Below are 57671 nucleotides of genomic sequence, written 5' to 3' on the forward strand. Positions count from 1 at the left end.
AACGGCCTGGGCGCATGCTCGATCGCTGCGGCGAAACGTCCGAGGACGGTGGCGGCCAGCGTGCTAGCATCGGTGGATTCCATGGCCGACAGCATAGTCCATCGTCATGCTCACCCCAGAGATACTCGACACCTTTCGCGGCCTGCTCGACGAGGCCAAGGCCAGTGGCGACCGTGAACCCACGGCGATGAACCTCGCCACGGCGGACCGTACCGGCCGCGTGCACTCGCGCATCGTCCTGCTCAAGGCCATCGACGAGAAGGGCCCGCGTTTCTTCACCAACTACGAAAGCGCCAAGGCCGGCGAGATCGCGGAGAACGCGCAGGTGGCGTTGTGCCTGCACTGGAAGCAGATCCGCGAAGGCGTGCAGGTTCGCTTCGAGGGACTCGCCAAGAAGGTTGGCGAGGCCGAGTCGGACGCCTATTTCGCCAGCCGTCCACGCGGCAGCCAGATCGGTGCCTGGGCCTCGAAGCAGAGCCAGGAACTGCCGGACCGGCAGACCTTCGACGATCGCGTGGCCCACTACGAGAAGGAATTCGCGGGCCGCGAGGTGGCACGCCCCCCCCATTGGGGCGGATATGTCGTGGAACCGGACCGCATCGAGTTCTGGTATGGCGCCACGTTCCGGTTGCACGAACGGATCGTGCACGCGGGCGACGGTACAAGTTGGTCCAGCCACCTGCTTTATCCGTGACCGGAGCCTTCCCATGAGCCGTGCCCAGCCCGTCCAGCACGTCGCGCAGACCACGTTCACCGTGCATACGCGTGGACGCTCGCTGAGCGAGGTGACCGACCGTATCGCCGAGATCGTCTCGGCCAGCGGGGTATCCACCGGCATCGCGCACGTCTTCGTGCAGCACACCAGCGCGTCCCTGTTGATCGGCGAAAATGCCGATCCCACCGTCGTCGACGACCTGGAACGTTTCTTCGCGCGGCTCGTCCCCGACGGCGATCCGCTGTTCCGCCACCGCGATGAAGGCCCCGACGACATGCCTGCGCATGTGCGCTCGGTGCTCACGGGCGTATCGCTTTCCGTCCCCGTGCACAATGGCAAGCCGTTGCTGGGAACCTGGCAGGGTGTATTTCTCTATGAGCACCGTCACGAAGCGCACCAGCGCAAGATCACCGTGACCGTTTCGGGCCATTGATGTCGGACGCCTACCCGCAACGCATCGTCTGCCTCACGGAAGAACCGACCGAAGTCCTCTATGCCATCGGGGAGGACCATCGCATCGTCGGCATTTCCGGCTTCACCGTACGGCCGCCGCGGGCGCGCAAGGAGAAGCCCAAGGTATCGGCTTTCACCAGCGCGAAGATCGGCCAGATCCTCGACCTGAAGCCCGACCTCGCCATTGGTTTCTCGGATCTCCAGGCCGACATCGCCCGGGAACTGATCCGCGCCGGCGTGGAAGTCTGGATCAGCAACCACCGCAGCGTGGACGGCATCGTCGCCTACATCCGCCGCCTTGGTGCGATGGTGGGCGCGACGGCGAAAGCCGAGGCGCTGGCGGTGCGTGCCGAAGAAAACCTGGCCCGGATCGCCGCGCTTGCCGCGGCATTGCCGCGCCGGCCGAAGGTGTATTTCGAGGAATGGGACGATCCCCTTATCACGGGCATTCGCTGGGTGGGTGAACTCGTGCGCATCGCCGGTGGCGACGATGTCTTCCCCGAATTGCTCGAAGAGCCGCTGGCGAAGCAGCGCATCCTGGCCGATCCACTCGAGGTGGTGCGGCGTGCGCCGGATATCGTTTTCGGTTCGTGGTGCGGCAAACGCTTCCGGCCGGAGCATGTCGCGTCCCGCTCGGGTTGGAGCGATGTGCCGGCCGTGCGCGACGGCGAACTGCACGAGATCAAATCGCCGATCATCCTGCAGCCGGGGCCGGCGGCCCTGTTCGACGGCATCGAGGCCTTGCACGCGGTGATCGCGCGATGGGCTGTGGGAGCCGCCTGAACGGTGGGAGCCGACCCTGTCGGCGATGGGTGCTTGCCGTAACCTGGCCCGCTGCCGCGGGATCGCCGACAGGGTCGGCTCCCACCTCAAGTGGCGGTTCCACCTTAGGGTCAGTTTTCATCTTGGGGGTGGGTTCCACCTTGGGGCTGGGCGGTCAGCGCATCGCGATCCAGCGGCCGTGCTTGCGGATTTCCAGTGGCTGGAAGCGGCGCTTGTAGTCCATCTTGGGATGGCCGGAAATCCAGAAACCCAGGTACACGTACGGTATCCCACGGCGCTTCGCCAGTTCCACCTGTTGCAGGATGCCGAAGGTGCCCAGGCTGCGGGCGTCTTCCTCAGGGTCGAAAAACGTATAGACGGCCGAAACGCCGGCCAGCGCCACATCCGTCACGGCGACGCCGAGCAGACGCTGGCCGAGCCGGAACTCGAGGAAGAGGGTGGGACTCCACGGCGCGGCAAGGAATCGCTGGAAGTCCTCCGCATCCGCCGCATCCATGCCGCCGCCGCTGTGCCGTGCGTGCAGGTAGCGTTGATATAACGCATGCCGTTCGTGGGTGAAGCCGGGCAACTGCTCGGTGACCGTGAGATCCGCGTTACGTTTCAGGCAGCGCCGCTGGCCGCGGTCGGCAGCGAAACCTTCGACATCGATGCGGCAAGGCACGCAGGCCTGACAGGCGGCGCACTGCGGCAGGTAAAGGTGCCCGCCGGCACGGCGGAAACCCTTCGCGAGGGCCGGGCCATAGAGCCTGTCGAGGTGCGGCGCGCCCGGATCGACCACGAGGTTTTGCGCCGTCCGCTCGGCGAAATAGCCGCAGGTATGCGGCAGGGTCTGGAACAGGCGGACGCGATCGGTCATGGCTCGATCTTATAGCGCCATGGTGCTCGGAGCGTCACCGCGGCGGTGTCGCCGCCGCACCGCCCCTATGTTCAGAGCACCTGGGTGGCCTTGAGCACGACCACGAGCATCACCCCGGCGACGATCGCCAGCACCATCAGGCGAACGCGCGAGGCCGTGCGTTGGGCGGACGGGCGGCGATCTGGCTGGCGGTGCAACTGGAGTTCCTCCTGGAAGCGGACCACCGGCTCGATGCCGATCTCCTTGAGCAGGGCTCGCGCCTTCGGGAAGTCGTCGGCGCTCTGCACCCAGACCTTCGGCCAGGAGTCGCGGTCGTCCTGGCGCTGCGAATAGCTGAAGCGCTGGTAGGTGGGCCGGTTCCAGCTCGATCGATTGGTCACCGAGGTGTCGATGCCGTTCTCGGTGAGCAGGGCAACGATCCGGTCGATGTTGTCCTGGCGGGGTGACGTATAGATTTCGCGCATGGCCGGATTCTACGGGATTTGCCCGTCCGGCGACGTCAGTGCCCCGCCGGGGCCAGCGCCGCCTTCACCCGCTCCAGGCGGCCGTCGTTCGGCAACGGAGCGATGCCGAGCAGGTGGGCCAGCAAGGGGTAGACGTCCACGTTCGGGAAGGGCGCGATCGTCACCCCCCGCCCGAAGGCCGGCCCATGCGCCACGAACAGCGCGCGCATGGTCGGGTCGAGGTTGTCGTAGCCGTGCTCGCCACGCGACATGGGCATCGTCCGCTTGGCCAGCACCGCGTGGCTGATGATCGCCCAGCCGGTATCGGCGAGGCAGATATACGCCGGTACGCGCGGATTCCGGCCGTATTCGAGACGTGCGGGCAGGTCTTCCTTGCGATAGCAGCGCATGTGTTCGTGCGGGCCCAGGAGACGTGCCACCGCCCGGGAGCCATCGACGCCGGGCTTCGGGTTGAAGGTGGACACCACGCCATAGGACACGGCGTCGAGTGCGTCGAGATCGGTTTCCTGGTCGGCGAACACGATGTTGCCGCGCGGAACGTCGGCCATGCCGTGATCGGAGACCACGACGATGTTCATCGTGTCGTATAGCCCGCGCTGGCGCAGCTGCGCGATGAGATAACCCATGGCGTCGTCGACCTCGCGCAGCGCCGCGTTCAACGGCTCCGAGTCCGGGCCGGATTCATGGCCGGCGTGGTCCACGGCATCGAAGTACAAGGTATCGAACACCGGCTTCGGGCCGGGCTCGTCGATCCACGACATGAGCTTGTCCACGCGCTGGCGCGAAGTCAGCGAATCGTCGAACGGAATCCAGTGGTCCGGACGCACACCGTGGATGGCCGCTTCCGTGCCGGGCCAGAACATCGTCGCCGTGTGCAATCCCTGTTTCTGCGCCGTCACCCAGATGGGCTCGGCCTCGTCCCACCAGCGCCCGTCGCGCGTGGCCGCGTGGTTGGAAAGGCTGAAATTGCCCAGCGTCGCGTCCCGCATCGTGTTGTTGACGATGCCGTTGCGATCGGGCACGCGACCGGTCACCAGGGTGTAGTGGTTCGGGAAGGTGAGCGATGGAAACGACGGCAGCATGTATGGCGCGGTGACGCCATCGCGTGCCATCGCCACGAGATTCGGGGTCAGGCCACGGTCGATGTAGTCGGCGCGGAAGGCGTCGATGGAGACCAACAGGACGGCTTGCGGTGTCGGCGGCGATACAGCGGGCTTGGCGGAACGCGTGGCGCATCCGGACAGGGCCACCAGGAGCAGCGCGACAAATGCGCCGCAGCGAGGCAACGTGACGTTCATGGGCGGGGACTTACGCTGTATGACAGAACAATCCTCCTATGATGGACGAGTCCCATGACCAATTCATCACGCAAGATCCTGCTGGCATGGCTGGTCGCCATGCTGCCCGCGCTCGTGGTGGCGCAAACTCAGCCGGCGAAGCCCGCGGCGCCTCCACCGCGGCCGAAACCGATCGTCATCACCACGCCCACGCCCAACCAGCAATGGCAGCGGCAGGTCGACCGGCAGCAGGTGCAGAACCGCCTGAACCAGAACGCGTTGCGTGAACAGCTGCGCCAGGACAACCTCGATCGCCAGCGCGCCAATGCCGCCGATCCTGCCCTGCGTAACCAGCTGGATGATGCGGACCGCAGCCAGCAACAGCTGTACCGGGCGCGCCAGAACGATGCGGTTCGTCGGTACCAGACCCTGCAGCGGCCGGACGCGACGCAAACCGTGCCCGCGCGGACCGGTTCCGCCGGCCATTGAGCGGCATTGCTGCGACGCGTATGGCGAGGTGTCGCGGCGCGGGACCATAATCGGCGATTCCCTGGATCGACGGAGTCTCCCCCGATGACCGCAGTCACGCGCATCGACACCACCCGCACCGTCCGTGCCCCGCGCGGCAGCGAACTGACCTGCCGCAGCTGGCTGACGGAGGCACCGTTCCGCATGCTGCAGAACAACCTCGATCCGGAGGTCGCGGAGAACCCGGCGGAACTGGTGGTGTATGGAGGCATCGGCCGTGCCGCGCGCAACTGGGAATGCTTCGACGCCATCCTGCGCAGCCTGCGCGATCTGCGCGACGACGAGACGCTGTTGGTGCAGTCGGGCAAGCCCGTGGGTGTATTTCCCTCGCACCCGGACGCGCCGCGCGTGCTCATCGCCAATTCCAACCTCGTGCCGGCGTGGGCGAACTGGGAGCACTTCAACGAGCTCGATCGCAAGGGCTTGATGATGTACGGCCAGATGACCGCGGGCTCGTGGATCTACATCGGTTCACAGGGAATCGTGCAAGGCACCTACGAGACCTTCGTGGAGATGGGCCGCCAGCATTACGGTGGCAACCTCGCCGGCCGCTGGATCCTCACGGCCGGCCTGGGTGGCATGGGCGGCGCGCAACCGCTGGCCGCCAGCCTGGCGGGTGCCTCGTCGCTCACCATCGAGTGCCAGCAGAGCCGCATCGATTTCCGCCTCAAGACGCGCTATGTCGATGAGCAGGCCACCGACCTGGACGACGCCCTGGCGCGCCTCGCGCGCTATGCGAAGGAAGGCCGCGCCGTTTCCGTGGCGCTGCTCGGCAACGCGGCCGACGTGCTTCCCGAGCTGGTCCGCCGCGGCGTGCGTCCGGATGCCGTGACCGACCAGACCAGCGCACACGATCCGGTCAACGGCTACCTGCCTTCCGGCTGGACGGTGGAGGAGTGGTTCGAGCGGCGCAAGTCCGACCCCGCCGGTACCTCGCGGGCGGCGAAGGTGTCCATGCGCAAGCACGTGGAGGCCATGCTCGCGTTCCACGCGATGGGCGTGCCGACGTTCGACTACGGCAACAACATCCGCCAGATGGCCAAGGACGAGGGCCTGGCCGAGGCGTTCGCCTTCCCCGGCTTCGTGCCCGCGTTCGTCCGTCCGTTGTTCTGCCGCGGCGTGGGCCCGTTCCGCTGGGTGGCGCTGTCGGGCGATCCGGAGGACATCTACAAGACCGACGCCAAGGTGAAGGAACTGATTCCGGACGACCCGCACCTGCACCGCTGGCTGGACATGGCGCGCGAGCGGATCAGCTTCCAGGGCTTGCCGGCGCGCATCTGCTGGGTCGGCCTGGGCCAGCGTCATCGCCTCGGGCTGGCCTTCAACGAGATGGTCCGCAACGGTGAACTGAAGGCGCCGGTGGTCATCGGCCGCGACCACCTGGATTCCGGGTCCGTGGCCAGTCCGAACCGCGAGACCGAGGCCATGCGCGACGGCAGCGACGCCGTCAGCGACTGGCCGCTGCTCAACGCCATGCTCAACGTGGCCGGCGGCGCGACCTGGGTGAGTCTGCACCATGGCGGCGGCGTGGGCATGGGTTACAGCCAGCACAGCGGCGTGGTGATCGTCTGCGACGGTACCGAGGCCGCGGACAAGCGGCTCGCCCGGGTGCTGTGGAACGATCCCGGCACGGGCGTGATGCGGCATGCGGACGCCGGATACGACGAAGCGATCGCCTGCGCGCGGGAGCAGGGGTTGAACCTGCCGATGGTGGGGTGAGGGCATCGCCGCTGAAGCGGCTCCCACAGGGGCATCGCCGACAGGGTCGGCTCCCACCACCAGGCCAGGGGCATCGCCGACAGGGGTGGCTCCCACCACCAGGTCAGGGGCATCGCCGACAGGGTGGTTCCCACCAGGTCAGGGGCATCGCCGACAAGGTTGGTTCCCACCGAGGCCGAGGCTGCATGCTCTGGTGGGAGCCGACCCTGTCGGCGATTCAACCTTGCGGAACCGCCCCTGCCGCGATGCTCCTGTGGGAGCCGACTCGTCGGCGACTCGGGTCCGCCTCAGCGCCCGCCAGTCTCGCCTCAGCGCCCGTTAGCCCAGGCAGCCGCATACCGCTGCGGATACAGCCGCTGTAGCGCCAGCACCTTCGGCCGGTCGTTCACCACGATGTACATCGCGTCCGGGTTCAGCCGCATGTAGTCCTGGTGGTAGTCCTCGGCAAGGTAGAACGCCTTGAGCGGCGTCACCTCGGTCACGATGGGCGCCGGAAACGCGTGCGCCGCCGTGAGCTGGGCCACGTACGCCTCGGCCACTTTCTTTTGCTCCGGCGTGGCGTAGAAGACCGCCGAACGATATTGCGTGCCCACATCCGGCCCCTGGCGGTTCAGCAGGGTCGGGTCCTGGGCCACGGAGAAGAACACCTGCAGCAACTGGCCATAGGTGACCTGGGCGGGGTCGTACACCACCCGCACGGATTCCGCATGGCCGGTATCCCCGTCACTGACATCGTCGTAGTTCGCGTGGGCGGCGTCGCCACCGGCGTAACCGGCGCGCACGCTCTTCACGCCGCGCACGTGCTGGAACACCCCTTCCACGCCCCAGAAACAGCCGCCGGCGAACACGGCGGTGGCCTCGCCGGTGGCCGGTGAGGCATCGATGGAGGGGGCGGGCAGGGGAACGCCCTCGTCCCGGGCCGAGGCGGCCATACAGGCGGTGAGGGCGAAGAACAGGACGGGAAGCAAGGGACGGCGCATGGCGATCTCCGAGGGAGGTGTGGGCCTGCCTATAGGACCGGGGATACGGTCTTTACCTCACAGGCGGCTTCAGGATTCCGTGAAGCTGCCGCTAACCGTTGGATAACCGTGCGTGGGCGGCCGCCGCATGGGAACGCAGTGGCTTGGAAGGGGGACAGGAGAGTGGCGTACGACCTGGTGGAGAGACGCGTGTTCGTGGCCGATCTGGAGGTCGGCATGTACGTGAGCCGTCTCGATTGCGAATGGTCCGACACGCCGTTCCCGTTGCAGGGGCTGCCGATCGCCGCGCAGGCCGATATCGACCGCCTGAGCCGGTTCTGCAAGTACGTCTTCGTGGACATGCACCGGCGTGTCACGCCCGCGCGCGTCGTGTCCGCCGTGGCGCCCCGGCCGGTACCGAACCCGCGCCTGGTCGCCCGCCACACCTATACGGACACGGTGCCGTTCGAAGAGGAACTGCCGCGGGCCCGCGAGGCTTTCGACGGCATGTCACGCTTCGCCGAACGATTGGTGGACGACATCCACGGCGGCCGCGCGATCGAGCCGGGCGCGGTGGAAGAGGCCGTGCGGCCGATGGTCGCCAGCGTATTGCGCAGCGGCGACGCCTTCTTCTGGATCGAAAGCCTGCGCCAGCGCGACAGCTATACCTACCGGCACGCCGTCGCCTGCAGCACGCTGGCGGCGGCGTTCGGCAGGCACATGGGATTCGCTGGCGAGGCCATCGTCAGTCTTGCCGCGGGCGGCCTGCTGATGGACGTGGGCAAGGCCCAGTTGCCGGATGAATTGCTCGGACGCGGCGGCCCGTTGAGCGACGAGGAATGGGAACTGACGCGCCAGCACGTGAGCGAAGGCATGGCCATCCTCGACCACGCCGGCGTCAGCGATCCGGAGGTGCGCGACATGGTGCTCACCCACCATGAGCGCTTCGACGGCAGCGGGTACCCCGCGGGACTGGCCGGCACCGCCATTCCCCTATCCGGCCGGATGGCCGCGATCATCGATACCTATCATGCGATGTCCACCCCGCGCCCGTACCGCCTGGCCGTTTCCCGGCACCTTGCCCTCCGCCAGCTCTATGCCGGGCGCGACCGCGAGTTCCAGGGCGAGCTGGTGGAACAGTTCCAGGCCTGCCTGGGGGTCTATCCGACCGGCTCGCTGGTGGAGTTGAACACGGGCGAGGTCGCGATCGTCATGATGCAGAACCAGGCGCGCCGTCTGCAGCCTCGTGTGGCTATCCTTACGCGAAAGGACAAGGCAGCGCTGGAGGAATTCCTTATTATCGATCTCATGAACCAATCGGACAGCATCCGCCGTGAGATCCTGCGTACCTTGCCCGCGGGCAGCCATGGAATCGATCCCCGGGAGTATTTCGTCCAATGAGCGAGCGGCGTGCCGACATCCTGCCTGCGGTGCAGGTCATCCTCGACCGGGTCGTTCCCGATTCGGGATGGCGCGCCGTGCTCGTCGTGCGGCTGCAGGGCATGCGCGAGGCGCAGCTCCGCTTCGGCTACGACTTCGGCAACGCCATCATGCTGGCCGCGCGCGAGCGCCTGGTGGAAGCGGTTCGCCATGTCGACACGGTGTTCGTCGCCGGTGACGACAGCTTCGTCGTGGTGCTGCCCTCGGTACGCAACCGCACCCATGCCCTGCTGGCGGCCACGCGCATCGTAGGTGCCTTCGACACGCCCCTGTTGCGCGGTGAACGGCCGTGGCACGGACGGCCCGTGGTCGGCGTGGCGGTGCATCCCGAACACGGCACCTCCGCGGAACTGCTCTATCGCCGCGCCGAACTGGCCCATGACGAGGCGCAGCGCGTGGGCGAGCCGTTCGCGCTTTACCAGCCCGACGCCACGCCCGTGGAGATCCTCTACGGCGAACTCCGCGAGGACATCGAGGCCAATCGCCTGCATGTGGCCTTCCAGCCGCTTCGCGACCTGCGTTCCGGCGAGGTGGTGCGGGTGGAATCGCTTTCCCGCTGGACCACGACCGCCCAGATCCACGTGGCACCTGCCGATTTCGTGCAGTTCGCCGAGCGCAGCGACCTGATCGTGCCGCTGACCCGCTGGAGCCTGAATGCCTCGCTGCGCCATGCCGCGGCGCTGCATCGGGGCGGTTGTCCGCTGGACGTCGCGATCAACCTGTCGCCGCGCGTGTTCGCCGAACAGGGTTTCGCGGAACAGATGATCGGTGCCATGGACATCTGGGGCGTGCCACCGGAAACGGTGATCGTCGAGATCACGGAAACGGCCCTGCTCACCGACCTGGACATGAGCGTGCGTGTATTGCGCTCCCTGCGCGACCGCGGCGTGCGCGTGGCCATCGACGATTTCGGCACCGGCTACGCGTCGTTCGCCTACCTGCGGCATTTCCCGGCCACCGAACTGAAGATCGACCGCACCTTCGTCGACGCCATGAACACCGACCGTCGTACCGAACTGCTCGTGCAGGCCATGGTCGACGTGGCCCACCGCCTGGGCATGGAAGCGGTCGCCGAGGGCGTGGAGAACGAAGAGACCCTGCTGCGCCTGGTCGAGATGGATTGCGACCTGGTGCAGGGCTACCACATCGGCCAGCCGGTGCGGGCGGAGGACTTCGTCGTGGAGCGGCTGGCGGCCGTGTCGCTGATGTGAGGCGGAGGCTTGGCGTCAGGCGGCCAGTTCGCGATAACGCCGATCCAGCGCCGCCACCTTCGCGTCCAGTGCGGCTTCATCGCCGTCGTTGACGATCACGTCGTCGGCGATGGCCAGGCGACGCTCGCGGGACGCCTGCGCTTCGATCATCTTCGCGGCCAGGCTGGCGTCGATGCCGTCACGGCGGGTCAGCCGCTCGATCCGCACGTCCTCGGGCGCATCCACCACGAGCACGCGATCCACCCACGCGTAATGCTCGCGGTTCTCCACGAGCAGGGGAATCGAAAGGATGCAGTACGGCCCGCGATCGGTCGCCGCGGCATCGCGAAGCCAGGTGCGGATGCGTGGGTGCAGGATGCTTTCCAACATCGCGCGTGCGGAAGGATCGTCGAAGACACGCTGGCGCATCGCCGCGCGGTCGAGCCTTCCTTCGGCGTCGAGCGCCCCTGGACCGAACGTTCGCGCCACCTGGGCCAGTGCCTCGGAGCCGGGCTCGACCACGGCCCGCGCCGCCACGTCGGCGTCGTAGGCGTGGATGCCGAGCGCTTCGAATCGGCGCTCCACGGCGCTCTTGCCCGAGGCGATGCCGCCGGTCAGCGCGACGACGAAGCCGCTCATTGGAGGCCGGTGAAGCGCATGTAGGCGGCGAGCAACCGATCGCCCGCCAGGAACCAGACCCAGCCCGCCGCGGCGATGTATGGGCCGAAGGGGATCGGCACGTCGCGCTGATGGTTGCGAAACAGCATGAGGCCGCCGCCGACCAGGGCGCCGATCAGCGAGGACAACATGATGATCGGCAGCAGCGACACCGGGCCCATCCACGCGCCCAGTGCGGCGAGCAGCTTGAAATCGCCGTGGCCCATGCCTTCCTTGCCGGTGAGCAGCTTGAACAGCCAGTACACGCTCCACAGGCTGAGGTATCCGATCAGCGCGGCGAGGATCGCCGATGACGGGCCCACGGGCAGCGGCTGCCACGCCGGTATCAGGGTGAGCCCGAGGCCGATCCAGAGCAGGGGATAGGTCAGTTCGTCCGGCAGCAACTGGGTACGGACGTCGATGCCGGACAGCGCGATGAGGAAGAAGGTGAACAGCAGGCCGGCGAGGGCGGCCGGCGTCGGTCCGAAGTGCCAGACCACCAGGGCGCTGGCGATGCCCGTGAAGAGTTCCACCAGCGGGTACTGCGCCGAGATCTTCGTACCGCAATAGCGGCAGCGCCCGCGCAGGAACAACCAACCGAACAGGGGGATGTTGTCGTGGGCGGCGAGGCGATGCTTGCACTGCGGGCAATGCGAGGCCTCGAGCGCGATGCCCGGCGGCTTGGGTTCGTCGACCGGCTCGAGCGCCAGGACGTCCCGCGCCTGCTTGCGCCACTCCCACTCCATGCGCGGTGGCGTGCGCAGGATGACCACGTTGAGGAAACTGCCCACGAGCAGGCCGAAGACGGCGGCGAAGGTGATCCAGAGGGCGATGGGTAAGTCGGGCATGGGCTCGGCCGTGGGTTAAGAAAAACCCCTCGCCCGCGAGGACGAAGGGTTCGTATTGTGCCTCGCCTGAACGATCGGGGTCAGACGGTGCCGGCGAGCTTGAAGATGGGGAGGTAGAGGGAGATGACCATGCCGCCGACGAGTACGCCGAGGATGATCATGATGAACGGCTCGAGCAGGCTGCTCAGCGTATCCACCGCCGTATTGACCTCTTCCTCGTAGAACTCCGCGACCTTGAACAGCATGGAATCCAATGAGCCGGATTCCTCGCCGATGGCCGTCATCTGTACCACCATGTTGGGGAACAGATTGGTCTGTCGCATGGACAGCTGAAGTTGATGGCCCACGGCGATGTCGTCACGCATTTGCTTCACGGCCTCGCCGTAGACGATGCTGCCGGTCGCTCCCGCAACCGCGTCCAAAGCCTCCACCAATGGCACGCCCGCATGAAAAGTCACGCCGAGAGTGCGGGCAAAGCGAGCGATGGCGGATTTATGCAGGAGGTCGCCGATCACGGGGATACGCAGTGAAACGCGGTCGAGAAAATGCGCGAATTTCTGCGATCGTTTCTTGAAGAAGATCAATGCGGCGACCGAGCCGACGATGCTGCCGATCACGACCCACCAGTACGACTGCATGAACTTCGACGCGGCCACGACGAACTGGGTCGGGGCGGGCAGTTCGGCCTTGGCTTCCGCGAAAGTCTGCTGGAAGACGGGAACCACGAAGAGCAACAGGATCATCGAAACCAGAAGCGCGACCACGAGCACCATGATCGGGTAGAAGAGCGCCTTCTTGATCTTGGACTTGATGCTTTCCATGCGCTCTTTGTAGGTCGCCACCGTGTCGAGCACCGTGTCGAGCACGCCCGCCGATTCACCGGCGTGCACCAGGTTCCGGTACAGCTCGTCGAACTGCACAGGGTACTGCGCGAGGGCTTCGTGCAGGGATGCTCCGCCTTCGATGCCGTTCTTCACATCGTTCAGCATGTTCTTGAAGCGGACGTTCTTCTGGCCGTTCGCAATGATGTCGAAAGCCTGGACCATGGGCACGCCCGAGGCCATCATGGTGGCGATCTGACGGCTGAAGATCGCCACGTCCCGCGGCTTGACCGAACTTCCGGATGCACCGAACAGGGGCTTGGCCCTTTCGCGTACGGTCTGCGGGTTCATCCCCTGGCGGCGCAGTTCCGCCTTGACCAAGGCGGCATTCTTGGCCTGCATCTCCCCCTTCATGCGCTTGCCGCGCTTGTCCAGGGCGACCCATTCGTACATGACCAGCTTGTTGACTTCGGCGCGCGCGACGCCAATGGCGCGTGCGTTCTTCGTGGCGGTGGCGGTAGCCATGACGCGGTGTTCCCCCCGGATTGATGCTTCAGTAGGCCGCCCCATCCGGATCGGCCCCTGTTCTTATTCTAGTGTGACCGCTAGGCCGCGTCCCTTTCTGCCGCCTGGCGCACATCTTCACGTGTCGCAGGTGGCGTGGAGACCGGATCAGTCCTTGGTGACGCGGTTGATCTCGGCCAGGCTGGTGACTCCGTTCCTGACCTTCAGCAGGGCCGAGGCGCGCAAGTCGTTGATGCCCGCCGTACGGGCGGCCTCGGCGATCTGCATGGCATTGCCGCCCTCCAGGACGATTTTCTGGATTTCCTCGGCCATGGGCATGACCTGATAAATGCCCACGCGACCTTTGTAGCCCTCATTGCAGCTGTCGCAGCCAACGGCCTCGTAGATGGTGATGCCCTGGTCGACTTCCTCCTGCGTGAAACCCTCCGCCAGGAGGGCCGCGGCAGGCAGCTGGATGGGCCGCTTGCAGTCGTGAAGGCGCCGGGCCAGGCGCTGGGCGATGATCAGGGTGACCGATGAAGTGATGTTGTAGGGCGCGATGCCCATGTTCATCAGACGGGCGATCGTCTGGGGGGCATCGTTGGTGTGCAGGGTTGAGAGCACCATGTGGCCGGTCTGGGCCGCCTTGATCGCGATCTCGGCGGTCTCCAGGTCGCGGATTTCGCCGACCATGATCACGTCCGGATCCTGACGCAGGAAGGAGCGCAGGGCCGCGGCGAAGGTCATGCCGCGCTTGGTGTTCTGCTGGACCTGGTTGATGCCCTCGACACGGATTTCGACCGGGTCTTCCACCGTGGAGATGTTGCGGCCCTCGGTGTTGAGGATGTTCAGGGCGGTGTACAGCGATACGGTCTTGCCCGAGCCGGTCGGGCCGGTCACCAGGACCATGCCGTAAGGTTTCTCGATCGCGTCCAGGTACAGCTTCTTCTGGAAGTCCTCGTAGCCGAGCTTGTCGATGCCCAGCTTGGCCGAGGAGCCGTCCAGGATACGCAGCACGATCTTTTCGCCGAACAAGGTCGGCAGGGTGCTGACGCGGAAGTCGATGGCCCGGGTCTTGGTCAGGTTGAGCTTGATGCGGCCGTCCTGCGGGACGCGCCGCTCGGCGATGTCCAGGCCGCTCATGACCTTCAGGCGCGAGGCGATGCGGTTGCCCAGCTTGATCGGGGCCGTGGCAACGACGCGCAGGATGCCGTCCATGCGCAGACGAACCCGGTAGACCGCCTCGAAGGGCTCGAAGTGGATGTCGGACGCGCCGCGCTTGATGGCGTCGACCAGGATCTTGTTGACGAACTTGACGACGGGGGCGTCGTCGTTGGCGTTGGCATCGATGCCGGTGGTGCCTTCGCCCTCGTCGTCGCCCGATTCCAGGACCAGTTCGTCCAAGCCTCCGTCCGCGAAACCGGGGACGTTGGCGCTCATGGCCGAGAGGGCCGCATCGATGACCCGGCGCAACTGGCCACGCTCGACCAGCACCGGCTCGACCATGTGGTTCGAGTGGAACTTGATCTCGTCCAGTGCGTGCGACTGCATCGGGTCGGCGATGCCCACGAACAGGCGCTTGCCGCGTTTGAACAGGGGCAGGGCCTGGTGCTTGGTGATCAGGGCCTCGGTGACCAGGTCCAGGGGCATGTTGGCGGGGGCCATGCCGCTGATGTCCATCAGGGGCATGCCGAATTCGGCCGAGGCCACCTGGGACAGCTTCGGGCTGTCGACGAGGTTGTGGTCGACCAGCCAGGCGGAGAGCGAGACGCGCTTGTCCGCGGCATCCTGCACGGCCTTGCGCACGTCGGCCTCGGGCAGCACGTTCTCGGTGACGAGGCGGCGTGCCATGCCGGTAAGACCCGCCAGGATCGGCGTATGCATTTGTGAAGCCATGAAGGACCCGTTTCCCCGAGATACGCGCCTGAATCTACTCCACATTATGGGATTGGTCACGCCTGACCGGTACGGCGCGGCATCGCCCCGCGGAGGTTACGGGGATCGCGCTGCCCTTCTCGTTTCCACGGCGCGATATCCCTTATGATTCAACGACCATGGGGGAGATCTCTTGAGTCGTATAAGCATTATCCTGCCCGCCAAGAATGAGGCGGCCGCACTGAAAGACCTGTTGCCCCGCCTGACAGCTGCCCAGCCGGGCGCCGAGATCATCGTGATCGATGATGGGTCCACGGACGATACGCGGGGTGTTTGCGCCGCCGCGGGGGTCGAATGCCTTTCTTCCCCCTACTCGATGGGAAACGGCGCGGCGATCAAGCGTGGCGCCCGGGCGGCCAAGGGCGACATCCTGGTTTTCATGGATGGGGATGGGCAGCACGATCCGCTGGACATCGGGCGTTTGCTGGCTCGGTTGGACGAAGGTTACGACATGGTCGTCGGTGCGCGTGGTTGGGAAAGCCAAGCCGGTGTGGGGCGTGGAATGGCAAATACCGTTTACAACTGGCTGGCAAGCAAGATGACTGGACAGGTCGTCGCGGATCTCACTTCGGGGTTTCGTGTCGCCCGTGCCCACCGTTTTCGCGAATTCATCCATTTGCTTCCGAACGGCTTCTCGTATCCGACCACGAGCACGATGGCGTTCTTTCGAAGTGCGTATGGCGTGGCTTATGAGCCGATCAAGGCAGCAGAGCGTGTAGGCAAGAGCCATATCCGGCCGCTCAAGGACGGCCTGCGTTTCCTGCTGATTATCTTCAAGATCGCAACCCTTTACTCGCCCCTGAAGCTCTTCGTACCGGTCAGCTTTGCTTTCTTCCTGCTAGGTACGGGGAACTACGCGTACACTTATTTTTTACACGGTCGCCTGACCAATGGTAGTGCGTTGATGTGGAGCGCTGCCGTTATCGTTTTTCTCATCGGTCTGGTCTCGGAACAGATCACAGCGTTGACCTATCGGCCCCACGAATGACGCGACCTCGGATCAGCGTATGCGTGTCGACGTACAATCATCGCCGTTACATCGCGGACTGCTTGCTCAGCGTCTTGTCGCAAGATGTCGATGCTGATGTCGAAGTCTGGGTGGGTGACGATATGTCGGACGATGGTACGTCCGACATCATTGCTGCTCTCGTGAAGGATTGGCCAGGGCAGGTCCATCATGTCATCCATACCGAGCGACAGGGGCCGATAGGCAACCTGCGGAGCACGATTGCGCTGGCCGATGGCGATTTCATCGCCCATCTCGACGGAGACGACTTTTGGCTTCCCGGCAAGCTTCGTGAGCAATTGGCCGTGCTGCAAGCGGCGCCCGACTGCGCTGCATGTTGCGCCAATGCCTCGGTGTTCGATGACGAGCGGGAACCTGTGGGGATATTCAGCAATGCGAGGTCGCAGCAATTCGATACTTCTGGATTGTTGCGCCGTGGAAACTTCTTGAATCACAGTTCGCTTTTCTATCGCGGCGGATTTAGGGCGGCAGTGCTGGAGCTAACACCTCCTTTCATCGACTACCGCATACACCTCGCGCTCAGTGCGGCAGGCGGCGTGGCGTATACCTCTAAATTACTTGTAGGCTACCGTTCGAATTCGTCAGGCTCCATGCTAGTGCGTGACAACGAGGCAGTTCGTCGCCAGTACTTCGAAGCCATCGAGGCCGCCCTGCCAGAAGTTTCCGTCACTATCCGAGCGAAAGCCTGCGCGGACTTCATGCGTCGCGTTGCTTTCCGGGCGCTGCGGCTTCGCCGGCTGACGATGCTTCGGGAGTGGTGGCCAGAGGCTTTGCGTGGGTCTGAGGAAACAGCGCCACGATTTCTCATTCGATGCCTTGCGTGTTTTCTCGCGGAGTCCGCTAGGCAAACCCTTCAAACTCTTACCGCTTTCGTCCTGCGTGCACAGACGCGAGTGCTCTATTTCCGATAATCATGCTGACGCGTCTCGTTAAGCTGGCCAGGGCCGGCATCCTAGGTTGGCTCATTCCGCGGCGCTACATTTGCGTGGTGTGCGGACATGGCGTCGGCGGCTTTCTGCCGTACCGGAATGGCACGTCATCGCTTTCTGGCGCGATGCGTCTTCTCCGCTTGAACGGAAGCGATCTCGACCATTTCGAATGCCCGCGGTGCGGCGCAACTGATCGTTTGCGCCATCTAAAGCTCTACATGGAAGTGGAGGGCTTGTTGACGCGAATAAACGGAGCTAGCGTTCTTCACTTCGCCCCAGAAAAGAAGCTCGTGGAGATGATCCTGGCGGCGTCACCTCATGAGTACGTGCGAGCCGATATCCAGCCACTTGCTCCAGACATGATGAAAGTGGATATCACGCAGATGTCCTTTCCAGACGATACCTTCGATGTCTTGATCGCCAATCATGTGCTGGAACACGTAGATGACCTTGGGGCGGCCATGAGGGAGATCGAGCGAGTTTTGGCTCCTGGCGGATTTGCTATCCTGCAGACTCCTTACAGCCTTGTTTTGACGCGAATGTTCGAAGATCGCGGTATTTCCACAGCGCAAGCCCGTTTGGAACTTTATGGTCAGGAAGATCACGTTCGTCTTTTCGGCGGCGACATCGTAGAACAGATGACGCAGATGTCCGGATTGGTCTCGTGCGTGCGAACGCATTACGACGCTCTGCCAGCCGTCGACGCGAAGCGTTATGGCGTGAATCCGCAAGAGCCGTTCTTTCTATTTAGGAAAGGGCGCTAGCGAAACCGGGGCAGGCCGTAGCGGGAGAGCAAGACGAACTTGCGCGGTCGCCATGTGAACGCCGAGTAGTAATGGCTAGCATCGAGTGCCCGCATTTTCTGCAAGCGCGATCGATGCGCCAGGAGCGACTTCCGCTCCCTCCAGACCGACAGAATGGCCGTAAGATAGACTTCTTGAAAAAGGCGACGGTCCCGTCGAATGACGGAGAGTATTATTCCCTCGCCGGTCAGGGCTACAACATGCAAAGCAAGCAGCGGGAGAAACCATGCTCCTGGAGTGAAGAGCAGGAGCAGAAAAGTCTTGTTTCGCTCGCTGAGTCTTCGACGCCGATAGGTTGTGACGAGTTTTCCGTCGGCGGCGCGATTGCCACCGAAGCTCTGCCCTTGCATGTGGCGGTATCCAGAGACAGGCAGGCAGCGCACCTCATATCCGCGTTGTCGGGCGGCGCAACAGAGATACATGTCTTCCGCGATGGACTCAAGCCATGCGGGGAATCCTCCCAACGTATCCCACAACGATCGAGGAACCCACATGCAGGCTCCGATAGTCATCGCGACGTTTGGATGGCCTTCGGCCTCGACCGGAACAGGATTCATGAAAAGGTCGAGCAGACAGCCCCGATCGACCAGAGCGCCAGTCAGCCAGTCAAACTGAGGAGCGGTGAGGATAGACGGTCGGGGCGTTCCACGGGATTCCGCTAAGAAGGCAGACAATGCGCCGGGTAGAAGGGCGGCGTCATTGTTGAGCAGGAGGACGAATTCACCGCGGCTTGCGGCCACCATGCGATTATTGGCTTCGCAGAAGCCGACGTTGGTTTCGCTCTGAATGATCCGAACTTCAGGATGCTGCGAGAGAATCTCCAATGACGCGTCCGTCGACGCATCATCGTGCACGATGATCTCGAAGGAGTCATCGAGAATCTGTGTCCGCACGGAATCCAGGCATGCATCGAGTATTTGTTCGCCGTTGTAATTGGCGATACAGATCGACACTACCGGGTCAACGTCTTCTACGGTCATATTCTCGCGTTCCACGCATGCTCCAGCCCTTCGCGAAGCGTGGTCGTGGGGCTCCAATCGAATAATTCGCATGCCTTCCTGTTGTCGAGCACCACTCTCTCTACATCGTATGGTGTTGCCGCCTGATATTCGCGCATCATAGGTTTGCCGGTAATATCATCGATCAGGTCGAGCATGTAATTGAGCGATACGGGGAGGCCGCTCGAGGCGTTGAAGACGGCTGTTCCTGGTGCAGCGGATCGTTCAAGGGCGCTCATGATTAGCTCGATCAGGTCCGACACGTAGAGATAATCGCGAATGGATTCTCCATTGCCTCGTATCACGACGGGCGTCCCCGTCGTTGCCGAATGAAATGCTGTTGGTACAATGCCGAAGCCCCGCCGGTATGGCTGGCCGGGTCCATATACGTTCGACGGCCGGAGCACCGTGACCGCGTGCTGACCTTCATGTGCCCAAGCCGACAAGAAAGCCTCCGCAGCTGCCTTACCCGCGCTGTAATAGGCCTTGGGCTCCAAATGTGAGTCCTCCGTCGCGTTTCGCTCTCGTACGTCGCCGTAGATGGCACCGCCCGTGGATAGAAAGATCATGCGCTTCGGCGGCAGTCCAATGCTGGCTTCCATGAGATTTAGCAAGGGGCGCAGGTTGTCGTCGAGTTCCGTGATTGGTTTTCCTGCGCTGGAACTGGGAGTACTGGCCCCAGCGAGCCACACAACACCATCGACGGCCCGGATGAGGTTGGCATAGGCGTCAGTGTCTAGACGCCCTGCGATCACGGATTGGACGTTCTCGAAAGTGACGGGTTGCCGGGAGAGGGCTGCTACTCCAAAACCGTCGGCCCGAAGGCGACGAATCAGGTGCGAGGCAATAAACCCATTCGCACCGACCACCAGCAGAGACGGTTTCGTGGCCGAGGATAGTTCTAAGGATCCCATGGCGTCAGCGTATCCTCGACGGAATGAGTTGCAGGAAGCCAGAAATCGCGGGATGTGAGGCGACCCAACCCACCGCCACGTGGACGAGCAAGGCCAGGCCGATGCCTGTTCCGATGCCCATCCAGGACGCAGGGAGCCAGGCGGCGCAGGCCACCGCGACCACAGTCGTACAGCCTGCTACCAGCAACGTTGGCAGGAGATCGCGTGCCTGTGCTGTGGCATCGTAGCGAAGCCGCGTTCCTACAAAGTAGGCGTTGAGGAGGTAGGATGCCGCGCTCGTCGCGACAGTGGACCAGGCGATCGCTGTTATTCCCCAAGGCGCACTGGCAAGCAGGAGGGCGATCGCCAGGGACTTTTTTGCTACTTCTACCCGTAACACCAGTCGCGGTTCCCCCATGGCGTTCAGCGCGACCAGACTGAGCACATGGGCTGGCCAAGGAATGGCGCCCAATGCAAGGATCGACAGGAGTGGCCCTGCGGGGGCCCAGCGTGAGCCGTAGACGAAAGTGACGATGGGGCTGGCATATACAGCTAGAACGATCATGAGCGGAACGAACGCGAAGAGGCTCATGAAAAGGGCGGCGCGATGTACTCTCTTTACCTCGGTCAGGTCGTGCCGTGCTGCAGAAAGTAAGGGGAGTCCCAATCGAGTGAGGAGGGCCGCGGCAAACGAAGTTGGTGCTTGCTGGGTGTTCTGTGCCAGTGAGTAGAAACCGAGGTCGCGAGCGGTGAACCAGCGCCCGATTACAACAGCCTGGAGTCGATTATAAGCCGTGTCGATCAGCCCAGCGGCGAGCATGTAACCGCCAAACGAAAAGATTGAAAGAGCATCCTTGTTCCGATATCGCCCGACAGGCCGCCAACCCGAAGCGACAAAGAGCATGAAGGCACGCATGCCGATCGACGAAATGGCTTGCGCCACCAGTGCCCAGGGCCCGGCACCTGCCATCGCGAACAGAATAGCCACGGCTCCCGATGCCAGCGAACTTCCGACTTCCACGCGGGTTCGTATCTTGAAGCGCAGTTGCTGGGTCAGCAAGGCGTCCGGAACGACAGCAAGGGCATTCAGCGGAAAGACGGCGGAAAGGACGATGCACATCGCCGCGATTTCCGGTCGACCATAGAACGACGAAATTGCATGCGAGGCTGCGATCAACGCACCCATGGCTATCGTGGCGATGAAGAGATTGATGACGAATGCCGAGGTCTCTTCATCTGCCGAAGTGCGTTGCCGCTGAATAAGCGCGAGGCCGGTACCGGAGTCAACGAAGACGTTCCCCAGGGCTGTGAATACCAGCACCATGGCGACGACGCCGTACGCCGAGGGGTCGACCAAGTGAGCGAGTACCACGGTCACGCCGAATTGCAATAGGTAGCGAACGCCGATCTCAAGTCCGCTCCAACGCGTCGCGTGCTTGACAGCGTTCGGTACGCTCAAGGTGCACCCCGGGATGATGCCTGGTTCACGACGGCAAGCATCTCAGCGGGCCCTTGCCGGTACACCCATTACGCGAGCACCATCGGCGACTGGACCAGTCACGCACGCGCCAGCGGCAACGAACGCGTTGTCTCCAATCGTCATCGGCTCATCGGCGTTGCCGTTTACGACACTGGCTCCGATGCCTATGAATACATGCGAGCCCACATGGACGCGACCGGCTAGGCGCGTACCGGGAGAAAGTATGGAGTAGTCTCCTATCCGGCAATCATGTGAGAGCGATGAAGCCACATTGAGGTGAACATGCGCACCAAGTATGAGATTTACAGTGAGAATCGCACCGGGGAAAAGTATGCAACCTTCGCTAAGTGCCACGGTACGATGCAATTCCACGCTGGGATCACAGAGCGTTGCCGCCAACATACCGTGCGACATGCAAAGTCGTGCTGCGCGCTCCTTCAGTATCGGGTCGCCGACTGCGGCTACGAAAGGCCAGCCGTCGCAGTGCCCGGATTCGATCGCGTGTACCTCGATGCCGTTAAGCTCCGTCTCGCGCAGATAGCTTGCCTCTACCACGAAGGCCATGGCTTCGGGGGGTACTCCGCAGCGTTCAGCAATGAATGCGACCTCGCGCGCGTGCCCGCCAGCGCCGAAGATCGCCAATTTCCCGTATGGTGTCATGGATGTTCAATGCCGCGTTCACATGCGAAGGCGATAACGTCGCAGATGAGGTGGACGTCATCGACGGTAAGCGACGGACCACTTGGAAGCACAATGTTTCGTTCGGCAACCTGTTCTGTGTGCTGGAGAGATACTGTTGGCGCAGTGCCGGTGTAGGTTTTCATGCGATGGCAGCCTGGCCAGAAATACTTTCGAGCCAGGATGTTTTCCGCATGCAACACGTCAATGAGCTGATCGCGGGTCACGCGTGACGGTATATCCACAGCAGCCACAATGTAGTGATAATTGTTTTCTTCGCGCTCGTCGTATAGCACTAGTTCCACTCCCGGCACGTCAGCCAGGCGATCCCGATAGATCTCGTAACGGATTCTGTTTGCTTCGACGAATGACGAAAGAGCTTCGAGATTCGTAAGTCCCATGGCGGCGCTGGCTTCCACCATCTTGCCGTTCGTGCCGTCATGAATAACGTTGTCGTAGCCCGCGAAGCCAAAGTTGCGCATTAGTCGCATCGTATCGGCCAGCACATCGTCGTTTGTAACAACGGCACCGCCTTCCAATGTATTGAAGACCTTGGTCGCGTGGAAACTAAGCACTTCGCACGCGCCAAAGGAGCCGATGCGCTTGCCGCGGTGCGTGCAGCGATAGGCATGGGCGGCATCGAACATGAGCTGAAGGTCGTGTTCCTCGGCGATGTCACTCAGCGCTTCGATATCAGCTGGCCTTCCCCATGTGTGTACGGCGATAATGCCAGTGGTGCTTGGTGTTATAGCGGCTCGCACGGACTCCGGAGAAAGGTTATGAGTGCCTGGATCGATGTCAGCGAACACTGGCGTAATGCCCTGCCACGCAAGAGCATGCGCAGTCGCGATGAAGGTCCACGACGGTACGATGACTTCCCCGGTCAGCCCTAACGCTCGAATCGCTATCTCCAGCGCGACCGTTCCGTTGCACATAGCCACGCAGTGACGCACGCCGAGGTCGCGGGCAACACGTTGTTCGAACTCTTGTACCAGTGGACCATTATTCGTGAGCCATTTTCTGTCCAGCATCGCCTCAATGTGCGCGATGAACGTCGACCGATCGCCAGTGTTGGGTCGCCCTACGTGCACGGGTTCGTGGAAGCGCGGCTGGGCGCCTTGGATGGCGAGTGGGAACCTGGTCTGTGTGGTCATGGCTTGGTCGCTGTTTGAGGCAGTGTGACGGTGCGGCGGCCGGTGTTCAATCCCCGCACTGTCACGGTACTGGCGACAATAGTCGATATACATCGGCGTAGCGCTTTGCCGCATCATCCCAGGTACCGAACATGTCGCGAGCACTCGATCGGGCCAGCGCGCCGAATGCCGCATTCGTGGCGGGGTCCTCCAGGGAGGTTATTGCATCGGCATAACTGGACCTGTCGCGGCACAGGAAGCCATTTTTTCCATGATCGACGACGGTGGCATGCGCGGGCATGTTGGAGGCGACGATCGGGATGCCGGCCGCCTGTGCTTCGAGCATGGTCTGGGGCCTTCCTTCGGCATGGACGCTAAGTGTTATGAGCCCTTGTGCACGGGGAAACCATACTGACGCAAGTTGACTTGGTGAGGTGGCGCCGTGCCATTGCACCCAGTCTGGAATTGAAACACGCTCCTGCATCGGACCGAGGAGGTGCAACGTGCGCGGTTGGTCACGGAAAAGCGGTTCAGACCATTCGAACAGGGGACCGAGCTTGTTGGCCGTGAGGCGAGTTACGGCAATCCATTCCGGAGTCGTCCGCGGTTGCCGGGCGACGTCATACCAAACCGGATCGATACCGAATGATACTGGCACGATCCGGGCGACATCACCGAACGCGGACTCAAGCGTCGGAACCATCCATTCGGCATTAGGGCAGATCGCGACGGGGCGTTTCCTGAAGGTTCTACGCAGGAATGACCGTACCGTCGGAATGCGGAGAAGGTTGAGGTCGTTACCCAGCACGGCAACCACTACGGGTTTACCGTCGGCAGGTAACGGTAGCGCGCATTGCAGCCAGTTTACGTGGTAGAGGTCGATATCCTTCTCTCGACGATATGCGTTCCATAGCATGCGGAGGAGGCGTAAGGGGACGTTGGCGCCGCGCAGGCCACGTTCCCGCATGAGGTGGGATACGCCGCCGGCATCCATCAGTTGGCCTAGCCAGCGAGCTTCCTCAGGGGTAACGGTGCTTTGCACGTTATCAGGCAGTTCCCCTGGTGGGGCCCACAGACGCAATTTCATCCCTGGAATCCTGCCAAGGCCCCCTGCCAAGTGTCGGATGAACACGCCTCGCCAGTCCGCGTGGTCCACAGGATAGGATGTGCTGGTCATGAGGGTTTTCATGTGCTCGCCTTAGCGGGGGCGCCGCCATAGGTCGCCGCCCGTTCCTGTAGTGACTTGATGGAACCGTCTAAGCGGCCATTGAGATTCAGCCGATGGAGTGCAGCCATGTGCTCGGCGACCACAGCTTCGTGACCGAGCACGAGTGCCTGTCGCACCACAGTGATGTGGTAGGCGGGCTCCGCGGGCTCCGCGGCGGATGCGGCCTGTGCCATGCGAAATCCGAGATCCCTGTCACCGAGCCCATTCCAGGCAAAATCTGCATAGGCGGCAAGCAGTCGACCCCGCGGCTTCGGGTGGCTCAGCGCAGCCATGTAAAGCCGTAGCAGTTGGTCTGAAGGAAGATTGCATTGGCCTTCGAGACTGCACGAACTCAACGACATGATCGAGCTTTCGTCCTCGATCGTGGGTGGTCGCCGCTTCAACTTTCGTTCCATGGAATCCCACCATTCCATCCTGATTGGTTGGTGCATTCGGGACGCGAAATAAATGAGCGCCTGTTCAGGCAGCGTGGAGGAGCCAGGGAGCGAGGCTGCTCTTTCCAAAGGCGCCGCGACAAGCGGGACCACAGGTGAACTGGGCTTGTACCCGGAGACTATGATGTATGTCCGACCCAGTTCATATTGCGCACGCGGGGAATCGGGAGCCCGGATGACCATTTCCTGGGCAAGCGATACGGGGTTTCTCCAGCGATAGGCGGAATAGGTAGTCAAAAGGCCCCAGTAAACAAATGCCACGCCGATCGCGACATCTCGCACGATGGACCGGCGAGTGCCTTGCGCGGGTGTGGCTCCCCTGAGCGTAGTTACCAAGGCGAGGATGATGCCCAAGCTGGCAAAGTAGTTACGGTGTTCGTAGATCAGCTCGAGCGGAACGATCGTCGCCGTCAGGGTGTGGGCCGCCAGGAACCATGCGATGCCGAGAGACAGCAACGGCGCTCGGCGCCGGGTGGCGAACGCCAGGCCAGCCAGGCCCAGCAGGCCGGCTATGCTGAGCAGGGTTGTCGGCGGGGACAACAGTCCGGTCGAGATCGTGAAATCGTCGTGGTAGAAGGATAGGGCGGATGGTGTAGGAACGATGATCCAGGCGACGTAGTCCAAGACGATCCGTGCCTCGCTCAGGAGGCGAGTAGTCATCGTGAAGTTGCGTGTCGCCCAAGTCGATGCTTGAAAGAGAGCAGGAGCGATCCAGGCGATGCCCAGGATGCCCGGTATGAAAAGAATCAGGGCAAATAGCACCGCGACGGGGCGCGGAAGACGCTGCCGTGGAGTCTTGTCACGGAAGACTATCCACTCGATGAGAAATGCATAGAGAGGCGTCAGGATCGCCGTCTCCTTCGCAAGCAATCCAATGCCGGTGCCGAGGACGAGCGATGCCGCGCTTAGCGCGAATCCCGATCCCGAACGTTGCATGCGCTGCCGTCCTGCGACATACCCGTATAGGCCGAGCAGGACGAAGATGTTTGCGAGGCTCTCCATTCGCTGTACGACGTAGAGCACAGCGGTGAGATTGATGGGGAGGAGCAACCATGCGCCGGCAACGAGCGCGGCAGTTCGGCTTTCCCGTTCGTCTGGGACGTCACCCCGGGCGATAAGCCGGCGCGAGAGAAGGAAAACGAGCAGCCCATTCGCCAAATGAATGATGACGTTCGTCAGCTTCATTGCCATCGGATCGACGCCGCTGACGTAGATATTGAGCGCGAAGCTCAGCGATGCGAGCGGACGCTTGAAGTCGCTGGACGGCGAGGAGAGCGCCGCAGATGTCAGTTCCGCGAGCGACAGATGCTCGATGTGAAGGTCGGCATTGTCGACGATGTTGGGGTAATCGTCGAACAGCCATGCGCCTTGTAAGCCTGGAGCATACGCGATGAAAGCGACAAGCAGGGCGATCGCCATCCAAATGGCGGGATGACTGATTATCCGCTGGATACCTCGCGACGTGTTCAACGGAGATAACCTTCGGCCGTCGTCATTGCGCGTTTTTCCTACTGTCTTTGGCCAAGGCATCGTTCAAATGGGCGGTCTCTTTGCGCCAGTACCCTTGGTGCTCGAGCACGCGATCGTGCAACCAGGCCATGGCTGTCCACGGACCTCGCCCTTGAGGATGGGGCAGCGTCTCGAAATAGGCTAGGTGTCGAAGGCCAAGAGCGGGTGCACCCGCCCTGCCCAGCGCGGCCGCCTGTTCGAGTGCCGCCTGCGGAGTTGGTGACAGCGCCAGCGCCTTGTCGAATTCTACGAGGGCGGAAGCCTGGTCGCCGCGCGCAAGCGCGAGCTCTCCTCTGGCATGGGCGATGTCCTGCATCCGTCCAGGAATCGATGCGATGACCTGATTTGACGCCGCCGCATTGAGGACGGTAAGGATGGCTTCGTCGTCAAGACCTGCGCAGCGTTGCGCTACGGCGCTGTCGATGGCTCCGAGGCTCCAATTCAGTAGGATGCGTCCGGGATCGCGCTTGGCATGTAGCAATGCGCCTTCTCCATAGTGGATATCGTCTTCAGTGACGGCGCCCATCTGGCACCGAAGATTCAGCAGTGTAAGAGCAATCTGCGGTTCGTCCGGGAAGTCGCTTCGACGCTCGATGAGTCGCTGTATGCCCAAATCCGCCCGGCCTGCGTCCCCCTCGACCTGCGCAGCATACGTTTGGGCCCGTGGCGAGTCCGGCGACTGCGCTGCCCAGGCGAGAGCTTGCGCAGGGGGATTATTCCAGAGCCTGACAAGCGAAAGAGACAGCAGGCTCATGCCTATCATGATAATCACGGCGGCGATTATAGCTGTGCGGGATCGAAGAGATTTCCCTGCAACAAGAGCCGCAGGCCAGAATATCAACATGGCCGGCAGATAATTGCGATGTTCGAAGTACAGTTCCAGCGGAAGCGACGTGGATTCGATGATATGTCCCGCAAAATAGAAGAGCACCGCCATGGCAAATGCCGGCTGGGCCTTCCGATAGCGCAATGCTAGGCCAACTACGACTACGCAAGCGAGGATCGCAGGCGCTGTCCAGAAAGGATGCCACAAGTCCGTTGCAGCGGCGTACTGATCGTGAAAGACACTGCCAGACGTCGGCAAGATTAGCCACAGCTGCCCCAGGTATATCCAGAGTATTGACGGCTCGGTGAGCAATCGTTGTCCAACGGTCCAACCGCGATAGGCGACGGACGCATTATCGATGCCTCGGTACGCCAGCCACGCCAGTACAGCCACGACAGCTAGTATCCAGGGCCAGCAACTGATCCGCAGCAGGTGACGGTAGCGCTTATCGTGTTCAGTCAGCTGTGGAAGGCAGCTGTCTATGGCGATGATCAGGAGTGGCAGCAGGATGCCGTTTGCCTTCGACAGGAGTGCTAGGAACGTCAGCAAGGGGATGCCAAGGAGGATTCCAACCCCGCTTTTTCCCTCCTCGATGCGAGTTCTTCCAGTCAGCCATAGATGAAGTCCCAACAAGACGAATGTCGTGGGAAGCATGGCCTCGCGCTGGACCACGTATAGCACCGTGGAAACGAACAGTGGATGGAGTAACCATGCCCCAGCGCCGACGCATGCACCAAAGGCCTTTGGGAATGCCTGTATTCCCAGAAGGCCGCCGAGGCGAAGAAGCAACCAGGCCAGCAGCACGCCGTTGAATAGGTGGATGAGAACGTTTGTACGTTTGAACGGCTCTGCCGCAGTGGGCCAGTCGTGGCCGTCGATAAGGAACGAGAGCAGCGCGAGGGGGCGGCCCGTCGGATCCGCTGTTCCGGACGTGATGAAACGCAGAAATGTTGCGGTGTTGTCGATTGGGCCTTGTGCACCGAGTGAGGGCAGGTTTGCGTAATCGTCGAAGACGAAACCACCCTTGAGGCCTTGTGTGTAGATCCACGCAGTCGCGATGATTGTCGCTAGCACGCAGGCAGCCACGACGAATAGATGGCGATCAGTACGCACGGAATTCATCCAAAGAAAAAGGGGCCGCGAAACGGCCCCTTCTTTTGAAGTGCATGGAGCGTATCAGGTACGGCAGGACGTCGGGAGATAGGCATCCGGCACAGTCGTACCTGCGCTGGACTTGCAGTTCCAGGTGATCGAACCACCCTGATCCGTAGCCGAAAGCACGACGACCTTGGCACCGCCGGCCGTCAGCTTGCTGTTCACTTCGTTGCCAAAGGTCGCAATGATCTTGCCAGGAGTGGTCACACCAGCGTCGACGCTAACGACATACTTGCCCGAGATCGAAGCAGCCTGAGGCAAACCGGCAGATTCGTTCTTGCTCGGAAAGCGGCCAGTATTGTTGTAGAACTCGGCCACAGCGGTCTTCGCGCCGTCAGCCAGGTTCATGCCTTCCGACACCTGCGTGCGGATGATGTAGTTCTGGTACTGCGGGATGGCAATGGCAGCCAGGATCGCGATGATGGCGACCACGATCATCAGTTCGATGAGCGTGAAGCCCTTCTGGACGTTCTTCATGGAGTTTCCTCGTTACGTGTGAACTAACCGAAAAAAAGTGACGCCCCCTGAGCCCTAGCACCCTGCCTGTTACCGGGCAGGGATGCTCCCTCACTTGCTTTGGTCAGGAACCGACCAGGAAGCTCGCCGCAAAGCGTGCATTGAACATGCCATTGCGTTCGCGACCGGCATATTCCCTCATATTTGCCGGTGCCGGGATTGTGCATCCGGTCACGCTTGTGGATCAACAGGAAAATTTCGAGGATTCAGTATATTGCGTGCGTGAAGGAAGGTGACGCTACGGGTCACTATGTGACACGAATCGTCAGTTTGAGCGGCACGACGTGGGCAAATACTTGTCATTGAGCGTCGATCGGCAAGTCCACCCAATAGCACCGACAGTGTCCACCGGAGAGAGCGAAATTGTCTGATGCTTTAGCTCTTCATTGGAATCGGGGCGCGCATACGCGATGAGAATGACACCTGAATCTTGAAGCGCTACCGATGAAACGTATTTACCGCTGATGGATGCGCCGTCAGGAAGTCCCGCCGATCGGTTAGAAGGAGGGAAGTGGCCTGTGTTGTGAAGATACTCCCATACCGCTGCCTTGGCCCCGGCGGCGGTCGCGAGACCCTCGGAAGCTTGAGCGCGGATTAGATAGTCCTTGTACTGAGGCACTGCGATGGCCGCGAGGATCGCGATGATCGCCAAGACGATCATCAACTCGATAAGAGTGAAACCGGACGTCATCCGATTGCTTTTGAGGTACATGGCATGGGTCCCTGTATTTGCTGGACGTGGTTAGCACGCTTCGTACCAACTCTGCGACTGATCACGGGAATGCACGTCAACTGTGATGCCCATCGCGCAAATCTATGGGATCTATAAATCGGCCCCTTCGGGGCCTGTGTTTTTTTGACCAGTTGGCCATCGCAACGATTGCCGCGGCGATGGCAACCCACTCGATGCCACGGTAGGGAACGGCGTACCTGGCGTCGGCTTGCAATACAGTGAAGACACATGTTGCGTAGACGCCAAGGAGTATCGCGAATACTAGTGCAGGTTCTCGCCGTCCCAACGTTGTAAGAATGGCAGCGACACCTGCCAGTGCTAGCAGCATCAGAAACGGGTTTGCGAAGTAAAGGAGGTCTGTTATTGAGCGCAAGGGGCCGGTGCCGGTCAGCGGCGAGGCAAACGTCGGGTATACGTATATATCGCCTTGGCCAATTCCGATTGACCATCCCCAGAGCTCCACGGGTTTGGACGCATACCAAGCGAGGTAACGCATTGGTGCACGTTCCATTCGTTCCAGTATTGCTGCCACACCGGCAAGACGATCGCCGTGCAATCGAGTTATGTCATTGTCGATCAGGCTCAGTGTCGCTTTGGCAGCTGGGTCTCCAGAAATGGCAGCGAACCACGCGCTGTGATATTCGGGCCAAGAGCCTTGGACAAAGTTCATGGCAACCCTGCTGGATGAAGTCAGGTTGGGCGGCAGCTGGGAGCTTCGAAGTATCCATGCCGCGCAGGGAAGAGTGGCCGCAAGGAGTAGGCAAAGCCAGCGCGCGCGGTTTGCCCTGTCACGCCAAGCCATGGCGCCGGCGAAAAGTGGCGCTGCAGGAACTATGACGGCATTGGTCAGCCCCGCAGCCGCGAAAGCGATACCGGAAGCGACTATATTCGTTCGGGAACGCCGTTCTAGTCCGAGTTGCAAGCACCAAAGTCCCACCGCTATAAAAAATCCAACTAGAGTTTCGCTTAGAAGATAGCCTGCGAGCGTTATCGAGTGTGGCCAAAACGTCAAGCCAAGGCCCACTGTCACAGCTGCCACAAAGCCGAGCCAACGTCGCGCTAGAAACGTATATAGCGCAACGGTCAGCGCCGATAAAATGGCCTGGATGTCAAGAGTCGTCGTATAGAACGCCTGAGTATCGCCGCGCAAGGCAATGATGCCCGCGAGGAAGATTGGGTATCCGGGGTCTCGAAAACTATCAGGCGTAGGAGCTTCCGATTCTGGAGGAGCGATAGAGAACACCCGGTGGTGAACGACGTTCCACGCGTAACTGAAATACTGAGTTGCGTCTCCTCTCAACGGATGGTCTACGACAGCCGTATGGACGTAATGAAGCCTGATCGCTAGAGCGAGTAAGGCTATAGCTGCCAGAACGACTACTTGCTGCCATGATTTCGACAACTGGCTTCGGTTCATCGTGTCCTCGGACTCAAATCGTGGAAACACATAGGGCTTTGGGCCGCTCGACCACGTGGGAGAGAAGGTGGGTGGTCATCTGGCACACGATGTGTCGGTAGTTGTCGAAGCGCCTTCGGCGCAGTGATTTGAGGCATCTCGATTCCCTGCAGACATTGCGCGGTCCGCTCACGGAGGAAGATAAGGACGGCAGAATATGCCATGTTGCCCCGGAACGCGTCTGAGCATCCCCTAGTGAGGCGCTGAAGTTGCCTTTTTGGTTGCGCAGAGCGCTTCCCGCCCGTACCGTCCCCACCCAAGCACAACCCAAGGGAGCCCCACCATGAAACCCCTCCTAGCCGCGCTAGCCCTGGCCCTAGCGTCCGGCCCCGTCCTGTCCGCAGACGCCGACAGCACCACCCCCCATCCATTCTCCGTCCGCGACCTGGTCATGATGGACCGCGTCGGGGATCCCCAGCTGTCCCCCGATGGCCGCTACGCGCTCTTCTCCGTCCGCGCCACGGACTACGCGGCAAACAAGGGCATCACCTCCCTTTATATCGTCGACCTCAACAAGCCACCGCAACCAGTCATGGTCGTGGAGAAGGGCTCATCCCCCCGCTGGGCGTCGGACGGCAAGTCGATCTATTACACGGCCCCGAAGGACGGCACGGCCCAGGTCTGGCACCGATCGTTCGACGCCGACAATTCCGGCAAAGGCCTGGCATTGACGGTCCGCGCCGGTGAAGCGGTCACGGATGCCCCTCTGGACGTCAACGCCTTCAAGCTGTCGCCGGATGGCGCCAAGTTGCTCCTCAGCTACGACGTATTCACCGACTGCCCCGACCTGGCCTGCACCAAGGAGCGTCTGGACGGCCGCGAGAAGGACAAGTCCACTGGCACCGTCTACGACAAGCTCTTCGTCCGCCATTGGGACACCTGGGCGGACGGTCGCCGCTCCCAGCTCTACATCGCCGACGCCAACGCGCCTTCGCAGCCGGTACTGCTGAGCCGGGACATCGACGGCGACGTGCCCAGCAAGCCTTTCGGTGGGGATGACGAGTTTTCCTTCTCGCCGGACGGCAAGACCGTCTACTTCGATGCCCGCATCGCCGGCAAGACCGAACCCTGGTCGACCAACTTCGACATCTACAGCGTCCCGGCCGATGGCTCGGCCGCACCGGTGAACCTCACCGCGGAAAACCAGGCATGGGACGCCAATCCCTTGGTGTCGCCCGACGGCAAGACCTTGTTCTACACGGCGATGAAAGAGCCGGGCTCCGAGGCCGACCGCTTCGGGATCATGGCCCTGGACCTCGCCTCGGGCAGCAAGCGGGAAGTGGCGCCTTCGTGGGATAGCTCCGCCGGCGCCCTCCAGGTTTCGGCCGATGGCAAGACCCTCTACACCACCACCGACGACAAGGGTCAGCATCCGCTGTTCGCCATCGACGTGGCGACCGGGAAGGCCACTATTCTCGTCACCGACGGCTCCGTGGGCGCGTTCTCGACGGGCAGCTCGAAGATCCTGCTATCCCGCGACGACCTCAAGCGCCCGGCGGATCTCTACACGGCCGACCTGAAGGGCAAGGGCCTCAAGCAGGTCACCCACTTCAACGCCAAGCGCATCAAGGGCGCGCAGACCGGCGACTTCGAGTTCTTCACCTTCAAGGGCTGGAACAACGAAACCGTGCAGGGCTACGTGGTGAAGCCGGTCGGCTACAAGCGTGGCAAGACCTACCCGGTGGCCTTCATCATCCACGGTGGCCCGCAGGGCGCGATGACCAACAGCTGGAGCTACCGCTGGAACGCCCAGACCTACGCGGGCCAGGGCTTCGCGGTGGTGACCGTCAACTTCCATGGCTCGACCGGCTACGGCCAGGCCTTCACCGGATCCATCTCGGGCGACTGGGGCGGCAAGCCGCTCGAGGACCTGAAGGCAGGCTGGAGTGCGGCACTCTCGAAGTACAACTTCCTCGATGGCAACCGTGCCTGCGCCCTCGGCGCCAGCTACGGCGGCTACATGGTCTATTGGATGGCGGGTAACTGGAACCAGCCGTGGAAGTGCTTCGTCGACCACGACGGTGTCTTCGACGCGCGCGCCATGTACTACGAAACCGAAGAACTCTGGTTCGAGGAAAAGGAAAACGGCGGCACGCAGTTCGACCATCCGGAGAACTACGAGCGCTTCAACCCGGTCAACCACGTGAAGGACTGGCGCGTGCCGATGCTCGTCATCCACAGCGGCAAGGACTTCCGCATCCCCGACACCCAGGGCCTGGGCGCATTCACGGCGCTGCAGCGCCGCGGCATTCCCAGCCAGCTATTGCACTTCCCCGACGAGAATCACTGGGTGCTCAAGCCGCAGAACAGCGTGCAGTGGCATGAGACGGTGAATGCTTGGTTGAAGGAGTGGACGGCTCCAGGGGCGAAGTAATAACGATAGGGATGGTCGCCAATGGCGGCCATCCCTCATGGTCTGTCACGCACCTCGCGCTCGGCAGCTTCCGCCCATCGATAAGCCACCGCAGCGCCACTGAAATAAACAACCTCGGCCGTGCTTGCCGCGATAGCCCGCTCGAGAAGCAACATATCCGCCTCATGCGGATGGCTCACGCGAACATCATGGAAGAAGATCACTCGCTGGCATTGCCCCGAAAGTACGAGATCGGCAATCTGCGCATCGCCACCCGTTGGACCGCTTTCGTAGCACGTGGCCCACGCCTCATTTCCTGACCAGCCCTGTTGTCGGACGAGATCATTCAATCGGCGGCCCGTGGTGCCCGTGCAAATTCGGCGAGAAAAGCCGGATAGCAGCGCGAAATGCCTCACGACGAATTCCACCAGGCAAGGTTTCCATGCGTCATGTGCGATAAGCGCAATGGCTTGGCGTGCAAACTGCTGTCGTAAGCCGTTCGGGGGCCTTGGCGTCAACTCGCAAAGAATCCGCTCTGCCTCGATCCACTCCACGGCGGAAGCTGCCGTGATGAGATAAGGCTTGGCATGGACGAGACATAAACGCTTCAGCGCCCGTACTTCGGGGGCAACGATCGATTCATCGCCGGGTGCGGCCAGATGGATGACGCCGTCCAAGGCATCACTTCCATCGGCATCGAGGATGGCTGCGGCCATTCGTATGATGTCGTGAAAGCGGTCGCCTGGATAAGACATCAAAGCGGGGCAGTCAGCGAAACCAGAAATGCGTCCGACGGCTTCGTACGTATCGGCAGGAACGCGCAAGGTGAGTCTCAGCTTGCGTATATCGTCTCCACATCGATGCAGTAGTCGATGGAGCGGGGAGTCCTCACTATCCAGGTATTCGCGACTTGCGATAAGCCCTAGCTGCATGGCTTGTTATCCCGTCCTTGGGCGAAGTCATGCTAAGGGACAGATGTTGCTTAGGGAATATCCATTCCGTCGTAGGCGCGTCTCAAGAACAACTATTGCGGTCGAAGCCCATAAGTTCCAAATACATAATAGCTCCAAGCATACCGTCGTCAAATGAGGCCGTTCGGAAATGATGTGAAACGCGTCGCTTGCAGAAACGAGTGCTTGTCCCGTTGACAATCACGCGGCAATAACGATACGGAAAGTAGAAAGATTCTAGAGCGGTTTAAGGTTTCACGGAGGGGTTTCTCATGGAAGATCGATCCCGCGTCGCGATCGGTGGTCTCCCGGATTTTATGGAGCAGCGGTTGGCGAAATTTAGAAATTTTGTCATGACCGAATGGGGAGGCAGACATGTCTTTCGGAGTCGACCCTTCACGCCCGGTGCCCTTGTACTTTGCACCAATGATTATTTGAGCATTTCGAACAGTAGGCGCATCGTCGACGCGCAGTGTGCATCGTTGAGGGAGCATGGTGCGGGTTTGATGATGTCCTCCCTCTTCAATCAGGATCCGAATGATGCGCTACGACGTGTCGAGCAAACATTAGCGGATGCGATAGGTACTGCGGAGGGGGTGCTTACGCAGTCTGGATACTGCGCCAATATAGGGCTAATGCAGGCGATTGCATGCCCAGGTCGTCCGGTCTACATCGATGTCATTGCGCATGCGTCTCTGCATGCAGGCATACGGTTCGCGGGAGCGACAGCGGTACTCTTTCATCACAATGATATCGGCGACCTGCGCGCCAAGATATCGCAAAACGGGGCAGGGGTCGTCGTTATCGATTCGATCTACAGCACGAATGGGAGTCTTGCGCCCATACGCGATATCGTAGATTTTGCACGTGCGCATGACTGTCTAATGGTAGTCGATGAGTCGCATTCACTCGGTACGCATGGTCTGCACGGTCGGGGATTGGTGGCCGACCTGGGGTTGGCAGGAAAGGTTGACTTCGTAACGGTAAGCCTGGCTAAGGCGTACTGCTCGCGAGCCGGCTTTATCGCGTGCCCAAAAGGATTTCGCGACTATTTCGGATTCGAATCACTTCCGGCCATTTTCAGTTCTTCGCTTCTACCTCATGACATCGCGGGCATCCGGGCGGCGCACGAGGTAGTGGTCAGCGAGGAATGGCGCAGAGATCGACTTCATAAGTTGACAAGACACATCCGGTGCGAGCTGGCTAGCATGGACTACCCTGTCGATACCGATGGTGAGCAGATTATCGCCCTCGAAGTAGGTAGCGATTTGAGAACGGCGGAAGTTCGTGACATCTTTGAAGATCACGGGATCTTCGGATCCCTGTTCACGCCGCCGGCAACGTCAAGAGGGCGATCACTTGTAAGACTGAGCTTGCACGCGGGATTGAGTGATTGCGACCTTGATAGGCTCTTGACTACCTTGCGCGATCTTCGCGTTGCCGTTCGACTGTCATCGTGGTCTGGGGTCGCGCGCACAAGGCATTGATGAAGCGGCTAAAACCACCGATTCCGCTTCAACGCAATAAAAATCCCACCCACAATACAAGCCACCAAACACGTAATCGCCGGATAAGCCCAAGGCTTATCCAACTCCGGCATGTGCGCGAAGTTCATCCCATACCAGCTCGTGATCAGCGTAGGCGCCGCCAACATCGCAGCCCACCCGGCGAGCTTCTTCATCACCTCGTTCTGCCCGAAGGTGACAAGAGCGAGGTTCACGCTGATCGCCGCCCCGAGCATCTCGCGCATCGCCGAGATGGATTCGTTGACGCGAAAAACGTGGTCGTAGATATCACGGAAATAGGCGCGCAACTCGTCGTGGATAAGATGCGGATGCAGTCGTGTCAGCTGCGCTACGAGATCCTGCAGCGGAACGACCGCCAGGCGCAGGGTCATCAGTTCACGCTGCATGTCGTAGAGACGCTTGATGGTCTGGCGGTTCAGCGTCTCGGCGAAAATATCGTTTTCTAGTTCGTGCAGCTCTTCCCGGAAGTCGCGAACGATCGGCAGGAAATTGTCGACGATGAAATCCAGCACGGCGTAGAGCGCATAACTGGGTCCCATCGCCAGAAGCTCGGGCGTCTGTTCGCAGGTGCGCCGCGCTGGCGCATACGACAACGAGGCGCCGTGGCGCACCGTCACGAAATAGCGCTGCCCGACGAAGATCTGCGTTTCACCGAAGGCGATGTTGCCGCCGACCAACTGTGCGGTTTGCGCCACGATGAACAGCGAGTCGCCGTAGGCCTCGATCTTGGTGCGCTGGTGGGCGTGCTGGGCGTCCTCGATGGCCAGGTCGTGCAGGTCGAATTCTTCCTGCAGTTTCAGCAGCAAGGCCTCATCGGGCTCGTGCAGGCCCACCCACACGAAGGTATCCGGCTCCTTCAGCACGTCGCTGATGGCTTCGATGGTGACGTCGCCGATGCGTTGCCCGTTGTTCCGGTAGGCGACGCAGTTGACGACCATGCCGCCCGAGACAGGGGCGGGTGCGACTTCAGGGAGGATCGAGACGGATGCCATGGCGGGCATGATGCCGGTCGGCATGTGACGCGGCAATGCGTTGCAGCGCGGAGCCGTGGCGATCCGGCGCCGGAAAGTTGCGTCGCGAGGCATCACATCTCCTTATGCCTCATATACCCACGAACGATTTCAGCTCCTGAGGGTACTGGCCGACAATGGCCGCTCGATTGACGGTATGAAATAAAACTGTCATGCCGATTCATTGCGTCTATTGCAGCCGTAGGAAAAAACGATGGCCAAGCAGAGCAGCCAGAAATTCATCGCCCGCAACCGCGCGCCACGGGTCCAGATCGAGTACGACGTCGAGCTCTACGGGGCCCAGAAGAAAGTCAGCATCCCCTTCGTCATGGGCGTGATGGCGGACCTCTCCGGCGCGAGCGCGGGTGACCTGCCTCCCGTGGAGGAGCGCAAGGCGCTCGAGATCGACGCGGACAACTTCAACGAACGCCTGGAGTCGGTCCGGCCGTCGCTCGCGATCGGCGTGCCCAACACGTTGACGGGCGAGAACAGCCTGAATGTCGAGTTGACCTTCGCCCATCTCGACGATTTCTCGCCGGCGGCGATCGCGCGGAACGTGGAGCCCCTGGCGAAGCTGCTCCAGGCACGCACCCAACTGGCCAACCTCGGTACCTACCTGGACGGCAAGGCCGGGGCGGAGAAGCTGATCGCCCAGGCGATACAAGACCCTGCCTTGCTGGCGGCCCTCGCCGCCGCGCGCCAGCCCACCGATTCGCAGGAGGGCTGAGCCATGGCCACGCAACAGTCCCAGGCTGCCGAGGCACTCGTCGACAGCGTCGAAGGCAACGACTTCGCGGCCCTGCTCACCAAGGAATTCCGCCCGAAGAGCGAGCGCGCCCGCGCCGAGGTGGAATCCGCCGTGCGTACGCTGGCCGAGCAGGTGCTCGACCACGCCGACATGGTCTCCGACGACGTCACCCAGACGATCAACGCGTATATCGCGGAGATCGACCGCAAGCTCACCGAACAGATCAACCTGATCCTGCATCACCCGGAATTCCAGAAACTGGAAGGCACCTGGCGTGGCCTGCATCACCTGGTGACCAACACCGAGTCGGACACGCAGCTGAAGATCCGGGTGATCAACCTGTCGAAGAACGAGCTGGGCCGCACGCTGAAGCGCTACAAGGGCACGGCGTGGGACCAGAGCCCGGTCTTCAAGAAGATCTACGAAGAGGAATACGGCCAGTTGGGCGGCGAACCCTACGGCTGCCTGATCGGCGACTACTACTTCGACCACGGTCCGCAGGACGTGGAACTGCTCCGTGGCATGTCCCAGGTCGCCGCCGCCTCGCATGCGCCGTTCATCGCCGCCGCCGCGCCGGGTCTTCTCGGCATGGACGGCTGGAACGAACTCGCCAACCCGCGCGACCTCGCGAAGATCTACACCACGCCGGACTACGCGGCATGGCGCTCGCTGCGCGACAGCGAGGATGCGAAGTACGTGGCCCTCACCATGCCGCGCACGCTTGCCCGCCTGCCTTACGGCGCGAAGACCGATCCGGTCGAGGACTTCGACTTCGAGGAAGACACCGGCGGCGCCGATTCCTCCAAATACACCTGGCAGAACGCCGCCTACGCGATGGGCGTGAACATCAACCGTTCGTTCAAGCAGTACGGCTGGTGCACGCGCATCCGCGGAGTGGAGTCGGGCGGGATCATCGACAACCTGCCGGCGCATGTCTTCCCGACCGACGACGGCGGCGTGGACATGAAGTGCCCGACCGAGATCGCCATCACCGACCGCCGTTCGGCCGAACTCGACAAGATGGGCCTGATGCCGGTCGTGCACCGGAAGAACTCCGACATGGCCGCCTTCATCGGTGCGCAGTCACTCGCGCGTCCCGAGGAATACGACGATCCCGACGCCACGGCCAACGCCGCGCTCAGTGCGCGTCTTCCCTACATGTTCGCCTGCTCGCGCTTCGCGCATTACCTGAAGTGCATCGTCCGGGACAAGATCGGATCGTTCAGCACGCGTGAGCAGATGGAGAACTGGCTGACCAGCTGGATCCTCAACTACGTCGACGGCGACCCGGTGAATTCGAGCGAGGAAACCAAGGCGCGCAAGCCGCTCGCCGCGGCCCAGGTGGTCGTGGAGGAAGTGGAGGGCAACCCGGGTTACTACACCTCCAAGTTCTACCTCAAACCGCACTACCAGCTGGAAGGCCTGACGGTGTCGCTGCGTCTGGTCGCCCGCCTGCCTTCCGGCAAGGCCGCCTGATTCCACACTCCTTTGAGGAAAGCGTTCCATGGCATACGACATGCACATCAAGTTCGGCCCCGGTCAGGTCTCGATCGAGGGCGCGTCCAACCACGCCAAGCACAAGGGCCAGGTACCGATCATCGCCTGGGCGTGGGGTGCCAGCAATTCCGGAAACCTGCACACCGGCGCCGGCTACGCCTCGGGTGGCAAGGCAAACGTGCAGGACATCACGATCACGAAATTCGTCGACTCCTGTTCCAATGCGCTGCTCAACGCCTGTTGCACGGGTGCGCGTGTCGACAGCGCCACGCTGTACGTCACCAACGCCACGGGTGAGCAGACCGACTTCCTCACCATCGAATTGAGCGAGGGCGTGATGGTCACGTCCGTGTCCACGGGTGGCAGCGGCGGCGACGAGCGCCTCACCGAGAACGTCACCCTGCATTTCGGCAAGTTCAAGTATTCGTTCCAGCCGCAGAACGACAAGGGCAAGGCGGAAGGCGGCACCAAGGACTTCACCTACGACATGCAACAGGTGAAGGGCCAGGCCTGATCCACCCATGGCCGAGCTGACCACCCAGGAGCGGCTCCAGCCTTCGTTGCTGGACCGCCTTCGCGACGACGAACCGCATGTGACGGAGGAAAGCCGCGAGAAGCGCGTCATGACCGCGGCGCGCCTGCGCGAATACGTCGTGCGCGACCTGGGCTGGTTGTTCAACTGCACGCGGCGCGGGTCGCGGGAAGACCTGGCGGGGCTGCCGTACGTGGAGGAATCCGTCCTCGACTATGGCGTCCCCGATCTCACCGGTGCCGCCATCGCCGGCATGGATATCGAATCGCTGAGCCAGCGCCTGCGCGCCGCGATCGTCGCCTTCGAGCCACGGCTGGACCCGGCCACGCTGCATGTCGACGTGCAGGCCGACACCACGCGGATGGACCGTCTGACGCTGTCCTTCCGCATCGAATCGACCATGTGGGCGCAGCCATTGCCCCTGAATCTTTACCTGAAGACCGACGTCGACCTGGAAACCGCACGCTTCAGCGTTTTCGACGGCCTCGGCTGAGCATCATGGATCCCCGACTGCTTCGCTACTACAGCCAGGAACTCCAGCACGTCCGTGAATCGGGCGCCGAGTTCGCGAGCGCCTATCCCAAGATCGCCGGCCGCCTGGGCATGGAGGGCATGGAGTGCGCGGACCCCTATGTGGAGCGCTTGCTGGAGGGCTTCGCATTCATGGCCGCCCGCGTGCAGATGAAGCTGGACGCGCAGCATCCCGTGTTCACCCAGCACCTGCTGCGCATGCTCTACCCGCACTACCTCGCCCCGATCCCGTCCATGACCGTGGTGGAGATGTCACCCGACGGGGCGGAGAGTCTTCCCGTGGATGGCCATGTCGTTCCTCGCGGCAGTGCGCTGCGCAGCCAGATCGGGTTCGGCGAACGGACCGCCTGCGAATACCGCACCGCCCACGCCGTCACCTTGCTGCCGCTGGAACTTCGCGAGGCGCGTTACCTGTCCAGCCCCGCCGGGATCGCCGCCGCGGGGCTTGCGCCGCCGGCGGGTACATCGCCCCGCGCGGCCTTGCGCCTGCGATTCCAGCTGGGTGCGGGCGCGCGGCTGGATGCGCTGTCGTTCGACGAGCTTCCCCTGTTCTTCGCGGGCAGTGGAGACCTTCCGGGCCTCCTGTACGAGCAGGTGCTGGGCAACGGCCTGGGTTTTTCGGTGATCGCCGGCGAGACCACGCGCTTCGTCGAACAGGCGCGCATCGAAGCGCGCGGGTTCGCGGAGGACGAGGCCTTGCTGCCGGCGACCGATCGCTCGTTCAGCGGTTACCGCTTGCTGCAGGAATACTTCGCCTGCCCGCAACGCTTCCAGTTCGCGGCTTTCACCGGCCTGCGCCGTGTGCTGCCGCGGTCGTCGGCGAGCGAGTTCGACATCGTCGTCTGGCTGGACCGCTCGGTGCCGCGCCTGGACAACGCCGTGGACGCGTCTTACCTGCGCCTGTTCTGCACGCCGGCGATCAACCTCTTTCCACGCCGTGCCGATCGCATCCACCTTCGCGATGGGGCTCCCGAATACCACGTGCTGGCGGACCGGGCGAGGCCCATGGACTTCGAGGTCTTCGACGTCGACGAGGTCCAGGGTTTCGGTGACAGCCAGGAGCCGGAGCAGACCTTCCACCCGTTCTACGGAGGGCAGGCGCGGACATGGCACGATCCCACGGCCGCGTTCTACACCGTGCGCCGGGAACCCCGCCTGGCCTCGACGCGCCAACGGCGCGACGGGCCGCGTTCGAGCTACACCGGGGGCGAAGTATTCCTTTCCCTGGTGGACGGGCGCGAAGCCCCCTATGCGAGCAGCCTGCGCCAGGTCGGCATGCGGCTGCTCTGCAGTAACCGCGATTTGCCTCTGCACATGCCGGTGGGCAAGGGCCGCACCGATTTCCTGCTCGACACCGATGCCCCGGTGCGCAGCGTGCGTTGCCTTGCGGGGCCCACGCGCCCGAGGCCCGCGATCGCGGAGGGGCAGGCGGCGTGGAAGCTCATCAGCCACCTGCAGCTCAATTACCTCTCCCTGCTGGAGCACGACCAGGGGGCGGCCGCGTTGCGCGAAATGCTTTCGCTCTACAACAACGATAACGACGCCGCTTCACGTCGCCTCGTCGAAGGGGTGCGCGACGTGCGTTCCTCGCCGATCGTGCGGCGCCTGCCGATTCCAGGCCCGGTGACGTACGGGCGTGGCCTGGAGATCCGTCTCACGTGCGAGGAGCGCGCGTTCGAAGGCACGGGTGCCTTCCTGTTCGGCTCCGTCATGCGGCACTTCTTCGCGCGGTACGTCTCGTTGAACTCGTTCACCGAGACCGTCCTGCATACCCTGGAACGCAACGAGGTGGCTCGGTGGACGGCTCGCTCCGGCACACGTCCGATCCTGTAGCGCTGCTCGACGCGATACGTGCCGAGCCGGGTTCCTTCGACTGGTTCGACGCATTGCGGCGCATCGAGTGCGTGCACGACGATCGCCCCCGGCTCGGCCGCTCGATACGGCCAGCGGACGATCCCGTGCGCCTGGCGCACACGCCTTCACTGGGCTTCGCGCCGCGCAGCATCGATCGCGTGGAGCACGATGACGGCAAACCTCGCGTCCATAGCCTGGTGCTCGGGCTGTGGGGGCCGAACGGTGCCTTGCCGCTACATCTCACCGAATACGTGCTCGAACGCGAACGCACGGCCAGGGATCGTACGTTCATCGCCTTTGCGGATGTGTTCCACCACCGGATGCTGAGCCTGTTCTATCGCGCATGGGCCGACGCGCAGCCGACCGTGCAGATGGATCGTCCCGCCGAGGATGCCTTCGCGCGCTTCCTCGGTGCCTTGACCGGCATCGACAGTCCGGCACTCGCGGAGCGCGATGCGCTGCCCGACCGGTTCCGCCGTTACATGGCCGGGCGTGTCCTGGCCCAGGCGCGTAACGCCGAGGGTCTCGTCGCCTTCCTCGCCGCGTATTTCGCCGTTCCTGTTCGGCTCGAGGAATTCGTCGTGGCGTGGCTGGTGCTCCCGGAGGATGGGCGTCTCCGCCTCGGTGGCGGCATGGCGACCCTCGGAACCGCGGCGGTGCTGGGCGCGGCCGTGCGCGATGCGCAGCACCGCCTGCGGCTTCGCATCGGTCCGGTGGGATGTGCCGATTACCGCCGCTTCCAGCCGGGCGGCGAAGCACTGCGTGAACTCGTCGCCGCGGTGCGCTACTACGCGGGCGACGAGAAAGACTGGGACGTCCAGTTGATCCTGCGCCGCGACGAGGTGCCGCTGATGCACATGGGCCGCGCGGGACGGCTCGGCCTGTCGTCCTGGATGGGCCGCTTCGCCGGCCCCGGCGACGCCGACGACCTCGTGCTGCAACCCCTTTCCCCATCGAATCGCCCAAGGATGCCGTCGTGACCGACATCAGCCGTGCCGCCCTGTTCGGCAAGCTCAACGCCATCGCCTACAAGGCGATCGAAGGCGCCACCGTGGCGTGCCGCCTGCGTGGCCACCGCGAGGTGGAACTCGTGCACTGGTTGCAGCAGATCCTCAGCCTGGCCGACTCGGATCTGCACCGCGTCGTCCGCCATGCCGGCATCGATCCCTCACGTCTCGCACGCGACCTCACCGAATCGCTCGAGCGCCTGCCCGGCGGGGCCTCGTCGGTGAGCGATCTGTCGGCGGATATCGAGGAAGCCGTCGAGCGCGCCTGGGTATATGCGACCTTGCGCTTCGGCGAGGCGCAGGTGCGCACGGGCTACCTGATCGCCGCCATCGTGCGGACGCGGCGCCTGCGTCACGTGCTCGCCGGCATCTCCCCTGAATTCGACAAGCTTCGCGCCGAAACCCTGGTCGGGGACCTGCCGCGAATCGTCGCCGGGTCACCGGAGGATCGGCTCGGGGCCAACGACGGTTTCCGTATCGATGGCCAGCCGCGCGGCGATGCCGGCGAGCCGGCCCCGGCCGCACTGGGAAAACGCGACGGCTTGCAGCGTTACACGATCGACCTCACGGAGCAGGCGCGTACCGGCGGGATCGATCCGGTGGTCGGCCGCGACGAGGAGATCCGGCAAGTCGTCGATATCCTCATGCGCCGTCGGCAGAACAATCCCATGCTGGTGGGTGAAGCCGGTGTCGGCAAGACGGCGGTGGTGGAAGGCTTCGCCAGGCGCATCGCCGAAGGCGACGTGCCGCCGTCGCTCCGCGAGGTGGAACTGCGCGTGCTCGACGTCGGCCTGCTGCAAGCCGGCGCGAGCATGAAGGGTGAATTCGAAAGCCGCCTGCGCCAGGTCATCGACGAGGTGAATGCGTCCGAGCGCCCGATCGTCCTCTTCATCGATGAAGCGCACACCCTGGTCGGCGCCGGTGGCGCGGCGGGCACGGGCGACGCGGCCAACCTGCTGAAGCCCGCGCTTGCCCGCGGCAACTTGCGCACGATCGGCGCGACCACCTGGGCCGAGTACAAGAAGCACATCGAGAAGGACCCCGCGCTGACCCGGCGCTTCCAGACGGTGCACGTCGGCGAGCCGGACGAAGCGCGCGGCGTGCTCATGTTGCGCACCGTGGCGGGCGTGATGGAGGCACACCATGGCGTGCAGGTGCTCGACGAAGCGATCGAGGCGGCGGTGAAGCTGTCGCATCGTTACATCCCGGCGCGGCAGCTGCCCGACAAGGCCGTGAGCCTCCTGGACACGGCATGCGCGCGGGTCGCCGTGAGCCAGCACGCCATTCCCGCCGCGGTGGACGACAGCCGCAAGCGCATCCAGGCCCTCGAAACGGAGCTGGCCATCATCGCGCGCGAAAGGACCGTGGGGATCGACGTGGTCGAACGTGAGGCCGCGGCCGGTGCGAAGCTGGCCGACGAGCGTGCGCGCCTGGATGCCCTCGAAGCCGGATGGACGGACGAGAAGCACCTGGTCGGCCAGGTGCTCGCCCTGCGTGCGCGGCTGCGCGAGGATGGCGCGCTCGACGAGGCCGGGCGGACGTCCGTGCTGGCCGAGTTGCGTCTCCTGCAAGCCGGCCTGGCCGAACGGCAAGGCGAGACGCCACTGGTGCTGCCCACCGTGGACCAGCAGGCGGTGGCCACGGTGATCGCCGACTGGACCGGTATTCCGGTAGGCCGCATGTTGCGCAGCGAACTGGAGACGGTGATGAACCTGGGCAGCCTCATGGCGCGCAGGGTCATCGGCCAGGACCACGCCATGGAGGCGATCGCCAGGCGCATCCAGACGTCCCGCGCTGGCCTGGACAACCCCGACAAGCCGATCGGCGTCTTCCTGCTGGCAGGTACTTCCGGCGTGGGCAAGACGGAGACGGCCCTGGCACTGGCGGAGACGCTGTATGGCGGTGAGCACAACCTCATCACCATCAACATGAGCGAGTTCCAGGAAGCGCACACGGTATCCACGCTGAAGGGTGCGCCGCCCGGTTACGTGGGCTACGGGGAAGGCGGCGTCCTCACCGAGGCCGTGCGCCGCAAGCCCTATTCGGTCGTGCTTCTCGACGAAGTGGAGAAGGCCCACCCCGATGTGCACGAGATCTTCTTCCAGGTGTTCGACAAGGGCGTGATGGAGGACGGGGAAGGGCGGAGCATCGACTTCCGGAACACCCTGATCATCCTGACCAGCAACGTCGGCACCGAGACGATCGCGCACCTGTGCCGCCGCGAGGGCGGCGCGCCGGACCCGGACGAGATGACGAGCGCGCTGCGCGCGCCGTTGCTCGACGTGTTCCCGCCGGCCTTGCTCGGACGCCTCGTCACCATTCCGTACTACCCGCTCAGTGAATCCATGCTGGAGCGCATCGTCCGCCTGCAACTGGATCGCATCGAGCAACGGGTGCGGTCGCGTTATCGCGTTCCCTTCGCATACGACGACGAGGTCGTCGGAAGGGTCGTGTCCCGATGCACGGAGAGTGAATCCGGCGGACGCATGATCGACGCCATCCTGACCCACACGATGCTCCCCGACATCAGCCGCGCCTTTCTCGAGCGAACGATACGGGGTGAAACGGTACAGCGCGTGGAGGTAGGTATCGCGGATGGCGGTTTCAGCTACCGGTTCGAAGACGAGGTCCACTGAGATGGCGATACCACTGAAATTGACGCCGGAGGCCTATTCACGCTTCCTCGTCGCATTCCGGCAGGCGAACTTCGCGAACGTTCCCGTTGGCTCGGAGATGGAAGTCGTTTACGTCGACGACCAGGAACTGGCGCACTCGTACTTCTATCGCACGCCGAACTTCGAGTTGTTCGCGTACAGCCACGGAAACGCCGCGCGCATCGTGCTCACCGACTACAACTACAAGGAAAACGACCTGGCCGGAAAGGCAGGCCGCAGCGAGTTCGAGGGCGCGCTGGTTCGCGGTGGCGGACGCGTAGCCCGGATGAATCCGGACCTTGCGAAGGTCGTGGCCCTGACTTCCGAGGCGGCGCGATCGCGTCTGGTCGAGGGGATCATGCGCGGCGTGGTCGGTAACCGCCAGACGGCCGATTTGACGGCGCTCAAGGACGTGTTCAACGACTACAGCAAGGTCGCGACGTTCTGCCGCTACCGTTTGGGGACGAACAGCTATTCGCCAACCTGGCGCCCGGTCGATGCCAGCGACTACCTGCGTTACTACACGCACATGGAGTTCGGCGGTAACCGGCAAGAAAAGCTGAACAGCATCTACACACTGTAGTTGGGGACGTATTCATGGCCAACGGAAATCATGTCTTCAACGACTTCGAGAGCTCCATCGTCTCGTGCTTCGTCCTGCTTCTCGAACAGTACAAACTGGAGCGTCACTTCAACGCGTTGAACGGAAGCGGCGGCGACATGGCGGAAGGGCGCCAGGTCATGAACTCGCGGTTCGCCGGGTCGTACCCCTTGCTCCAGGAGATAAGGGCGCACCCCCGCATGAGGGAACGGAGCTGGATCCAGGACGACGAACGCGTGGAGGCGAACGACCACAACTCGATCGAGTTCGGCAAGAAGGCGAAGGCATTCAAGGAGGTCTTCTACAAGTGGGTGTGCGGCTTGCCCGCGGACCCCATGATGGCCTGGCGGGACATGGTGAACGCGGGCATGGATCCGGCTGCGCGCACGGGGTTCATCGGTGGCAGTTCATTGGCGCAGGCGCCCAGGAGTAGCGATGCGCGAAGGGAACTGTGCAGGCAGGTGGAACTGTTCATCCGCGGCGACCTGACCCGGCTGGTCGCGAAATGGCTTGTCGCCCTCAGGCAGGATCTCTCGATCGCGGGGACGGTGGAGTATGCCGGCGACGAGACCGCCTGGCGGAATATCCTGAGACGCGGACTCGCTGGCTGGTCCGCCGAACCGTCGGGTCGTTGATCCGGCCATGGCGCATGCCATCACACTTTCCTCCCGCATGGGCGATGCCCTTCTGTTCGCCAACATGACGGCGAAGGAAGAACTCGGCCGTCTGTTCGACCTTCGCATCGAAGCGATCAGCAAGAACGCGCAGGCCGACCTGCGCGCGCTCCTGGGCACGTCGATGACCGTGAAGACGGTCACGCCGCAAGGCGATGTCCGGTATTTCAACGGCATCGTCGCGGAGGCGGAGCAGGGTGCCTTCATCAGCATCCAGAACGTCCGCTATGCGGTCTATGCGTTTCGCATCGTGCCGACGCCCTGGTTGCTGCGGCAGACATCCGATTGCCGCATCTACAAGGGCAAGACGGTGCCGCAGATCGTGCGCGAGGTGCTTGCCGAGTTCGGCTATGGCGACGTGCGGCTCGCCTTGAGCGCGAGCTATACCGCCCGCGACTACTGCGTGCAGTACCGTGAAAGCTACTTCGATTTCATCAGCCGGCTGATGGAACAGGAAGGCATCTATTACTTCTTCACCCACGCATCGTCCAGCCACACGATGGTACTGGCGGATGCCTTGGGGGCGCATGCGCCCCGTCCAGGTTTCGAGACCCTTCCCTATGCGCCACCCACGGAACGCGGCCACCGGATGAAGGCGTCGGTGAGCGACTGGAGCGTCGCCCGGAGCGTGAACCCGACGCGCGTCCGCATGGACGACCATGACTACCAGCGGCCCAAGGCCTCGCTGCTGGCCAACGAACAGGTGACGGACGGGCCCGATGTTCATTCCGTGCCGGGCCTGGAGATCTACGACTACCCGTATGCGTCCGTGGGTTATGCCCAACAGGTGGCGGATGGCCAACATTTCGCAAGGGTGCGCGTGGATGCACTCAACGTGCGGGACGCCATAAGCGAAGGTTCCACCGATGCCGTCGGCCTGGCGACGGGCGATCTCTTCACGTTGAAGGATTTCCCGTTGGCGGATGCGAACCAGGAATACCTCGTGATCGGCTCGATGACACGTCTGGTGGAGGTGGATTACCAGGCCGGTGGCGTGGAGCCGGACAGGGACGAGGCTCCCTTCGCCTGTCGCTTCCGCGTCATTCGCAGCCGGCAGCCATTCCGCTCGGCGCAGGTGACACCGCGCCCTTCGATCGCCGGGGTGCAGACGGCCGTCGTATTCGGTGAGACCGATGAGGACATCCAGGTTGACGGCCAGGGACGCGTGCAAGTCACGTTCTTCTGGAATTCGCCCGGCAAGCCGCGGGCCGACCAGTCGTGTCCCGTCCGCGTCGGCTCGTCGTGGGCGGGCAAGCGCTGGGGCGCGCAGTTCGTTCCGCGCGTGGGGCAGGAGGTCGTCGTGGCCTTCCTCGACGGTAACCCGGACCGTCCCCTCATCATCGGCAGCGTCTACAACCAGGACCACATGCCGCCCTATCCGTTGCCCGACCAGAAGACACGCAGCGGCGTCGTCAGTCGCAGCCTGATGGGAAACGCGGGTGAGGCGAACGAAATCCGCTTCGAAGACCGCAAGGGCGCCGAAGAACTCTTGCTGCATGCCCAGCGCGACCTTCGCCACGAAGCGGAGAACGATCACGTCAGCACGATCGAACGCGACGAGACGGCCGATATCAAACGCGATCGCCGCCACGACGTGGGTCGCGACGACAGCCTGCGCGTGGGACGCCGATTGCGTATCGAGGCCGGAGAGGAGATCGAGCTCGTGACGGGTCTCGCCCGCATCGTGATGAAGCGTACCGGCGAGATCGAGATCGTCGGTACGACATTGCGGCTGGCCGGCACCGGGGCGATCAACCTCACGGCCGGAGGCGCGGCGTCGATCACATCGGGCGCCGCCGTTTCCCTGACCGCCGGGGCCACGGTGACGGTGAACGCCACCGCCGCCATCGCCGTCACCGCGGGCGCGGCCCTGATGCTTTCTTCCACCGCCGGACCGGCCGTGCTCAAGGGCATGCCGCCATTGCTGCTATGACCACGACAACGACCAGTATCACCAGGGCGGCCAGCGACATGGGCCTTGAACCGGCCGCCATGGAGCGGCTTCGCAACGGGATGACCCCGCGCGGGGCGGTGCAGGCGCTGCTGGATGGCGGGCTCGCTGGCGCGGCGTTGCGCTTGCAGATGCGTCTGTTGCCCCGCGGCTACGTCGTGCCGTGGTTGTGCCAATGCGCGGCGGGGGCGGCGCTTGGCGAGGAAGACCGTGCCGGTCTCCGCCTCGCCGAAGCATGGTTGCGCGAGCGCGGCGAGCCGGCCCGCCGAAAGGCCATCGCCTATGCGGCCGGTCGCCACTACGTCGGCGTGGGTGCCTTGATCGCCGCCAGTGCGGGCTGGTCCGAGGGCTTCCTGCTCGACGCTTCGGGCAAGGAAGTCGCACCCGTCGCCGCGCACCTGATGGCGGTCGTCGCCGCGGGCGCCTTGTTGACCCTTGCCGCGGCCGGCGACGACTTCGACGCACGTTGCCGCGCCTTCGTCACACCGGCCCTTGGCTTGCTCCGATCGGAGGATTCCGTATGAACCGTTACGCCGGGCCCAGCCTGGTCCTCTCCGTCCTCGGCGCGCGTACCGAAGAGATCGCCGACCGGGCGTCGGTGCGCGTGGAAGGACGCGACCTCACGATCGGCCGTGCGGAACAGTGCGACTGGGTACTCCATGCCCATGGTGTTTCCCGTCAGCATGCACTGGTGCGTTACCTCAACGGCCTGTACTTCCTCGAGGACCGCAGTACCAACGGCATGTTGCTCAATGGCGCTCCCTTGCGCGGCGGCGAACCCGCCTTGCTGGGTGATGGCGACCTCGTGCAGATCGATACCTTCGAGGTGCTTGTCGCCATCGAGTCTCCGGTCGAACACGTGGCCCGGACGACGGCGCGGCGCGAAACGCGCGATGTCACGGACACCGCGCCAGCCGCATCGCCGTTGCCTGCTGTCGCCGACGCCGTGGAAGTGCCCGCCGCGGCGGGATCGCTGGTGCCGGGTGAGGGCGGTGCGCCAGCCTCGCTCGACCCGCTCGCTTGGTTCCAGACGGTCTTGCCCACGGCGTCGCCCGCGTCTCCCTGGAATCATGTATCGCCGCTGGATGAACATCTCGTGGTGGCCCGCGTGGACAACGAAGCCATGCGGCGTCCGCCAGCGGTACTGCCTGAAAACTGGGACAGGACCCGCAGCCTGTTCCGCGCCGATAGTCCGGTGCCCGTGGACGCACCTGTCGAAGCGCAGCGGCCGCCCGCACCGGTATCTCCACCGGATGCAGTGCCCGGCGCCGTGGAACCCTTGTTCCTGCTCGTCCTCGAGGGCGTGATGGATGTCCTGCGCGCCCGCGCGGAATTGAAGAACGGCTTCCGCATGCCCGCCACGCTGATCCGCCGCACGGAAAACAATCCATTGAAGTTCGCGCCCACCGCGACGGAAGCGATGGCCCGGTTGCTGGCCTCGCCCAACGAGGCCTTCCTCTCCGGTGAAGCGGCCATCGTCGATGCCATGGACGATATCCGCCTGCACCAGGTAGCCCTGCTTTCCGGCGTACGCGCCGCCTTCGACGACCTCATCGCGCAGTTCGATCCGGCACGCTTCGACGAGGAAGGTGCTCGCCGGCCTCGCTTCATGCCCGGTGCGGGCAAGGGCGCATGGGAACGTTACCGCGCGCATTACCAGGGGCTCGCCGCCGATCCCGAGGAACGCTTCCGCCGCCTGTTCGGCGACGAGTTCGCGCGGGCCTACGAAGACCAGCTGGCACGCTTCAAGAGCGAAGGAGCCGCACGATGACCTCGTTCAACAAAGTGGTGTGGAGCGAAGGCTTGTTCCTTCGTCCGCAGCACATGCAACAGCAGGACCGTTACACCGAGCGTTACATCGAGCTGCGTGCGGCGGCACTGCGTCCCCACCCATGGGGCTTCGACGAACTCGAACTGGAGCGTGACCTGCTGGCCATCGGCAAGGTCGGCATCCGCCGTGCACGCGGTGTCTTTCCGGACGGAACACCGTTCTCCATGCCCGATCGGGACCCGCTGCCGCCGCCCTTGGATATCGACCCGAACTGGCGCGACCAGGTCATCCACCTGACCTTGCCCTTGCGCTCGCCGACGCAAGCGGAAAGCGTCTGGCCGGATACCGTGCCGCCTGGACAACTCGCCCGCTTCAGCGTCCGCGATGCCGAGGTCGGCGACGCCTCGGGCAGTACCACCGGGACGGTGATTCTCGAGGTGGGTGGGCTCAGTGCACGACTCCTCGCGGCGGCGCAGCCGCGCGAGGGCCTGGTCGAACTGCCCATGGCGCACCTGGTGGAATGCCGCGCCGACCGCCGCGTGTCGCTCGACGACGGCTTCATTCCCAGCGCGTTGTCCTGCCGCGCCTCGGACCGTCTCGCCTTGTTCCTGACCGAACTGCTGGGACTGCTGCATCAACGCGGCGAGGCGCTTGCCGCGCGCGTGGCGGGCAGCGACCGCACCAGTACCGCCGAGTTGTCCGATTTCCTCATGCTCCAGCTGGTCAACCGTTACCAGCCCCAACTGGCCCATCTGGCCGAGGCGCCGCTCCTGCATCCGGAAGATCTCTATCGGATGTTGCTCGGCATGGCGGGGGAACTGGCGACCTTCACCACGCCGGGCAAGCGCAGCGACGTCTTCCCGTCCTATCGCCACGAGCGTCTGCGCGAGAGTTTCGAGCCCTTGATCGATGCGTTGCGCATGAGCCTCAGCGCCGTCCTGGAGCAGACGGCGATCCCGGTACCGTTGCAACAGAGGAAGTACGGGGTATGGGTGGGGACCGTCGCGGATACGACGCTGCTCGATGGTGCCGCTTTCGTGCTTGCCGCCAAGGCCGATATCGCCGCGGCCGACATGCGTCGCCGATTGCCCACGCAATCGAAGATCGGCCCGGTCGAGAAGATCCGCGACCTCGTCAACCTGCAGTTGCCGGGTATCCCCGTCGCGTCGATGGCCAGCGCTCCCCGCCAGATTCCGTATCACGCGGGTTACCAGTACTTCGAACTCGACAAGGCCTCGCCCATGTGGAAGACCCTGCGCACGTCCGGTGGCGTGGCGCTGCACTTCGGCAACGGGTTCGAGGGGTTGGAACTCGAGTTGTGGGCGGTAAGGAACTGATTCGATGACGACCGACGATACCTCGGGCTATCGCCCGGACGACGCGACCGTCGTGCGCCCCAGTACCACCCGTGAATCGTCGCCGGCACCGCCCCGGCGCGAACGCGATCCGGTACGGGACGTGGCCGCCGTGGCGCAGGAACTACCCATGGCGGGCGGCAATCCACTGGTGCGGGCAGCGAATCCCTTGCTCCTGCTCGCCGCGCAATTGCGCAACAGCCCGGAGCCGCCCGACGCCGCGCTGTTGCGCGAGCGCGCGGTGACCCACATCCGCCGCTTCGACGACCTGGCGGCGCGTGCCGGCGTGGATGCGCAGACCGGCGTGGCCGCGCGCTATGTCCTATGCACGATGCTGGACGAAGCCGTGCTGGACTCCCCCTGGGGCGAGCAGACCGGATGGCAGCGCCAGACCCTCCTGGTGACCTTCCACGGCGAGACCTACGGTGGCGAGAAATTCTTCGCCATCCTGGACAGGCTTGGCCAGGACATGGTCCGCCACATCGACCTGGTCGAGATGATGTATCTCTGCCTCGCGCTCGGCTTTGGCGGAAAATATCTCGTGGAACCCGGCGGCTTGTCGCGGCTTTCGGACCGCCGCGAAGACCTGTACCGGCGCATCATGGCGTACCGTTCCGCCGCGCCTGCGGAGCTGTCTCCACGATGGCGTGGCCTGGACCGGCCGCTGGCATCGCGGCGCGGCATGCCGGTCTGGATGGCGGCGCTCGCGGCGCTATGCATCGTGAGCGGTACCTGGATCTACCTGCACGGCCGCCTCAACGGCATCAGCGATCCGGTGAGCTCGCGGCTCGCCGCGATCGGCCTGCGCGGCGTGCCGTTGCCTCGAACGGAGGTGCCGCCGAAGCGTCCCGCCATGAGCTTGCGCGAGCTGCTGGCCGGCGACGAACGCAGCGGCGCGCTGGGGATCGACGAGAAGCCGGACGGGCAGGCGACCCTCCGGCTCGCCGCCACGGGAATGTTTCCCTCGGGCGGTGCCGACGTGGCGCCGGAGCAAGCCGCCTTGTTGGTCCGTATCGGACGGGCGCTCGACAAGGTGCGTGGCCGCATCGTCGTCGTGGGCCATACGGACGACCAGCCGATTCGCTCGCTTCGCTTCAAGGACAACTTCGAGCTGTCGGCGGCGCGTGCACGCAACGTCAGTGACATCCTCGGCCGCGAGTTGAGCGATCCGCGCCGTGTGGAGTCCAGCGGCGCGGGCGCTTCGCAACCCTTGGCCACGCCGCCGGACCTTCCGGCAAACCGCGCGCGCAACCGCCGCGTCGAGATCCTGTTCATTCCGGAGGCCGGATGAAGACTCTTGCCGACCTGTTCCGTCATTCCTGGGTTCGCGCGGCACTTGGCATCGGCCTGTGCGCGTTGCTGATCGGCTTCGGTGGCCCCTATCTCGGCCTTGGCGGCACGCAGCCGCTGGCTGGCGTGGTGGCGCGGGTGGTGGCGATTGTCGTGGTCGCTGCCGCATGGGCGGGCATCCTGGCGGGACGCCACTGGCTTGCGATCCGCCGCAATGAGCGCCTGGGCACGGACCTGGCATCGCAACCCGACCCGGCGCGCGCGGATTCCGACGCCCGCGCCCGCGCGGAGCGGGCTGCCCTGCGCACCCGCTTCACCGAGGCACTGGCCCTGCTGCGCAAGCGTCGCGACGGTGGCGGCGATCTGCGTGAATTACCCTGGTATCTCCTGATCGGTGCGCCGGGCTCGGGCAAGAGCACCCTGCTCGAACACTCCGGCCTCGAGTTCCCACTGCTCGGCAGCATGGGCCACCGTTCGCTCGGCGGCATCGGTGGCACACGCGATTGCGATTGGTGGTTCACCGATCGCGCCGTGTTCCTCGATACGGCGGGGCGATACACCACGCAGGATTCCGATCCCCACGCGGACGCTTCGGCGTGGACAGGCTTCCTGGACCTGTTACGCCGTCACCGCCGGCGCAGGCCGGTGAACGGCATCGTCCTGACGGTGAGTGTCGCCGACGTGCTGACGATGTCCGAAACGGAACGGCAACGGCACGCGCGCACCTTGCGCGAGCGCCTCGACGAGATCGGTACGCGCCTCGGCGTCGCCGTGCCGGTGTACATGGTCTTTACCAAGTGCGACCTCGTTGCCGGATTCCTGGAGTTCTTCGATACGCTCGATCCAGCTGGACGGGCCCAGGTGTGGGGCACGACATTCACCGCGGCGCAAAGCGTCGAGGGCGGCGCCGCGGGGGCGCTTGGCGAGGAGTTCGACGCCTTGCTGGAGCGGATCGACGAACGTGTCGTCGAGCGGATGCACGCCGAGCGCGATGTCCGCCGGCGTGCACGGATTCTCTCGTTCCCGCAGCAGTTGCGCGCGCTTCGCGAGGTGGCCTTGCCCCTGGCCTCGGCTGTCTTCGGCAGCCATGCCTACGGGCGTCCGCCGGTGTTGCGCGGTGTTTACCTCACGTCGGGTACCCAGGAAGGCACGCCGATCGACCGCGTGCTCTCGGTGGTCGGACGCTCCTTCGGCATGCACGCCACCTTGCCCGTGTCCGCCCGGGCACAGCGGCGCACGTACTTCACCGAGCGGCTGCTGAAGGAGACGATCCTGCCCGAGGCGGGCTTCGTCGGTGCCGACCCCGTCGCATGGCGGCGCAGGCGTCTGGCCGAGGCGGCGGCGATCGGCGGTATCGGCGTGCTCGCCGCCGTCCTGTTGGTTGGCATGGTGACGAGCTTCGGTCGCAATGCCGACTACATCGCGCGGGTCGGTCAGGCACTGGGCGATTTTCCGGAAGACGGCCGTGCGGCGGCGCCCGCCTCATTGCGCGAATACTACGCGCAAGCGCTGCAACGCCTCGATGTGCTCGCGCGCGTCGAGCAGGTCGCGGATCAGGTACGCCAGCCGGTGCCGTGGTCGATGCGTTTCGGCCTGTTCCAGGGTGACGAGGTATTCGACCAGGCGCAGGGCGCGCACGAGCGCGAATTCCAGGCCAGCGTCATTCCGGGCCTGGCCTTGCAGTTCCGAGATGGCTTGCGTGAGTCGGCCGGCGACCCACAGCGACTGTATTACGTGCTCAAGGGTTACTTGATGCTGGGCGACACCCGCCATCGCGATCGCGACGAACTCGTGCTTCTGGCGGGCGAGCGGTGGCGCGAGGTATTCCCTGATGAGGACAGCCTGGTGCAGGCGCTGGAAAGGCATTTCCGCGTCCTTTTCGCCGGGCGGGACAGGCTGCGTGCCTTGCCCCTCGACAACTCGCTGGTCGAGGCGGCGCGCGCGTCGTTGAGGGCGGCGGATCTCGCGACGCTCATCTACGCTGGCATGAAGATCGATGGCGACTCCCGTCGCGACGCGCCGGTGCGGCTGGATCGCACGCTGGGATTGCTCGGCGACGTGTTCCGCCATCGCAGTGGCGCGCCGCTGTCCAGGCCATTACCGGCATTGTTCACTCGCCCGGTGTTCGCCGCGATGGTGCAGGACGCTCCCGCATCCGGTGCCGGCGGCGGCATCGCCAGGGCGGTGGACCGCTTCGTCAACGACGGTTGGGTGCTCGGCGCCACCACCGCGGACCCCTTGCGCCGTGTATCCCTGGCCACGCAGGTACGCGCGCTCTACGTGGCCGATTACATTCGTGCATGGGACGACATGCTCGGCGATCTCGAGTTGCAGCCGGTGACCAACGTGCAGGAGGCCAGTGGCGTGGCCGCGCGCCTCGCCGGCCCGGGGTCGCCCCTCAAGGCGCTGTTGTCGCTCGTGCGCGACAACACGACCCATCTGTTGCGCCCCGCGGCGCAGGGTGCCGCCGACGATGGCGCGGACGCACCGATCGTCGAGCACTTCGCCGCGCTCAACCAACTGACCGATGGCACGGCAGGTGCGACGCCGCTGGACCACACGCTGGGTGCGCTCGACCAGTTGAGCAAGACCTTGCTGAGCCAGCGCCCGGCCATGGATACGATCGGTCAACCCGATCCGGCGCTCGCCGCCGCGCGGCTGGAGGCGGCGCAGTTGCCCCCGCCGTTGTCCGCCTGGCTGGGCGGCCTCGCCGGCAGCAGCCAGAGCCTGGTGAGCAAGGGTGCGAGCGGTGCGCTGGCCGATGGTTTCCGTGAGGCGGCGGGGGCCGACTGCGCACGCTTCGTCCAGGGCCGTTATCCCTTCGCCGCGGCAGGTGGCAACGATATACCGCTGCAGGACTTCGCCGCGTTGTTCGGCAACGGCGGCCGCTTCGACACGTTCTTCCGGCAGACCTTGTCGCGCGTCGTCGATACCGGCGGGCCATCGTGGAGGTTCCGGGACACCGCAAGTGCACGCGGCGGAGCGGAGGTGCTCGGCGAAGCGCAGCTGGCCGATACGATCCGCCAGGTGTACTTCCGCGACGGTCCGCGGCCACAGGTCGGCTTCACCGTGTCGATCACGACGCCTCCCGCCGGCATCGGCCGCCTCACCATCGAAGTGGACGGCCAGACCTACGAATACAAGGCAGGCCAGCCGGTGGCTTCCGCGGTCATGCAGTGGCCCGGTCCGAAACCCGGGCTCACGCGGATCAGCGCATGGGATAGCGCAGGCAACCCGCTACCCGTATTGGAGTATCCCGGCGAGTGGGGTTTTTTCCACGCCCTCGACGCCGCGTCGCTGCAGCGGCGCACGGAGACCCGTTTCGGTGCGAACTTCGGATTTGGCGCCACGCATGCGAACGTGGACATCGAGGCGGCGAGCCTGCGCAATCCGTTCGGCGATGGCAGCGTGCGCCGTTTCCGGTGCCCGGCATGAGCGCGGGGGCCGGACGGGCCGTGGCGGGCTTCCACGGCAAGCTTCCCTTACTTGGCGACTTCGTCCAGCGCCGGCTTCCGCCGGAGTTCGTCGAACCCTGGGACCGTGCCTGCCGAGAAGCGATGGCGGGGATGGCGGGCCGGTCGGGCGATGCCTGGCGCATGCGTTGCCTCGCGTCCCCCGTCTGGCGTTTCGCACTCGCCGCGCGCGTGTGCGGTCAGCAACCCTGGATCGGTGCGGCGGCCCTGTCGTCCGATCGCGTTGGCCGCATCTTCCCGCTGGTGCTTGCGATATCGCCTACGCCATCGGCGAACGGATGGCCGCGCCTTCCGGGGGCGACCTGGTTCGATACCGCCGAAGCGGTCGTGCGCGAGGGGCGTGATAACGGTTCGCTGGCCGACTTCGACGGAGCGGCACGTGCGCTCGCCGATCCGGCGGGCACCGCCATCCCGTCATGGCAGGTGCCAGAAGGCGAACACATGCGCAGCCTCTGGTGGCGCGGCCCGGACCCGCAGGCAGGCGTGCTCCTGCGTGGATTGCCCGACGGTGACGATTACCTGCGCTCCATCGATGGCATCGATGCCGAAACCCATGAGGAACCTGCGTGACCTTGCCTTATCTCTCCGCCGGCCGTACCGAGACCGGCCACGTGCGTCGGCACAACGAGGACGCGATCCTGGTCGCCGACGATCTCGGTCTCTGGGTCGTCGCCGATGGGCTCGGCGGCCACAGTGCCGGGGACGTCGCCAGCGGCATGATCGTCGACAGGCTGCGTGGACTGTCGCGATGCGAGGACGTCACCGATTTCATCGATGCGATCGAGGATGAACTCCTGCGCGTCAACCGGTCGCTGCGCTCGGCCGCGCGCGAACGCCGTGTCGACGCCATCGCCTCCACCGTGGTGGTGCTCGTGCATACCCGCGACATGGTGTTGTGCGGATGGGTGGGTGACAGCAGGGCGTACTGCTACGAAGACGGGCGCCTT

The 57671-nt window shown here is 63.7% G+C and carries 51 protein-coding genes (2 of these 51 cut by a window edge); 29 read left to right on the top strand and 22 right to left on the bottom strand.

The genetic code is table 11. The features are described from left to right. Positions 1-83, bottom strand: the 5' end (the start) of a protein-coding gene (locus J2T07_RS11685; RefSeq protein ID WP_306850175.1) for a kinase. It extends 730 nt beyond the left edge of the window; only the first 83 of its 813 coding nucleotides appear in the window; its start codon is at positions 81-83; its stop codon lies beyond the left edge, outside the window. Positions 84-106: 23 nt separating this feature from the next. Here J2T07_RS11685 and pdxH point away from each other — a divergent pair, with 23 nt between their 5' ends. From pdxH to J2T07_RS11700, 3 genes are read left to right on the top strand one after another with little or no spacing between them, the layout of a single operon-like run. Continuing rightward, positions 107-694 (top strand): pyridoxamine 5'-phosphate oxidase, encoded by a 588-nt coding sequence (gene pdxH / locus J2T07_RS11690; protein WP_306850177.1) that lies wholly within the window; start codon positions 107-109, stop codon positions 692-694. Positions 695-707: 13 nt separating this feature from the next. Continuing rightward, positions 708-1148, top strand: coding sequence for a secondary thiamine-phosphate synthase enzyme YjbQ (locus J2T07_RS11695; RefSeq protein WP_306850179.1), 441 nt, complete (start codon positions 708-710; stop codon positions 1146-1148). Next, complete coding sequence (locus J2T07_RS11700) at positions 1148-1951, top strand: ABC transporter substrate-binding protein (protein ID WP_306850181.1); 804 nt, start codon at positions 1148-1150, stop codon at positions 1949-1951. The genes J2T07_RS11695 and J2T07_RS11700 overlap by 1 nt, the downstream gene beginning before the upstream one ends. Positions 1952-2105: 154 nt before the next feature. On the opposite strand, the gene J2T07_RS11705 is transcribed toward J2T07_RS11700, so the two are convergent. The 3 genes from J2T07_RS11705 to J2T07_RS11715 form a co-directional block, all read right to left on the bottom strand. Further along, positions 2106-2807: an arginyltransferase gene (locus J2T07_RS11705; RefSeq protein WP_306850183.1), complete on the bottom strand. Its 702-nt coding sequence runs from the start codon at positions 2805-2807 to the stop codon at positions 2106-2108. Positions 2808-2878: 71 nt separating this feature from the next. After that, positions 2879-3271, bottom strand: a complete 393-nt coding sequence (locus J2T07_RS11710) for a hypothetical protein (RefSeq protein WP_306850185.1) — start codon at positions 3269-3271, stop codon at positions 2879-2881. A gap of 35 nt (positions 3272-3306) precedes the next feature. Further along, entirely contained in the window at positions 3307-4569 is a 1263-nt protein-coding gene (locus J2T07_RS11715) for an ectonucleotide pyrophosphatase/phosphodiesterase (protein WP_306850187.1), read from the bottom strand. Between the two features lie 54 nt (positions 4570-4623). Between J2T07_RS11715 and J2T07_RS11720 the strand changes: the two genes are divergently transcribed. Both J2T07_RS11720 and hutU read left to right on the top strand, forming a co-directional pair. Then, positions 4624-5037 (top strand): hypothetical protein, encoded by a 414-nt coding sequence (locus J2T07_RS11720; protein ID WP_306850189.1) that lies wholly within the window; start codon positions 4624-4626, stop codon positions 5035-5037. An 84-nt stretch (positions 5038-5121) separates the two neighbouring features. Further along, a complete protein-coding gene (hutU, locus tag J2T07_RS11725) occupies positions 5122-6795 on the top strand; it encodes a urocanate hydratase (protein WP_306850191.1) in 1674 nt (557 codons plus the stop codon). Positions 6796-7103: 308 nt separating this feature from the next. On the opposite strand, the gene msrA is transcribed toward hutU, so the two are convergent. Next, on the bottom strand, positions 7104-7775 hold the full coding sequence (gene msrA, locus J2T07_RS11730) for a peptide-methionine (S)-S-oxide reductase MsrA (RefSeq protein ID WP_306850193.1): 672 nt from the start codon (positions 7773-7775) through the stop codon (positions 7104-7106). A 162-nt stretch (positions 7776-7937) separates the two neighbouring features. Here msrA and J2T07_RS11735 point away from each other — a divergent pair, with 162 nt between their 5' ends. Both J2T07_RS11735 and J2T07_RS11740 read left to right on the top strand, forming a co-directional pair. Continuing rightward, the gene (locus J2T07_RS11735) at positions 7938-9155 is read left to right on the top strand and encodes an HD-GYP domain-containing protein (protein ID WP_306850195.1); all 1218 of its coding nucleotides are present in this window, start codon (positions 7938-7940) and stop codon (positions 9153-9155) included. Further along, a complete protein-coding gene (locus J2T07_RS11740) occupies positions 9152-10405 on the top strand; it encodes a putative bifunctional diguanylate cyclase/phosphodiesterase (RefSeq protein ID WP_306850197.1) in 1254 nt (417 codons plus the stop codon). The genes J2T07_RS11735 and J2T07_RS11740 overlap by 4 nt, the downstream gene beginning before the upstream one ends. 15 nt (positions 10406-10420) lie before the next feature. Here the strand turns inward: J2T07_RS11740 and coaE are convergent, their stop codons facing one another. The 4 genes from coaE to pilB all read right to left on the bottom strand — a co-directional run bounded on the left by coaE (position 10421) and on the right by pilB (position 15110). Then, the gene (gene coaE, locus J2T07_RS11745) at positions 10421-11023 is read right to left on the bottom strand and encodes a dephospho-CoA kinase (protein ID WP_306850199.1); all 603 of its coding nucleotides are present in this window, start codon (positions 11021-11023) and stop codon (positions 10421-10423) included. Next, complete coding sequence (locus J2T07_RS11750) at positions 11020-11889, bottom strand: prepilin peptidase (RefSeq protein WP_306850201.1); 870 nt, start codon at positions 11887-11889, stop codon at positions 11020-11022. Before J2T07_RS11750 ends, coaE begins: the two co-directional genes overlap by 4 nt. An 80-nt stretch (positions 11890-11969) precedes the next feature. Next, positions 11970-13235, bottom strand: a complete 1266-nt coding sequence (locus tag J2T07_RS11755) for a type II secretion system F family protein (protein ID WP_306850204.1) — start codon at positions 13233-13235, stop codon at positions 11970-11972. Positions 13236-13382: 147 nt separating this feature from the next. Further along, positions 13383-15110 (bottom strand): type IV-A pilus assembly ATPase PilB, encoded by a 1728-nt coding sequence (pilB, locus tag J2T07_RS11760; RefSeq protein ID WP_306850206.1) that lies wholly within the window; start codon positions 15108-15110, stop codon positions 13383-13385. Positions 15111-15282: 172 nt separating this feature from the next. Here pilB and J2T07_RS11765 point away from each other — a divergent pair, with 172 nt between their 5' ends. The 3 genes from J2T07_RS11765 to J2T07_RS11775 are packed head-to-tail and all read left to right on the top strand — an operon-like array spanning position 15283 to position 17869. After that, positions 15283-16137, top strand: a complete 855-nt coding sequence (locus J2T07_RS11765; RefSeq protein ID WP_306850208.1) for a glycosyltransferase family 2 protein — start codon at positions 15283-15285, stop codon at positions 16135-16137. After that, complete coding sequence (locus J2T07_RS11770) at positions 16134-17087, top strand: glycosyltransferase (protein WP_306850210.1); 954 nt, start codon at positions 16134-16136, stop codon at positions 17085-17087. Before J2T07_RS11765 ends, J2T07_RS11770 begins: the two co-directional genes overlap by 4 nt. Before the next feature lie 2 nt (positions 17088-17089). After that, positions 17090-17869, top strand: coding sequence for a class I SAM-dependent methyltransferase (locus J2T07_RS11775; protein ID WP_306850212.1), 780 nt, complete (start codon positions 17090-17092; stop codon positions 17867-17869). Here the strand turns inward: J2T07_RS11775 and J2T07_RS11780 are convergent. The 11 genes from J2T07_RS11780 to J2T07_RS11825 form a co-directional block, all read right to left on the bottom strand. Then, positions 17866-18903 carry a glycosyltransferase family 2 protein gene (locus tag J2T07_RS11780; RefSeq protein WP_306850215.1) on the bottom strand — a complete coding sequence of 346 codons (1038 nt, stop codon included), beginning with the start codon at positions 18901-18903 and terminating at the stop codon, positions 17866-17868. The two genes, J2T07_RS11775 and J2T07_RS11780, sit on opposite strands and share 4 nt — an antisense overlap. Further along, positions 18885-19820 (bottom strand): NAD-dependent epimerase/dehydratase family protein, encoded by a 936-nt coding sequence (locus J2T07_RS11785; RefSeq protein ID WP_306850216.1) that lies wholly within the window; start codon positions 19818-19820, stop codon positions 18885-18887. The genes J2T07_RS11780 and J2T07_RS11785 overlap by 19 nt, the downstream gene beginning before the upstream one ends. A gap of 4 nt (positions 19821-19824) precedes the next feature. Then, positions 19825-21258, bottom strand: a complete 1434-nt coding sequence (locus tag J2T07_RS11790) for a lipopolysaccharide biosynthesis protein (RefSeq protein ID WP_306850218.1) — start codon at positions 21256-21258, stop codon at positions 19825-19827. 42 nt (positions 21259-21300) lie between these two features. Further along, positions 21301-21939: a hypothetical protein gene (locus J2T07_RS19150; protein WP_430539349.1), complete on the bottom strand. Its 639-nt coding sequence runs from the start codon at positions 21937-21939 to the stop codon at positions 21301-21303. Continuing rightward, positions 21936-23111, bottom strand: coding sequence for an aminotransferase class I/II-fold pyridoxal phosphate-dependent enzyme (locus J2T07_RS11795; RefSeq protein ID WP_306850219.1), 1176 nt, complete (start codon positions 23109-23111; stop codon positions 21936-21938). The genes J2T07_RS19150 and J2T07_RS11795 overlap by 4 nt, the downstream gene beginning before the upstream one ends. Positions 23112-23172: 61 nt before the next feature. Next, a complete protein-coding gene (locus J2T07_RS11800; protein WP_306850222.1) occupies positions 23173-24177 on the bottom strand; it encodes a glycosyltransferase family 4 protein in 1005 nt (334 codons plus the stop codon). A 98-nt stretch (positions 24178-24275) separates the two neighbouring features. Further along, on the bottom strand, positions 24276-26171 hold the full coding sequence (locus J2T07_RS11805) for a hypothetical protein (protein WP_306850224.1): 1896 nt from the start codon (positions 26169-26171) through the stop codon (positions 24276-24278). A gap of 73 nt (positions 26172-26244) precedes the next feature. After that, positions 26245-28200 carry a tetratricopeptide repeat protein gene (locus J2T07_RS11810; protein ID WP_306850226.1) on the bottom strand — a complete coding sequence of 652 codons (1956 nt, stop codon included), beginning with the start codon at positions 28198-28200 and terminating at the stop codon, positions 26245-26247. 63 nt (positions 28201-28263) lie between these two features. After that, entirely contained in the window at positions 28264-28719 is a 456-nt protein-coding gene (locus tag J2T07_RS11815) for a pilin (protein WP_306850229.1), read from the bottom strand. Positions 28720-29023: 304 nt separating this feature from the next. Beyond that, positions 29024-29470: a pilin gene (locus J2T07_RS11820; RefSeq protein ID WP_306850232.1), complete on the bottom strand. Its 447-nt coding sequence runs from the start codon at positions 29468-29470 to the stop codon at positions 29024-29026. 76 nt (positions 29471-29546) lie between these two features. Continuing rightward, positions 29547-30908, bottom strand: a complete 1362-nt coding sequence (locus J2T07_RS11825) for an ArnT family glycosyltransferase (protein ID WP_306850234.1) — start codon at positions 30906-30908, stop codon at positions 29547-29549. Between the two features lie 322 nt (positions 30909-31230). Here J2T07_RS11825 and J2T07_RS11830 point away from each other — a divergent pair, with 322 nt between their 5' ends. Beyond that, a complete protein-coding gene (locus tag J2T07_RS11830; RefSeq protein ID WP_306850236.1) occupies positions 31231-33321 on the top strand; it encodes an alpha/beta hydrolase family protein in 2091 nt (696 codons plus the stop codon). A 35-nt stretch (positions 33322-33356) separates the two neighbouring features. Here the strand turns inward: J2T07_RS11830 and J2T07_RS11835 are convergent, their stop codons facing one another. Continuing rightward, positions 33357-34016, bottom strand: coding sequence for a methylglyoxal synthase (locus J2T07_RS11835; protein WP_306850238.1), 660 nt, complete (start codon positions 34014-34016; stop codon positions 33357-33359). A gap of 506 nt (positions 34017-34522) precedes the next feature. Between J2T07_RS11835 and cqsA the strand changes: the two genes are divergently transcribed. Then, positions 34523-35737 carry an alpha-hydroxyketone-type quorum-sensing autoinducer synthase gene (cqsA, locus tag J2T07_RS11840; protein ID WP_306850240.1) on the top strand — a complete coding sequence of 405 codons (1215 nt, stop codon included), beginning with the start codon at positions 34523-34525 and terminating at the stop codon, positions 35735-35737. A gap of 8 nt (positions 35738-35745) precedes the next feature. Here cqsA and J2T07_RS11845 read toward each other — a convergent pair whose 3' ends face one another. After that, positions 35746-36714: a magnesium and cobalt transport protein CorA gene (locus J2T07_RS11845; protein WP_306850678.1), complete on the bottom strand. Its 969-nt coding sequence runs from the start codon at positions 36712-36714 to the stop codon at positions 35746-35748. 286 nt (positions 36715-37000) lie between these two features. Here J2T07_RS11845 and tssB point away from each other — a divergent pair, with 286 nt between their 5' ends. The 17 genes in view from tssB to J2T07_RS11930 are tightly spaced (at most 38 nt apart) and all read left to right on the top strand, a layout consistent with a single transcriptional unit that may run on beyond the window. Continuing rightward, entirely contained in the window at positions 37001-37513 is a 513-nt protein-coding gene (gene tssB, locus J2T07_RS11850; RefSeq protein WP_306850242.1) for a type VI secretion system contractile sheath small subunit, read from the top strand. 3 nt (positions 37514-37516) lie between these two features. After that, the gene (tssC, locus tag J2T07_RS11855) at positions 37517-39010 is read left to right on the top strand and encodes a type VI secretion system contractile sheath large subunit (RefSeq protein ID WP_306850245.1); all 1494 of its coding nucleotides are present in this window, start codon (positions 37517-37519) and stop codon (positions 39008-39010) included. Positions 39011-39038: 28 nt separating this feature from the next. After that, positions 39039-39545 (top strand): Hcp family type VI secretion system effector, encoded by a 507-nt coding sequence (locus tag J2T07_RS11860; protein WP_306850247.1) that lies wholly within the window; start codon positions 39039-39041, stop codon positions 39543-39545. A 7-nt stretch (positions 39546-39552) separates the two neighbouring features. Then, positions 39553-40056 (top strand): type VI secretion system baseplate subunit TssE, encoded by a 504-nt coding sequence (tssE, locus tag J2T07_RS11865; protein WP_306850250.1) that lies wholly within the window; start codon positions 39553-39555, stop codon positions 40054-40056. A 5-nt stretch (positions 40057-40061) separates the two neighbouring features. Next, entirely contained in the window at positions 40062-41927 is a 1866-nt protein-coding gene (tssF, locus tag J2T07_RS11870) for a type VI secretion system baseplate subunit TssF (protein WP_306850252.1), read from the top strand. Then, complete coding sequence (gene tssG / locus J2T07_RS11875; RefSeq protein ID WP_306850253.1) at positions 41891-42928, top strand: type VI secretion system baseplate subunit TssG; 1038 nt, start codon at positions 41891-41893, stop codon at positions 42926-42928. The genes tssF and tssG overlap by 37 nt, the downstream gene beginning before the upstream one ends. Then, positions 42925-45591, top strand: a complete 2667-nt coding sequence (tssH, locus tag J2T07_RS11880; RefSeq protein ID WP_306850254.1) for a type VI secretion system ATPase TssH — start codon at positions 42925-42927, stop codon at positions 45589-45591. Before tssG ends, tssH begins: the two co-directional genes overlap by 4 nt. 1 nt (position 45592) lies before the next feature. After that, the gene (locus J2T07_RS11885) at positions 45593-46192 is read left to right on the top strand and encodes a hypothetical protein (RefSeq protein ID WP_306850255.1); all 600 of its coding nucleotides are present in this window, start codon (positions 45593-45595) and stop codon (positions 46190-46192) included. Positions 46193-46206: 14 nt separating this feature from the next. Continuing rightward, positions 46207-46845 carry a hypothetical protein gene (locus tag J2T07_RS11890; protein WP_306850256.1) on the top strand — a complete coding sequence of 213 codons (639 nt, stop codon included), beginning with the start codon at positions 46207-46209 and terminating at the stop codon, positions 46843-46845. A gap of 7 nt (positions 46846-46852) precedes the next feature. Then, positions 46853-48817 (top strand): type VI secretion system Vgr family protein, encoded by a 1965-nt coding sequence (locus J2T07_RS11895; RefSeq protein WP_306850257.1) that lies wholly within the window; start codon positions 46853-46855, stop codon positions 48815-48817. 38 nt (positions 48818-48855) lie between these two features. After that, positions 48856-49359, top strand: coding sequence for a DUF6931 family protein (locus tag J2T07_RS11900; protein WP_306850258.1), 504 nt, complete (start codon positions 48856-48858; stop codon positions 49357-49359). After that, positions 49356-50606, top strand: a complete 1251-nt coding sequence (gene tagH, locus J2T07_RS11905; protein WP_306850259.1) for a type VI secretion system-associated FHA domain protein TagH — start codon at positions 49356-49358, stop codon at positions 50604-50606. Before J2T07_RS11900 ends, tagH begins: the two co-directional genes overlap by 4 nt. Then, complete coding sequence (gene tssK, locus J2T07_RS11910; protein ID WP_306850261.1) at positions 50603-51943, top strand: type VI secretion system baseplate subunit TssK; 1341 nt, start codon at positions 50603-50605, stop codon at positions 51941-51943. The genes tagH and tssK overlap by 4 nt, the downstream gene beginning before the upstream one ends. A 4-nt stretch (positions 51944-51947) precedes the next feature. Beyond that, the gene (icmH, locus tag J2T07_RS11915) at positions 51948-53252 is read left to right on the top strand and encodes a type IVB secretion system protein IcmH/DotU (protein ID WP_306850264.1); all 1305 of its coding nucleotides are present in this window, start codon (positions 51948-51950) and stop codon (positions 53250-53252) included. Continuing rightward, positions 53249-56686: a type VI secretion system membrane subunit TssM gene (gene tssM / locus J2T07_RS11920; RefSeq protein ID WP_306850266.1), complete on the top strand. Its 3438-nt coding sequence runs from the start codon at positions 53249-53251 to the stop codon at positions 56684-56686. The genes icmH and tssM overlap by 4 nt, the downstream gene beginning before the upstream one ends. Continuing rightward, positions 56683-57294 (top strand): type VI secretion system-associated protein TagF, encoded by a 612-nt coding sequence (gene tagF, locus J2T07_RS11925; RefSeq protein WP_306850268.1) that lies wholly within the window; start codon positions 56683-56685, stop codon positions 57292-57294. Before tssM ends, tagF begins: the two co-directional genes overlap by 4 nt. Further along, a protein-coding gene (locus tag J2T07_RS11930) for a PP2C family protein-serine/threonine phosphatase (RefSeq protein WP_306850270.1) crosses the window boundary here: on the top strand, positions 57291-57671 show its 5' portion. 348 nt of this gene lie beyond the right edge of the window; 381 of the gene's 729 nt are visible here — the first part of the coding sequence; the start codon lies at positions 57291-57293; the stop codon falls past the right edge of the window. The genes tagF and J2T07_RS11930 overlap by 4 nt, the downstream gene beginning before the upstream one ends.

This window comes from Luteibacter jiangsuensis (genome assembly GCF_030812295.1).
Classification (GTDB): domain Bacteria; phylum Pseudomonadota; class Gammaproteobacteria; order Xanthomonadales; family Rhodanobacteraceae; genus Luteibacter; species Luteibacter jiangsuensis_A.

Coding starts and splice junctions, on each gene's coding strand:
- pdxH (WP_306850177.1), top strand. CDS start 107: ATGCTCACCCCAGAGATACTCGACACCTTTCGCGGCCTGCTCGACGAG.
- J2T07_RS11695 (WP_306850179.1), top strand. CDS start 708: ATGAGCCGTGCCCAGCCCGTCCAGCACGTCGCGCAGACCACGTTCACC.
- J2T07_RS11700 (WP_306850181.1), top strand. CDS start 1,148: ATGTCGGACGCCTACCCGCAACGCATCGTCTGCCTCACGGAAGAACCG.
- J2T07_RS11705 (WP_306850183.1), bottom strand. CDS start 2,807: ATGACCGATCGCGTCCGCCTGTTCCAGACCCTGCCGCATACCTGCGGC.
- J2T07_RS11710 (WP_306850185.1), bottom strand. CDS start 3,271: ATGCGCGAAATCTATACGTCACCCCGCCAGGACAACATCGACCGGATC.
- J2T07_RS11715 (WP_306850187.1), bottom strand. CDS start 4,569: ATGAACGTCACGTTGCCTCGCTGCGGCGCATTTGTCGCGCTGCTCCTG.
- J2T07_RS11720 (WP_306850189.1), top strand. CDS start 4,624: ATGACCAATTCATCACGCAAGATCCTGCTGGCATGGCTGGTCGCCATG.
- hutU (WP_306850191.1), top strand. CDS start 5,122: ATGACCGCAGTCACGCGCATCGACACCACCCGCACCGTCCGTGCCCCG.
- msrA (WP_306850193.1), bottom strand. CDS start 7,775: ATGCGCCGTCCCTTGCTTCCCGTCCTGTTCTTCGCCCTCACCGCCTGT.
- J2T07_RS11740 (WP_306850197.1), top strand. CDS start 9,152: ATGAGCGAGCGGCGTGCCGACATCCTGCCTGCGGTGCAGGTCATCCTC.
- coaE (WP_306850199.1), bottom strand. CDS start 11,023: ATGAGCGGCTTCGTCGTCGCGCTGACCGGCGGCATCGCCTCGGGCAAG.
- J2T07_RS11750 (WP_306850201.1), bottom strand. CDS start 11,889: ATGCCCGACTTACCCATCGCCCTCTGGATCACCTTCGCCGCCGTCTTC.
- J2T07_RS11755 (WP_306850204.1), bottom strand. CDS start 13,235: ATGGCTACCGCCACCGCCACGAAGAACGCACGCGCCATTGGCGTCGCG.
- pilB (WP_306850206.1), bottom strand. CDS start 15,110: ATGGCTTCACAAATGCATACGCCGATCCTGGCGGGTCTTACCGGCATG.
- J2T07_RS11770 (WP_306850210.1), top strand. CDS start 16,134: ATGACGCGACCTCGGATCAGCGTATGCGTGTCGACGTACAATCATCGC.
- J2T07_RS11775 (WP_306850212.1), top strand. CDS start 17,090: ATGCTGACGCGTCTCGTTAAGCTGGCCAGGGCCGGCATCCTAGGTTGG.
- J2T07_RS11785 (WP_306850216.1), bottom strand. CDS start 19,820: ATGGGATCCTTAGAACTATCCTCGGCCACGAAACCGTCTCTGCTGGTG.
- J2T07_RS19150 (WP_430539349.1), bottom strand. CDS start 21,939: ATGACACCATACGGGAAATTGGCGATCTTCGGCGCTGGCGGGCACGCG.
- J2T07_RS11795 (WP_306850219.1), bottom strand. CDS start 23,111: ATGACCACACAGACCAGGTTCCCACTCGCCATCCAAGGCGCCCAGCCG.
- J2T07_RS11800 (WP_306850222.1), bottom strand. CDS start 24,177: ATGAAATTGCGTCTGTGGGCCCCACCAGGGGAACTGCCTGATAACGTG.
- J2T07_RS11805 (WP_306850224.1), bottom strand. CDS start 26,171: ATGGCGATCGCCCTGCTTGTCGCTTTCATCGCGTATGCTCCAGGCTTA.
- J2T07_RS11815 (WP_306850229.1), bottom strand. CDS start 28,719: ATGAAGAACGTCCAGAAGGGCTTCACGCTCATCGAACTGATGATCGTG.
- J2T07_RS11820 (WP_306850232.1), bottom strand. CDS start 29,470: ATGTACCTCAAAAGCAATCGGATGACGTCCGGTTTCACTCTTATCGAG.
- J2T07_RS11825 (WP_306850234.1), bottom strand. CDS start 30,908: ATGAACCGAAGCCAGTTGTCGAAATCATGGCAGCAAGTAGTCGTTCTG.
- J2T07_RS11830 (WP_306850236.1), top strand. CDS start 31,231: ATGAAACCCCTCCTAGCCGCGCTAGCCCTGGCCCTAGCGTCCGGCCCC.
- J2T07_RS11835 (WP_306850238.1), bottom strand. CDS start 34,016: ATGGCCGCAGCCATCCTCGATGCCGATGGAAGTGATGCCTTGGACGGC.
- cqsA (WP_306850240.1), top strand. CDS start 34,523: ATGGAAGATCGATCCCGCGTCGCGATCGGTGGTCTCCCGGATTTTATG.
- J2T07_RS11845 (WP_306850678.1), bottom strand. CDS start 36,714: ATGGTCGTCAACTGCGTCGCCTACCGGAACAACGGGCAACGCATCGGC.
- tssB (WP_306850242.1), top strand. CDS start 37,001: ATGGCCAAGCAGAGCAGCCAGAAATTCATCGCCCGCAACCGCGCGCCA.
- tssC (WP_306850245.1), top strand. CDS start 37,517: ATGGCCACGCAACAGTCCCAGGCTGCCGAGGCACTCGTCGACAGCGTC.
- J2T07_RS11860 (WP_306850247.1), top strand. CDS start 39,039: ATGGCATACGACATGCACATCAAGTTCGGCCCCGGTCAGGTCTCGATC.
- tssE (WP_306850250.1), top strand. CDS start 39,553: ATGGCCGAGCTGACCACCCAGGAGCGGCTCCAGCCTTCGTTGCTGGAC.
- tssF (WP_306850252.1), top strand. CDS start 40,062: ATGGATCCCCGACTGCTTCGCTACTACAGCCAGGAACTCCAGCACGTC.
- J2T07_RS11885 (WP_306850255.1), top strand. CDS start 45,593: ATGGCGATACCACTGAAATTGACGCCGGAGGCCTATTCACGCTTCCTC.
- J2T07_RS11890 (WP_306850256.1), top strand. CDS start 46,207: ATGGCCAACGGAAATCATGTCTTCAACGACTTCGAGAGCTCCATCGTC.
- J2T07_RS11895 (WP_306850257.1), top strand. CDS start 46,853: ATGGCGCATGCCATCACACTTTCCTCCCGCATGGGCGATGCCCTTCTG.
- J2T07_RS11900 (WP_306850258.1), top strand. CDS start 48,856: ATGGGCCTTGAACCGGCCGCCATGGAGCGGCTTCGCAACGGGATGACC.
- tagH (WP_306850259.1), top strand. CDS start 49,356: ATGAACCGTTACGCCGGGCCCAGCCTGGTCCTCTCCGTCCTCGGCGCG.
- tssK (WP_306850261.1), top strand. CDS start 50,603: ATGACCTCGTTCAACAAAGTGGTGTGGAGCGAAGGCTTGTTCCTTCGT.
- icmH (WP_306850264.1), top strand. CDS start 51,948: ATGACGACCGACGATACCTCGGGCTATCGCCCGGACGACGCGACCGTC.
- tssM (WP_306850266.1), top strand. CDS start 53,249: ATGAAGACTCTTGCCGACCTGTTCCGTCATTCCTGGGTTCGCGCGGCA.
- tagF (WP_306850268.1), top strand. CDS start 56,683: ATGAGCGCGGGGGCCGGACGGGCCGTGGCGGGCTTCCACGGCAAGCTT.